Here is a 57671-nt window from a genome sequence, read left to right as displayed (position 1 = left end):
TCCCTACAAAAACCCGTTCTGGAACGAAACCGCCTTTTTCAAAACCAATAAGAATACACCGTTTCGGGTGGAAGTCAACTGGCGCGGGGCATTGCGGAATGTGGAGCGGGGCGAATGGCGGGGTGAGAAAATGAGCTTTTTCATGCCCCAGGCCGAACCCGGCGAATCGATTATCGTTCGGTCGGATGCCAAAGAGGGTCTGGATCACGGCGGGTTTCAGGTGGCCAAAAACACCACCGAGACGTTTAAACAGCCGAAGTGGTGGGAAACCGATATGCTACCGGCCCCCATGCGGCACGACAGCGGCCACGGTGGTTCGCACACGTTCATTACCCACGAGTTCATCGACGCCATCGTCAACAACCGTCCGCCGTTGGTCAACATTCACGAAGCGCTGGCCTATACCGCGCCCGGCATCGTCGCCCACCAATCGGCATTGAAAGATGGCGAATATTTGAAAATCCCGAGTTTTGATTAAAGGGGTATTCGGTTTTCAGTAAACCGAAAACATAAAAACATCAACTGTATCAACCTGAATTGACAATGAACAAGTGGCCGAAATCGCAGGAAATTCTCAAAACCAATGAGCAGTGGATACCCGGTGGGGTCGTATCGCTCAACCGGAAATCGGACCCCAATATCTGCTTTACGAAAGGGTCGGGTAGCCGGGTGTGGGATATTGAAGGAAATGAATACATTGATTATCAGGCTGGTTTTGCGGCTACGTTCCTCGGCCACAACGATCCGGACATCAATGAAGCCGTTCGGCAGGCGCTGGGCGAACAGACGGTTTTGATGGGCGCGGGCCCGACCGATCTGGAAGGCCAGTTTGCCGAGTTGTTCTGCAACAGCGTGCCTTCCGTCGAAAGTCTGCAAATCACGTCGACCGGCTCCGAAGCTACCTACCACGCCATGCGCATCGCCCGCGCCGTTACGGGCCGCGATCACGTCATCGTGATTCAGGGCGGCTACAACGGCTGGCACAACGACGTGGCCTGCAACGTCATCAGCAGCCTCGCCGACGTCGGGCCGCGCGTCAGCCCCGGCGAGTATCCGTTCGACGCACTTTCGGCGGGGATTCCGGAGGTTCATAAATCACTGGTCCACATCATTAACTACAACGACCTCGACTCCGTCCGTTACGTGTTGAAGCGGCATCCGGTCGCCTGTCTGATTATTGAACCCATTTTGCAGAATGTGGGCATTGTAAAACCGCAACCCGGTTATCTGGAAGGACTGCGGCAACTGGCCAACGAGGCCGGTTTTCTGCTCATTTTTGACGAAGTAAAAACCGGTTTTCGCCACGCCATTGGCGGTTACCAGAGCCTTTGTGGCATCCAACCGGATTTAAGTACGTTCGGAAAAGCCGTCGCCAATGGCTATCCGCTGGGCGTCATCGGTGGAAAAAAAGAATATCTGGATTATTTTATTCATCCCGACAAAGCCAAGCGGGTGCTGATTGCAGGCACGTACAACGCCTTTCCGCTGACTACCGTAGCCGCCATTGCCACCCTCAAAAAACTGCTTTCGCCGGTGCATAACGTCTACGACCACGTCAACGCACTTGGTCAGATGCTGGAAGATGGGCTGAAAACCATCTTTTCATCGACGGGCCGACCTTTCCATCTGGCGCGGCAGGGCTCGGCATACTGTCTGTATTTCATGGATCACGCGCCCGTCGATTTTCACGATATTGCCGAACACCATGATTTCGTGCTGGATAAAACCTACCGCGTGAAACTGATCGAGAAAGGTGTTTTCAACTTTCCCTTGCCAATCAAACAAGGCAGCATTTCGTTTGCCCACACGGTTCAGGATATTGAGGAAACCCTGGAAAGAACCGAAGATGTGGTCAACCACCTGTTTAAAAAAACGCTGTCCACCCAAATCGCCTGATTAACAGTACCGAATAAAATGAAGATTACGGCCATTGAAACACAGGTTTGCCATGCCCGGATGCGGAATTGGATTTTTGTGAAAGTGATTACCGATCAACCCGGTTTGTGGGGCTGGGGCGAAGCGACGCTCGAATGGCATACGCGTTCGGTGGTGGGAGCGATTGAAGACCTGTCGCAACTGCTGATCGGCGAAGATCCCCGGCGCATCGAACACCTCTGGCAGATGATGTACCGACAGCATTTTTGGCACGGCAACGGCATTGTGCGTGGCACGGCCATCAGTGGCATCGACATTGCGCTCTGGGATATTCTCGGCAAAATTCACGGGGTTCCGTGTCATGAGCTGTGGGGTGGTCGCGTTCGGGACTACATCCGGCTGTATTGCCACCTGGGGGGCGGGAAAATGGAAGATTTCTACCAGACCAAACCCGACGACGCCAACCGGTTTGGCGAGCTGGCGCAACAGGCCGTAGCCGACGGTTTTACGGCGTTCAAGTCGATGGCGGTTCCCGAAACCATGTCGCTGGAAGGCTTGAAACCCGTTCATTACGCCGAAGCCTGCGTCAAAGCCATGCGCGAAGCCGTCGGCAGCGAAATCGATATCATGGTCGATTGCCACGCCCGCCCGTCCCCGCGCATGGGGATGCAGTTTGCCAAAGCCCTGGAACCGTACGGATTATACTTTTTCGAAGAACCGTGCTGGCCGGAAACGATGGATGACATTGCGCTGATTCAGCGCGCCGTCAAAACGCCGATTGCCAGTGGTGAACGGCTGATTGGTGTTCATGCGTTCCGCGAAATGCTCGAAAAACGGGCTGTTAGTGTCATTCAGCCCGATATTACACACTGCGGAGGACTGAGCGAAGTACGCCGGATTGCGGCCCTGGCTGAAGCCTATCGGGTTTCCGTAGCCCCGCACAATCCGCAGGGACCGGTCAGCACCGCAGCCTCCATCGAATTCGGCTTTTCCACACCATCCTACATCATTTGCGAAAGTGTCCACAACGACGTTCCCTGGCGGGTCGATGTGGTCAGCGAAGGGTTCACCGTTCAGGAAAAAGGCCGGATTGTCTTTCCGAATCAGCGTCCGGGGCTCGGCATCGAAATCGACGAAGACGAAGTGAAAAAACATCCGTTCCAGCAGGAAGTGTTGCAGCGGACTTTTTACAAGGACGGCAGCGTGGGCGATTGGTAAAAACTGACCGCCCTGAAATTGCCGAAGGCAGTCTTGAGGATAGGCTAATCCTGGATGCTTTTGTTCACCCCGGAGGGGTAGCCTGTTAATAGCTGCATGGAGTTAAGCCATCAGATTTAAGCCCCGGCAGGGGCGCCCTAAAGGGGTTCTTGTATGTAGGGCGCCCCTGCCGGGGCTTAGACAGGGCTTTGTAAACGATTTTTCTATTAACAGGCTACCCCTCCGGGGTGAACAAAAGCATCCAGGGTTAGCCGAATGAAAGCATGACGTTACATGAAAGAATAAAACCGTAGGTAGCGTGGACAAAGTATTTACAAATAAAACCGTCCTGATCAGTGGCGGACTGGGGGACATTGGCCGGGCGACCGCGCTGGAGTTTGCCCGGAACGGGGCCGCCATTGCCATCGGCGACATCGCTCCAACGACGAAGGCGGAAGCATTTCTGGCTGAATTGAAGTCCTATGACGTAGCCAGCCACTACACACAGGTCGATGTGACGGACGCCGGTGCCGTGCAGGACTGGGTGCTGGCGGTCGAAAATACGCTCGGGGTGGCGGATCTCATCATTGCCAATGCCGCCACGGTTACACCGGCGGGTATTCACGAGATTACGCCGGGGCAGTGGGCCAACGAACTGAATGTCAATTTGAACGGAGCTTTTTACCTAACCCAATGTGCCACCGCCCGGTTGCTGACCCACCAGCTTCCGGGGCGGGTGGTGTTCGTAGGTAGTTGGGCCGCCCACGCGGTGCATCCGCATATTCCGGCTTACTGTGTTTCCAAGGCTGGTCTCCGGATGCTTTGTCAGTGTCTGGCGCTGGAACTGGCCCCGCACCAGATTCTGGTGAACGAAATCGCGCCCGGTTATGTCAATGCCGGTTTGAGCGCGCGGTTTTGGGAAGAAGACCCGGCGTCGAGCGAGGTGGCCCGAAATCAGGTTCCGGTAAAAAAACTGATCAGTGCTGAAGCGGTTGCCAGACAAATCGTTCAGCTTTGCCACCCGGATAATGAGCACATGACGGGCAGCACATTGCTGATGGATGGCGGACTTTCCTTATTGACTTAAACCCTACCACTATGGCCTTTAGTCTAACCAATAAGCAGGTTGAATCGTATCATGAAAATGGCTATTTGATCATTCCCGGTTTTGTAAACGCCGGCGAAGTGGCGAAACTCTATCGGGTTGCCATAGAAGATGAAGCGATCCGAAAAAACAGTTTTGATCTGGACGATAAAGCCGGTAAAAAAACGAAACTGGCCTTGTGGTTTACGCCCGGAAATGATGTCTATGGCTTGCTGACCCGCAGCGAACGCATGGTCGATTCCGTGCATAAACTGCTCGACGGAAAGGCACCGGTTTGTCACTTTCATTCCAAACTGATGCAGAAAGAACCGAAGGTCGGTGGGGCCTGGGAATGGCACCAGGATTACGGCTACTGGTACAAGAACGGTTATTTGTTTCCGGATCAGATGATTTCGGTGATGATGGCCGTGACGGAAGCGACGAAGGAAAACGGCTGCTTGCAGGTCATTAAAAAGTCGCATAAAATGGGCCGGGTCGAGCACGGTTTTTCCGGCGAACAGGTCGGGGCTTCCATGCAATATGTGGAGTTCGCCTTGCAAACGATGGAGCTGGTGTATGTCGAATTAAAACCGGGCGATTTGCTCTTTTTCCACAGCAATATTTTACACCGGTCGGAAGCGAATTTATCCGATACTGCCCGCTGGTCGCTCATTTCGGCCTATAACCGGCAGACCAATCCGCCCTATATCACAGAAACACCTTCCAGCATTACGCCTTTGCAAACGGTGCCGGATGATGCTTTACTTCTCCACAATGACGCGTCCGGTATTCTCGAAAATACGACGCAGTTTTTGAGTGTGGAGAATGCCAAAGTAAAAAAATAAACTCAATAGTTGGTCAGGTCCAGTTTGGAGAAAAACGGCGAAAACCATAGACGATAAACCCTAAACCAGACACTGAAAATGGCTTTGGTACTCACGGCAACCGACGCATTTTCTTCCGGCAATTTTGCGTATAACAAAGCCTATATCTACCGAATCAATGCGATAGCGGCTTTGGGTGGAATTCTGTTCGGGTTCGATACGGCCATCATTTCGGGGACGATTCATTTTTTCAGTCAGCATTTTCAACTGAACGACCTGCAAACCGGCTGGGCGGTGGGTTGCATCAGCGTTGGGGCCGCCATCGGAGCCTTATTCTCCGGGCGATTGAGCGATCTGGTGGGGCGGAAAAAGATGCTGTTAGTCAGTGCTTTCCTGTTTGCCATCACCGGTGTTGGCACCGGCTGGGCAACCACTTTTCCGGTTTTTGTCGCATTCCGAATGGCAAGCGGGATCGCCATCGGCTGTGCCGCTCTGGTCTGCCCGATTTACATTGCCGAGATGGCCCCGGCTCCCTGGCGCGGGCGGCTGGTTTCATTCTATCAACTGGCCGTTACGATCGGCGTTTTGCTGGCTTATCTTTCCAATTATCTGCTGCTTTACACGGGTGATGATAACTGGCGCTGGATGTTTTCGTCACAGTCCATTCCTGCCTTATTGTTCTTTCTCGGGTTGTTTTTCGTGTCCGAAAGTCCGCGCTGGTTGATCCGTAAAAACCGGGAAAATGAAGCCCGGACGGTGCTGACCCAGATTGGCGGCAGTGCGTATGCTGAAGCCGAAAGCAAAACCATCCGCACCAGTTTCTCTGCAATTATGAAGGAAGATCTCCGCTTTTTATTCCGGAAAGACGTTTTTCTTATTGTTCTGATCGGAATCGTTGTTGCGTTCTTTTCCCAAATTGGTGGTCCGCTTGTTGCCTACGCACCCGAAGTTTTTAAGCAAGTCGGGATCGCCGAAGATTCGGCTTTTTTGCAATCGGTTTTGTTGGGCATCATTCTCTGCGTATTCACCTTTGTCGCCATTGCGACCATCGATAAAGTGGGTCGCAAAAAACTGCTGTTGATTGGATCTGCTTTTTTGTCCGCCGATATTCTGGCCCTGGCTTTCGCCTTTTATTTTCAGCTTCCCGGCTTTTGGGCTTTGCTTTTTATTCTGCTGTTCATTGCCGGTTATGCCGCCACCATTGGTCCGGTTACGTGGGTGATTCTTTCCGAAATCTTTCCCAACCGCATCCGGGGCAGCGCGATGTCGCTGGCAACCCTGTCGTTGTGGATGGCCAACTTTGTCGTGATCGGTTCGTTTCCGGTCATGAAATCACAGTTTGGAATGCCGCTTACCTTTGGAATTTACGCGTTTTTGCTCCTGATATATTTCGTATTCATACTCCTGACGGTTCCCGAAACGAAAGGGAAATCGTTGGAAGATATCGAACGGTTATTAATCCGTAAAACCTGATTAAAGTACGAATAATCAAAGGATTGCCCACGGTTTCAACCCTGGGATTACGCGAAACGAAAAAGAAATGTGGCAACCGTTTTAACGGTTTCAGGATTTTAAAACGGTTGCCGGTAATTCGCAAATTACGTTTCTAGCCCCACGGCTGAAACCGTGGGCTGGTAATTATAAAACCATTAACTACCTGAAGAATGGAATCTCAAAAATACCCGGCCTTTAAACAACCCTCGTTCGCCGGTTTGATCGGTGTTTCCCAGACGGACATAACCCCGCCGGTGGGGATTTATGCCCGAAACTGGGGAGCCGCTACCCACGAAGCCGCCGAGGGCATTCACCGGCCGCTGATGCTGACCTGCGTGACGTTTCAAACCGCCCGCGAAGCCGAACCGCTCGTGTTAATTGGGGCGGATTTGGGCTGGTGGCGCAGTTCCGACGACGAGCGGTTTTTGCGGAACGGGATTCTGGAAGCCGTATCGCTCGATCCGGCGCGGCTGATGTTCTGCCTGTCACACACCCATGCCGGCCCCAGCCTCAGCCGCGACGACGCGTCGAAAGAGGGCGGTCACCTCGTAGAGCCGTACCTCCGGTTTATTCAGCAAAGTGCGATTCAGGCCATTCAAACGGCGTTGTCAAATGCAGAGTCGGCCACGCTGACCTGGAGTTATGGGAAATGCAATCTAGCCAGCAACCGGGATTTGCCAGACGCCGATCAAAGCCGGTTTATCTGCGGTTGGAACCCCGACAAAAGTGCCGACGACACGCTGCTTGTCGGGCAAATCGCCAACGATAACAATCAAACGCTGGGAACGCTCGTCAATTATGCCTGCCATCCGACGACGCTGGCCTGGGAAAACCGCCTGATTTCACCCGACTACATTGGTGCCCTGCGCGAAGTGGTGGAGAAGACCACCGACGCACCGATGTTGTTTCTGCTGGGCGCTTGCGGAGAGTTGGCACCGCGCGAGCAATACGTGGGCGACGTCGGCATTGCGGATGCCTACGGACGGCAGTTGGGGTATGCGGTTTTGTCTACATTGGAAGCGATTTTGCCCCCCAAAAAACAACTTTCGTTTGCAGGCATCGTCGAGTCGGGCGCGCCCCTGGCGGTCTGGAAAAAAGAGCCGTATGAGCCTTCTTCGGCTCTTTCGGTTGAGATGATCGAGGTGGAACTGCCGTTAAAACCGCTGCCGTCGCTGGCGGAAATTGAAACGCAATGGGCCGAATGCGAGGACAATGTGCTGAAGGAACGCATCTGGCGAAGACGCGGCATCCGGAAAACCGTCGGCGATGGCACTACGACCCACATGCCTCTCTGGGTCTGGCGGCTGGGCGATTCCGTGCTGGTGGGGCAGCCCAACGAAGCCTATTCCGAATTCCAGCAGCAACTGCGGGCAGAACAGGCCCCGAATGCCGTCGCCGTGATGAATATCGTGAACGGTTCAACGGGCTATCTGCCCCCCGAAAATCTATACGCCGAAGATATTTATCCCGTCTGGCAATCGCCTTTCGAAAAAGGTTCGCTGGAACTGCTGACCGAAAAAGCCATCCGTATTACCCGTTCATTACTCCAACATGAATCTATCGACGCTTGACCTGATTATTTTTGGCGTTTACATCCTGGGCGTTATTTCATTGGGCATTTATGCCTCCCGCAAAGGCAAACAAACCAAGCGCGATTATTTTCTGGCGGGCGACAAACTGCCCTGGTGGATGATTGGCGGCAGCATCATTGCGTCCAACATCAGCAGTCACCATTTGGTCGGTGCGATGGGCGTGGCCTACAGCCGGGGATTTGTTGCGATTGCGATGGAGTGGGGGGCTATTCTGATCGGATTTAACGCCTTGCTCTGGATTTTTCTCCCGTTTTACATCCGCAACGGGTTTTATACGATCCCCGAATTTTTGCAAAAGCGATTCGGCGCGGCCGCCCGAACCACTTACGCAACGCTGATTCTATTGACGTATGTTTTCGTGGAAATTGCGGCCGTTCTGTATCTGGGGGCCCTTTCCCTGCATTCGCTGCTGGGGTTTCCGGTTATTGCCAGCGTGCTGATTCTGGCTATTTTCACCGGTATCTACACCATCGCGGGCGGTTTAAGGGCGGTGATCTGGACTGAAATGCTGCAATTGATCGTCCTCGTGCTGGGCGGAGTGGCGCTGACGGTTGCCACGGTCAATGCGGCTGGCGGTGTGTCGGCCGTCATGGAAACGTCCAAAGACTGGGACCTCATTCTGCCCGCCAACGACCCGGATTTTCCGTGGACGATGTACCTCGGCGGTACCTTGTGTATCAGTATCTTCTATTGTGCCACGAACCAGTTTATTGTGCAGCGGGTGCTGGCGGCCAAAAACGAGTGGCACGCGCGGATGGGCGTCGTCTTTGGTGATTACCTGAAATTTCTCATCCCGATCATCATTACGGTTCCGGCACTGGTGGCGCCCAAACTATTTCCAAACCTTGAAAAACCGGATCTGCTTTTTCCCACGCTGGTCGAGAACCTGCTTCCGGCGGGGCTGGTAGGGTTGGTGATGGCGGGTCTGATTTCGGCGGTGATGTCGCACCTTTCCGGGGCCATCAACTCCTGCACCACAATTCTGACGGTGGATGTGTACCTGACCTATTTCCGAAAAGACGCGTCGGATGCCCAGGCGGTGCGGTTTGGCCGAATTGCCGGGGCAACGATCATCGTGCTGGGCATTCTCTGCACGGGCTTGTTCATGACCCAATCCGACAAACCGGTTTTTCTGTATCTGATGAATGCCTACGGTTTGTTCACGCCGGGCATTGCGGTGATGTTTCTGCTCGGTATTCTCTGGAAACGCACCACCCACGCTGGCGCCTTAACCGCTGGTATTCTGACCATTCCGCTTTCCATTGCCCTCGAAATGATCTTTCCGACCATGCCGTTTTTCAACCGCACCGGCATCGTTTTCTGGACCTGCATGTTGCTCTGCGTGCTCGTCAGTCTGGTCACCAAACCCAAGCCTGAGGCCGAATTGGTGGGTCTGATCTGGAACAAGGAAAGTCTCTCGCTTTTGCCCGCCGAACGCGACCAGCAACGCGGTTTGCGAAATCCTTTTATCTGGTGGGCGATAGTTACCGCGATGGTTCTGTACTTTTACATCCGGTATGCTTAAAATACGTTTACAGTATTGAGTATTCGGTTTACCGTTTATGGTGGCTGACGCGTGCTTTTTAGGCTTGCGTCAGCCACCGTAAACTGAAAACCGAAAACCGAAAAAATACCGTAAGCCGAAAACTTATGAATCAGAACAACTGGGAAATTGTATTGGAACATTCCTGCCAATTGGGCGAAGGCCCGGTTTGGGATGCGGAAAAGCAACGCATTTTATGGGTGGACATTCTGCCGGGCGAAATCCATTCGTTCGATCCGGGCAGTAGTGAACACCGGGTTTTTAAAACCGGGCAGATGGTGGGCGCCATTGCCATTCAACCCGCCGGCGATTTGATTGCCGCACTTCAGCACGGTTTTCATACCATTTCGCTGGAAAATGAAACCGTCGTTCCGATCACCGATCCGGAAGTTCATCTGCCCGGCAACCGGTTCAACGACGGAAAATGCGACCCGGCCGGGCGGTTTTGGGCGGGAACCATGTCGATTACGGACGAACCCGGCGCTGGCGCGTTATACATGCTGAACGAAGATCATTCGGTTTCGGTCAAAGTCGACAAGGTCACCTGTTCCAACGGGCTGGCGTGGAGCCTCGACCACCGGCTGTTGTATTACATCGACTCGCCAACCCGGCAGGTGGTGGCCTACGACTATGACGTACACACGGGTACGATTACCAATAAGCGGGTGGTCATTCAGTTTGAGGAAGCGGACGGTTTTCCGGATGGCATGACCATCGACGAAAAAGGCATGCTCTGGATTGCGCTTTGGGATGGCTGGAAGGTGGTTCGGTGCAACCCCAACACCGGCGAACGGCTTCAGCAGATCGACTTGCCTGCCGCCCGGATTACGTCCTGCACGTTCGGGGGCGCGTCGCAGGACGATTTGTACATCACCTCCGCCAAAACCGGATTAAGCCAGCAGGAACTGGCCGAACAACCGCTGGCGGGCTATCTGTTCGTGGTTAAAAACACCGGCATCAAAGGCGCAGGTAGCCCGGAACTCTGATTGGTGGGGTGTGAGTGCCTACACCTCCGAAATCGTAACCGCTTCTTTGGGATAATCACCGGTTTTGTAAATCTCGACCATAAATCGGGCGACGTTGGAGCGGCTGATGGTCAGATTGGGTTTCGGCTCATTGTTAATCGTAATCCGGACTTGTCTCGGCTTCTTTGAATTCGTCAGCCCGACGGGGCGAACCGCCGTCCAGTCGCTCGGCGAAGCGGCCAGTAAATGCTCCTGACGCTCGTGATCGCGGTAGGCGACGCCCACGTTGCTGTAGTTGATGACGAAGCGGAACCAGGCGGGAATGTCTTTTTTGGTTTCGTTGACGCCCCAGGCGGTGGTGACAATAATCCGTTTGATGTGCAGTTCGTTGGCGACCTCGAGCACGTTGCGCATCGTGTTGGAGAGAAAGTCCTTCGGGGTTCGCAGACTGCTCCACGGAAAATCGGAGGTTCGGGAGATGTTGAGGGTACTCAAAACCGCATCGCAGCCGAGCATGGCGAGCCGGAGCGCCGTTCGGTCGAGCTTTTTGCTTTCGAACAACTTGAGGTTGCGGGACGTCATTTTTACTTTATCGATATCCCGGACCAGCGCGTGAACGGAGATACCGGCTTTCAAAGCCTGATCGAGCAATTCTTTTCCCGTGCGACCCGTGGCACCGAGTATCAATATTTTCATCGTACCGCTAAGTTACGTGTAAAGAAAACAAAAAAGCCGCCATCAGAATGGTCTGATGGCGGCTTTTTCAGGTGTCGATAGGATTACTTCTTACCGTACCGTTTCAAGAATTTATCAACGCGACCCGCGGTGTCGAGCAGAACGTTCTTGCCGGTGTAAAACGGGTGTGATTCCGAACTTACTTCGACTTTCACAACCGGGTAGGTGTTGCCTTCGTATTCGATGGTTTCCTTCGTTTGAATGGTCGAGCGACTCAGGAATTTGTGATCGCTGGTCAGATCCCAGAATACGACGTCTCTATATTCCGGATGGATGCCTTTTTTCATGACAATGGTAATATTATAAAATAAATCAGTTCTGGAACGGTCTCACCACCAGCACAGTTAGAACGTGTCGGTAGATTTAAGGAGTGCAAAGGTAAAGAGTTTCCGACTGGATTCCAACCACTTCGCTCGCTTTTGTTTAAATCAAAAAAAGTATGTTACTCTTGATTGATTTTTTAGTGCTTTTTCGGTAATTTGGGTAACAATTCAGTAACAATCAGAGTTTTAGCACAGGGTCTATACCGTTCGCTAAATTTAGCCTATCAACTTTTTTAGACCATATTTTCGATAGGCTTTCGATAAGTTATTCTGCGTAAGGTCTTAACAGTTTCTTAACACAGCCACCTGTTTTAATAATTCCAAGTTCGCAGAGCACGAGTGAACATTCCGCTTTGCTTTGTTGTAGTACTGCTTAGTACCTTTAAGCAACCAATCGAGAGGCATCATATCCTATATATCTACTTTACAACATTCCATATCATATTATGTACGTACTCAAGCGTGATGGCCGCAGGGAATCGGTCAAGCTCGACAAAATCACCGCCCGGATCGAAAAACTGTGTTACGGTTTAGATCCGGCCTACGTTCAGCCGATCGAGGTATCGATGAAAGTGGTGAACGGGATCTACGACGGCGTCAAAACGACGGAACTGGACAATCTGGCGGCTGAGACAGCGGCTTCGATGACCACCCGCCACCCGGATTATGCGATTCTGGCTGCCCGCATGGCGATCTCCAACCTGCACAAAGAAACCAACAAGTCCTTCTCAGGAACCATCAAGCGGCTGTACAACTACGTTGACCCCAAAACCGGTGAAAACGCAGCCCTGATTTCGAAGGAAGTGTATGACGTGGTTCGGAAAAATGCCGCTCTGCTTGATTCTACGATCATTTATGACCGGGATTACGGCTACGATTATTTTGGGTACAAAACGCTCGAAAAATCGTATTTGCTGAAGATGGAAGGCAAAATTGCCGAACGTCCGCAGCACATGCTGATGCGCGTGGCCGTCGGCATTCACATGGCCGACGTCGAAGCGGCCGTTGAAACCTACAACCTGCTGTCGGAAAAGTGGTTTACGCACGCGACGCCGACGCTGTTTAACGCCGGAACGCCAAAACCGCAGATGTCGAGCTGCTTCCTGTTGTCGATGAAAGACGACAGCATCGAGGGCATTTACGACACCCTGAAACAAACCGCCAAGATTTCGCAGTCGGCGGGTGGTATTGGTCTGAGCATTCACAACATCCGCGCAACGGGTACGTATATTAAAGGAACGAACGGAACCTCGAATGGGATCATTCCCATGCTCCGCGTGTTTAACGACACGGCCCGCTACGTCGATCAGGGCGGTGGAAAGCGCAAAGGTTCCTTTGCGGTTTACCTGGAACCCTGGCACGCCGATATTTTTGATTTCCTGCAACTGAAGAAAAACCACGGCAAGGAAGAAAACCGCGCCCGTGACCTGTTCTACGCCCTGTGGGTGCCGGATTTGTTCATGAAACGCGTGGAAGACAACGACGTCTGGTCGCTGATGTGTCCGCACGAATGCCCCGGCCTGGCGGATACCCACGGTGAGGCTTTTGTGGAACTCTACGAACAATACGAACGCGAAGGGCGGTATCGTCGGCAGGTAAAAGCGCAGGATCTGTGGTACGAAATTCTGGAATCGCAAACCGAAACCGGAACGCCGTACATGCTGTTTAAGGATGCGGCCAATGCCAAATCGAACCAGAAAAACCTGGGTACGATCAGGTCGTCGAACCTTTGTACCGAGATCATCGAGTACACTGCGCCCGACGAAGTGGCGGTTTGTAACCTGGCGTCGATTGCGTTGCCGAAGTACATTGTGAAAGGGGCCGACGGGATTTCGCGTTTCGATCACCAGAAGCTTTACGACATCACGCGGGTTGCGACCAAGAACCTCAACAAAATCATCGACATCAACTATTATCCGGTTGAGGAAGCCCGTCGGTCGAACATGCGCCACCGCCCCATCGGGCTGGGCGTTCAGGGGCTGGCCGATGCGTTCATCATGCTGCGGATGCCGTTCGAATCGGAGGAAGCGAAGCAGTTGAACAAGGATATTTTCGAGACGATTTACTTTGCCGCCATGACGGCGTCGATGGAGCTGGCGAAAGTGAACGGCCCGTATGAAACCTGGAAAGGCTCGCCGATTTCGCAGGGCATCTTCCAGTTCGATATGTGGGGCGTTACGCCGGACTCGGGTCGTTGGGATTGGGAATCGCTGCGGAAAGAAGTGGTTCAGCATGGCGTTCGGAACTCGCTGCTGCTGGCACCGATGCCAACGGCTTCGACCAGCCAGATTCTGGGCAACAACGAATGTTTCGAGCCGTTTACGTCCAATATTTACGTCCGTCGCGTGTTGTCAGGTGAGTTCGTGGTGGTCAACAAGTATTTGCTGCGCGACCTCGTGAAACTCGGCATGTGGAACGACCGGATGAAAAACATGCTGATTGCCGCCAACGGCTCGGTGCAGAACATTCCGGGTATTCCGCAGAACATCAAGGATCTGTACAAAACCGTCTGGGAGATCAAGCAGAAAACCGTCATCGACATGGCCGCCGACCGGGGTGCGTTCATCTGCCAGTCGCAGTCGCTGAACATTCACATGGTGGATGCCAACTTCGGCAAGCTGACGTCGATGCACTTCCACGCCTGGAAGCGCGGACTGAAAACCGGGATGTATTACCTCCGCACGAAAGCCGCAGCCGACGCCATCCAGTTTACGGTGGAGAAGCAGGCCGAGTCGCAACTGGAGCCGGTGTTGGCCGAAACGATGGAAAAACCGTTGAACTACGAAAAATACGCCCAGGAAGGAGCAGCCGCTCATCCGCAACTGGTCAGCGACGCCGAAACCGCTTATGCCGCGATGGTGTGCTCGATTGACAACAAGGATGATTGTGAGGCTTGTGGGAGTTGAGATGATTAAAAAAGAAACCCAGCCTTTAAGCTGGGTTTCTTTTTTATAAGGATACTTGAATTGGAATGAGAGCCTTTTTTATATTTTACTTATATCCGTAACTTATGAATTTTAACTTTGAATTGGATTCCAAAGGCTATTTAAAAAGAAGAGAAAGTATCGACTTAGAATACAAGCAAAATTTCCATAGAGAAGAGATCGCTAAATATGCCAAGACCATAGCGGGAATGGCTAATAATAAAGGTGGACAAATTATTTTTGGTGTAAAGGATAAGCCTCATATTCCTATGGGAATGACTAATGGCAAATTCCGTGATTTCGACCCTGTAACATTAGAACAATTTATCAGAGATTATTTTTCTGAAGAAATACACTGGTCTTTAGATATATTACCTTATGCAGAGAAAGAATTTGGCAGAATAATTATTGAAGAAAGCAACCGCAAGCCAATAGTATGCAAAAAGACTAAAGATAACCTACTTAGGGAGGCTGCGGTATATTATCGCTATAGAGGTGAAAGTAGAGAGATTGGCTATTCTGAGCTAAGGAATATTCTTGATAAGGAGCGTGAAAAAGAACGCTTATTATGGATGAAGCATATAAGTGCTATTTCATTAGCTGGACCACAAAATATACATTTACTGAATTCTCATTTAGGGCAATTAACTATTGGCGATAAACAGGTGGTACTTGACAAACAAGTACTAAAAGAAATAAATTTTATAAAAGAGGGCCAATTTACGGAGTTAGATGGCGCTCCAACGCTGAAGTTAATAGGTGAAATCAGATCAATTGATCAAGAGGAATTAACGGCTGTTTCAATTGATGTAATGTATCCTAACTTCACGGCAGACTTAATCAGACGGTTAAACTTGAATTCTCATGAACTCAAATGTGTAGTATGGAAGCTTGAATTAAGACGTAATCCAATTTATCATGCTGAAGTCAGCTTAGGACCGAAATCGAATTCAATATCAAAATATTCTGAACAAGCAGTTAAACATATATTAGATTGTATGTCAAGTGAGGTTTTTATTACTACTTGCTTAGAAGAGTACAAGGCCTCACATCCATATAAAGCTCCAATACGTAATAGAAGGAATAGAATAGCTTCGTCCAGAAATAATCTTGATCGTTAATAACGACATAAAATGCACATAAATAAAAGCCGAATCAGGGAAAAATAAACCTAAATACAGCCTGAAATCGGCTATATGAAGTACAAAGGTATTGGTGTGGAAAAGCCTGTGGTTGGGCCGAAGATCTAAATGAAATATCCTAAATTGACGGCGTATTTGACGAGTGTTAACTATTGTAACTGCAAAAAAACTATTAAATAATCTCCCGAATTTGCCAAAACCGGGTTTTATAAAACGAATGAAGAAACTGTAGCCGCGAAAGTCCGGCTGGTTGAAAATATGCCGGCAAACGCTAATTGGAAATCGTTCAAGAAAGCTGATAAATTACTTTAAATACACTCAAGAAAAGGCATTGTTAGTGAGGAGTTTACACCTCCGAAAGAAAGCTTTTTATACGTCGAATAAAAGTTTCGGCATTAGTGATCACTTGATTGGCATCCTGTTCATTTGCTTCGTAGCGAATTTCATAATCACTTAACTGACGCTGACGAAAAGCGTTTGAAAGCATGCGACCGTATTCGGGTTCAAGAAAACCGTCCTTGATGAAATGTTTGGAAAATAATACCGACAACCCTTTATGGGTGACTGTTGTCTCTCCTCTGGTTAACAGAGCCGCTTCCGCAGCATAAAACATCGCGTAATAAGCTCTGGAAATAGCTGCTTCATAACTTTTTCGCTCAAAATAAAGATACTGAGCATCTTCCAGTGCCTTATCGGTTTTCTCAAGTAGAAGTGAAATTAAATCATTCATAAAGCCCGGCCTTCCCGCTTTATATTATAATACAAAGGACTGGTCGATGCACCAAACTGCTGCTGGGTAGTGGGAACAATCTGAATCGATTTTTCGTAAGCCAGTTCCAATTCAAAAGCAAAATCACCCATTGCGTCGAGTTCCTTAAAAGGTGAAATGGTTTTGTCACGTAGCACGACCAGAATGTCTACATCCGAATACTCACCAGCGTCACCACGAGCATAGGACCCAAACAAATACAACGCTGCCAGACGATCTTGGTAAAGCCGCCGGGCTTCTTCTTTGAAGGAAGTCAATAAAGGCTGAATCGTGGTTTGGTCCATCATTGTTAAATAGCAAGGCTAAAATACAAGTTTACTGCGCGAATACCGCTTTATCACCACACAACGTCCCCACCGGCCCCCTTATTTTTTATGCCTAGCCAGCCACCGGTCCACGGTGCCGGTGATCGAAAACCGGACGTCTTTAAACCGCTCGGGCTTGGGCGTATTCAGGGCCTGCTGGAGCTTGACGATGCTGGGGTAAAAATCAGCACTCCGGTTGAGGAATTGCCCATCGAGGGCGCGCAGCAACTGGTCGATGCCGTACATATCGAAGCTCCAGTGCTGGAGGTTGTTGCTGTCTTTGATATCCGCCCGAATGCTGGCCGATAGCCGACCAATGCTCGCGTTCAGGGGACCGACAAACTGCTCGGGATGCTCCACCGCGTTGCCATCCAGAAAATAATACACCTCCTTATACCGCCAATCACTCTGCAGCAACGCAATCAGTTCGGCTTCCCAGTTCGGATGTGCTTTGATTTTGGCGAGAGCCGCCTGCCTGACGTCATCGGACTGATACCGACCGGAATACCCCAGCAGGTTGACAATCGGATCATCGACTTTTTGAGCCGCAATCGTCTCCAGATGCTCCCGGTGAATGCGGTCTTCCTGCTCGGCTCGCTGGGCCATTTCGGCCTCGGCCGACCGGGCAGATTCACGAACGTAACCCACCAGTAAACCGCCGGAAAATATGACACCAAGGCCCATTGCTACCCAAAACGAACCCTTGAGGGCGGTGAGCGGAAGCAGCGAGGGACCAGCAGAAGGAAGCGAGAGAAAACACGGGATCAGCCAGAACAGCGGTATCCAGACCTGCCCCTGCCGGACGGCCAGCCCGTGCAGAAAAGCCGGATAGAGCGTATCGCTGTGCCACTCCCATTTGAATAGCGCACAAAAAAACGTGGTCAACGCCACCACCAGCCAGGCAAAGAAAACCAGCGGAGTCCGGGTGCCTCCCTGGATAACCCAATCAAACCCGCCCCGGACGTTTAGCGCAATCGTTAGGATCAAACTGGTCAGGACAAAACCGGCCCCCCAAAAGAACAGGCCCAGCCCGTAGCCCATGGCGTTTTCGCCAACCAGCGAAGGTTTGGAGGCCGTAAACAAGGTTAGGCTAATGAAGCAGACGGTCGTGAGGACCGCAAAGATGTAGGCAAGCATGGTGATTTTAAGGTTACGGGGGATGGGGCGAAATATAGCGGTTTAGGGGGAATTCTTAAAAAGTTTGTTGTGCAAAGCCAAAGCCATCTGTTAGGTAACTGAATTATTGGTACTGGTTACTTTTTTCAAAATATAATTTTACAAACCATGGATTCGATCTGTTAATGTACTGTTGAAATTAGTATTTTTGAAATTATATCTATTTTTGGATTGTATGTTTAAAGGCCGTCAGCGGTATTCCCTCCTCATCCCCTTTCTGATCATCGTTGCCATTTCGTTCATGGGGATTGGCGGGTATATGTACATCGAAGAGTACAACTTCATCGACGCCCTGTACATGACCGTCATTTCGATTACCACGGTGGGCTACACGGAGGTAAAACCATTGTCGCCCAATGGACGGCTTTTTACGGTTCTCCTGCTGATTTCCAGCTTTACCACGTTTGCTTATGCCCTGGCACTCATTACGCAATACGTTGCCAGTGGCGAATTGATCAACTATTTTAGACAACGGAAAATGGTTAAACAGATTGATGAACTCACCAACCATGTGATTCTCTGCGGGCTGGGGCGAAACGGACAGGAAGCGGCCATCACGCTGCGCCAGAACAAAGTGCCGTTTGTGGTGATCGAGCAAAACGAGGAACGCGTTCGGTCGTATATGGCTAAAAACGAATCGCTGCTGTATTTGATCGGGAACGCTACCGAAGACGAAACGCTCCAGAAAGCCGGCATCGCCCGGGCGAAGGCCTTGCTGACCGCCCTGCCCACCGACGCCGATAACGTCTTTATCGTGCTGAGCGCCCGCAGCCTGAATGAGAAACTGACCATCATCAGCCGGGCGTCGCAGCACTCGGCGCTGAATAAACTGCGCAAAGCCGGAGCCAACAAGGTCGTGATGCCGGATAAAATTGGGGGCGCCCACATGGCCAGCATCGTGAGCCGCCCCGATGTCATGGACTTTCTGGAATACCTGACGGGCTACGCTGAGAGCGGTTCCATTGTCGATGTGATGGAAATTGGTAAGTTATCGAAAGATTACGAGGGCGTTTCGCTCCAGCAACTCATCGATGACCACCTGGCCGAAGGCATCGTCATCGCCATCAAAACTACCAGCGATTACCTCATCACACCCAGCCCCAATTTGCCCCTTGAACGAACGATGAAGTTGTTTTTTCTCCATAAAATCAACGTCCGGAACGGTTCGATGGAAGTGGTGCAGAAAGCCTGACCAACGACGGTTTTTAGAGAATAGGCAGCCGTGACCGCCGGTTCGATTGCCGGAGCAGAATCCGATGACTACCTTTGCCGGTCCTCTGAAATTATCCCCAAACCGGTAATGTCTTCCCGCCTGAGTCTGATTATTGGCATTCTGTGCATCAGTATTTTTCCGGTTCTCATCCGGGCCACGCCGATTTCCGGCATCAGCGATGCGTTTTACCGCATGAGCATTGCCACGGTGCTGATCTGGCCTTACGTACTTTTAAGTGGAAAATGGCAGGCTAAAACCCTGCGCTACTGGAAACCCATTCTGGTATGCGGGCTGTTTTTTGCGTCCGATATTGTTGTCTGGAACCTGTCCATCCAGGAATCGACCGCCACGCAGGCAAGTCTGCTCACCAACCTGTCGCCCATCTGGGTAGGAATCGGCACGTTCCTGTTTTTTCCCGACAAACCGACGAAATACTTCTGGATCGGGACGGCCACGGCGCTGGTCGGACTGGTCCTTTTGATGGGCGTCGAAGTGTTCCTGACCATGCAATTTGACCGGGCGTTTTTCCTGGCTGTTCTGTCGGGGCTGTTTTATGCCGGGTATATTGTCGTCAGCAAGACGGTTTTGGATAAAGTCCCGATTCTGAACTTTATGGCTTCGAGCATGACGGTGTCGAGCCTGTATCTGGTGCTGCTGTGCGTCGTGTTGGGCGAGCCGCTGTGGGGCTTCGAACCCCGGATTTGGGGCTCCCTGGTGGTTCAGGCGGTGGTTTGTCAGCTTTTGGGCTGGATTGCGGTCAGCCATGCGCTCCAGAAAATCGATGCGCAACGGGTTTCGCTGAGTCTGCTCAGCCAGGCTATCGTGACCGGTTTTCTAGCCTGGCTGTTTATCGACGAGAAAATAACGTTTCAGATGGTTCTGGGCGGAATCATCATTTTGCTGGGCATTGCGATCACCTTCCGGCGGCCGGTTAACCCGTAACCTGCCGCACCATCGCTTCCAGCTTCTGAAGCGGCAGTACACCCGATTGCCGCCAGATGATTTTTCCCTTGTGAAACAAGATCATCGTCGGAACGCTCTGAATCTGGTAGGTGCCGGAAGCCCAGCGGCTTTTGTCGACATCCACTTTGATGATGCGCAATTTGTCGCCGGTTCGTTCGGCGAGTTGTTTCAGCGTGGGGGCCAATACTTTACAAGGCCCGCACCAGTCGGCGTAAAAATCGACCAGCACGGGCTTGTCGCCCCGGATAATATCATGAAATGATTCGTTCTGTGTCGTGTTTGCTGTGTTGCTCATACCCATTGCCGGGCAAAAGAGACACCGGCAAAGGCATAACAACGCGATTCGTCAGGAAGTTTTACCAGGGACGATTTTGACTTTATTTACCGGATTGCACCGTTTGATTGTTCAGGTTGGTGAGGGCGCAGACGTGAATAATCTTCCATTTACCACCGATTTTTTCAACCACCCGGGATTCTTTCGAGGTGGTTTTGCCGTGGCTGTCGATCAGCATCTGGTCATACCACACAAAGGCCATTTTTCCGTTCTGGTGAATTTCGTAGTTCGTGTTGTAGATGGACACACTGTCGGCCGGCCTGGAGCTGTTAAACTGGCTCTTGAACTGCTTTTCCATGTTGTCCCACCCTTTGATCAGGGTAAAATCTCCGCCGTATAAATTAGCCGCAAAATAGATGTAAGGTGTGTGTGCCCAGCAATCCGCCCATTTTTCTTTGTCTCGCTTGAAGAAACCCTCCGTCTCATCGTAAAGAACCTTTTTGATGGCTACCTGATCGTTCTGTCCCCATCCGGGAAGAACCGTGCCAACCATGACGACGCATAAAACCAGAAGCTTTTTCATGATCGTATAGGGGAATGGTATAGGATGAAGATATAGACTTTTATTGTAGTAATCAAGTATTATTTTGTATTTTATCGGCTCATGCGTCTACCATAAAAATCAATCCGTACTTTCGGCTCCATGTCAAATCAAACTGCTACCAGCCGGGCTGAAATGCCAAAGGCTGCCAACCCGGTTCTGGATCGCCGAACCGTTGAAAATGCCAACCGGAATTTGTTGAAACACCTGAAACCAGGCCTGTCGGTATTGGATGTGGGCTGCGGTTCCGGAGCCATCACGCGCGGCATGGCCGAACGGGTGGGGCCACAGGGCCGCGTGGTGGGCATCGACCCGAGCGAAACCCTGCTTTTACAGGCCCGCCAGCAGGCTGGCAATTTCCCCCAGCTCACCTTTCAAACGGCGGATGTATACGATTTTGAAACCGCTGAACAATTCGATCTGGTCACCTGCGCCCGTGTGCTGCAATGGCTTGCCCGCCCGGAAGACGCCCTGGCCCGGATGGCAAAATGGGTGAAACCGGGTGGGGTGCTGGCCGTACTGGACTACAATCACGAAAAGGTGGAGTGGACGCCCGAACCGCCCGATACCCTGACGAAATTCTACGGGGCGTTTCTGAAATGGCGGCAGGAAGCCGGTTTCGACAATGCCATTGCGGACCATCTCAAAGACCAGTTTCTGCGGATTGGTTTCGAGAAAATAACGATTGAACCACAGTTTGAAATCAGCAAGAAAGAGGATGCGACCTTTGTGGAAACCAGCCGTATCTGGTCGGAGGTGGCCCATCTGCGCGGACCGCAACTGGTGAAAGACGGATATATTTCGGAAGAAGACCGGACGGCCGCCATCGAAGACTATGACCGGTGGATTGCCACAACCGGCGAATCCATGCAGTTGTATTTACTGGCGGTTGAAGGGCAGAAGAACGGCTAAAACCGGTATTCGGTTTACGGTGGCTGACGCATGCTTTCTCAATTTAACGCGTCAGCCACTGTAAACCGTCAATTTACTTGGCCGATTTAACGGTTATTTCAAAAGCCAGAGGTGTATAGGGAGGGACGACGTAATTGCCTTTGGAATCAGAACTGCCCTGCGCGCCATAACCGATTCCGGACGGGAAAACCAGCAGGGCTTTGTCGCCAACCGAAAGCAGAGAAATCCCTTTGTCAAAACCAACGATGTATTGTCCGGAACCCAGTTTGATCGTCAGGGAGTCGCTCTTATCAAAAGGAGCCGTTCCTCTCAGGGTATTGGCAGTGTAAGCGACGGTAACGGTTTGCCCGGCCGTGATCCGTGCCCCCGTTCCTTTGGAAAGCCGGTAGACCCGAACACTGTCAGAACCTTGTGCTAATGCGATCGTGTCTGGGCTCGGCAGCTTTTTGAGGATAGCGTAATCGCCCATCTGCTGAATTTGTGAGCGGGAGCGATTGAGCTTGACGTCAAAAATAACCGCACTGTACTCCGGCATTTTACCACTACGGTCGTCGCTGCCAAAGGCCAGGTTGTTAGGCATAAAAAACCGACCCGTCTGGCCTTCTTTCATCAACAAAAAACCTTCTTCCAGCCCTGGAACAACCACGCCGGCCAGAAAAGGAATATAAGCCGGTTTGGTTCGGTTGGCGCTGTCAATCAAAACCGCCTTTTTCGTGGTCGGATCGATGTAGGACAGCGTATAGGTAAACTCCAGTTCTTCGTTTGGCGTCGCAGCTTTGGCGGTCGAGGGTGTGGGCGTAATAATGTAATACAGCCCTGAAAGGGTTGACGTTACCTGATCCTGTAACTGGTTAGCTGTCAAATGATCCTTGATCTGCTGGATGTTTTGTTCCACCGTTCCGGCACTCGGATCATTGAAATTATTCATACAGGAAACCAGTCCGACCGCCAGAAACAAGGCAATAAGCGCACTCAGATGTTTAGAATTCATGCTCGCAATTAAAATTGAATTGATAAGGTGTAACTGTATCCATGACCCCACCTTTTGAAAAACCGTTGCAACGGCCGGCAAAAATTACGGTACCAGGCGGCCTTCACCTTCCCGTAAGGTCCAGAAACGCGTGGCTAGTTCAGGCCTGGTGGTGAGGGCTTTACGCAATTCCTCGACGGGTTCGTTTTCCCCGTCGTCGGCCAGCGGAAAGGTGCCGTAATGAATGGCCACGCTCTGTTGCGACCGAATGTCGTCGTGAATCCGGACGGCCTCGGCGGGCGAGCAGTGAATGGGCGACATGAACCACGTCGGCCGAAAAGCACCAATCGGAATCAGCGCAAGCCGGATGGGACCAAACTGCTCCCCGATTTTCCTGAAAAACGAACCGTAGCCCGTATCTCCGACAAAATACAACTTTCCGGCCGCCTGGCTATCGATCAGAAAACCGCACCAGAGTGTGGCGTCACGATCGAACATGCCCCGCCCGGAGAAATGCTGTGCCGGAACGCAGTGGATCTTGGTGCTGTCGTTATAGGCCAGCGAGTCGTTCCAGTCCATTTCAGTCACGTTTTGGCAACCCTTTTCTTCCAGAAATGCTTTCACCCCCAGCGGGCAATAGACTTTAGGCTGGTCGCGCCGACAAAGTTTCTGAACCGTCTCAATGTCCAGATGATCCCAGTGGTTGTGACTCAGCAGCAGGATATCAATTTTGGGAATATCCTCGAAACGAAGGCCGGGCGGGCGGTTTCGCGCCGGACCTACCCACTGAAAAGGGCTGGTGCGTTCGTACCAAACCGGGTCGGTCAGCACGTTCAGGCTGTCGAACTGGAGCAAAACCGTTGAGTGATTGACAAACGTGATGCGCACCGGAGAGCCGCCAACGCGACCGGGTGGGCGAGGACCGGGCGGTTCGTTGCGGAAAGCCCCCCACGGTTTTTTGTCGCTGCCCGACAACATCCACTCGAGGGCTTCCATCAAGCCTTTGGCTTTCACACCGTTGTAATTATGGAATTGTTTCCCATCGAAATGGTCGGTAACCGGTCCTTTGTATCCAGGTGCGGAAATTAAATAACCAATCGTAAGAAGAACGGCAACGGCAACGACGATAAAGACCAGTAAACCCAGCAGAATTTTCGGAACCATACGGTGGGCAGATTACAGCAACACCTTGTCGATCTTGTGAACAACGCCGTTGGTTGCGGTTCTGTTGGCGCTGGTGACAGTGGCCGGCGAAGTCAGGCCTTTGCTCTTCACGGTCACCGTCGTGCCAGTCGCGGTCACCGTCAGTTTGCCGGTGCTGTACGCCGTCACCTCACCCGTGGTCAGATCATTGGAATAGAGACGACCCGCTACGACATGGTTGGCCAGAATGGCGGTCAGGGCTGTCACCGGCACTTTATTGATCGTATCGGCCGTGCTGAGTTTCAACGCCCGAAACGCGCTGTTGGTGGGCGCAAAGGTGGTGTAAGGCTGCGTTCCGGTCAACACGGCCGCCAGCGTTGGGTTGACGGCGGCAATCCGCAGGGCGGCAACCCCCAGCAACGACAGACTGGTGTCGGCCTGAACCACGCCCACCAGACTGCCTCCGCTGCCGGTTGGGGGTGGCAACAGGATGCGGTCGATGACGTGCATGATGCCGTTTGCGGCTTTTACGTCGGGCGTGATCACTTTGGCGCCGTTGATGAATAAACCGCTGGTGCCGTTGGTAACGTAGGCGACAACCGCCTGGTTGTTGATGCTCAATGAGGTTTGAACCGCCTTATTCTTTTCCATCGGAAAACCGGAGGAGGCCACGGCGGCTTTCAGAACATGGTATTGCAGAATGCCGGTCAACTGTTCTTTGGTCAGGGCCGTCAGTGAGGTCGCATCCGCAACACCCGAAGCGCGGAAAGCCGCGTCGTTGGGGGCAAAAACCGTCAGATTTGGATTTTTGAACGCATCGAGTTGACCCGCCTGGAGAATAGCCGCTTCCAGAATGGTGAAGTCGTTGCTTTCAACGATCAGATCAGCAACGGTTTTGGGTTGCGCAGATGCCGTATCTTCCTCTTTGTCACAACTGGTGGTGAATGTAAAAAGAGCGGCTACAACCGCCAGCAGCAAGGCCCGGGACCGGGGCGTGGACAAACGTGTTTTTTTCATGTAAAAGCGATGGATGAGTAAGATTAAGTGGACAATCAGGTCGGACAGATGGATCAGCTTGCTATCTTTATGCCGGTACAGTTCAAAACGAAACCGGTAGTATGTTTATTGGACAAAACCAACCGGTTACAACTACGTTACAAAACTACCAAATCCTTTGTTAAACTTACTTTTTTGATAACCCATGAAAGAAAAATTGCTCGTATTGGTTCTCCTGGTTGTGGTGTCGGTTGGTTTTATGGCACCAACCAAAAAAGTCCGGCTATTCAACGGAAAAGATTTGACGGGCTGGAAAATCTACGGTACTGAAAAATGGTATGTGGCGGATGGTGAACTGGTCTGCGAAAGCGGCCCCGACAAAGGCTACGGGTATCTGGCGACCGATCAATTTTATAAAAACTTTGACCTGTCGCTGGAGTTCAAACAGGAAGCCAACGGCAACAGTGGCGTTTTCATCCGGTCGACGGTGGAAGGAACGAAAGTGAGCGGCTGGCAGGTCGAGGTGGCGCCCCCGAACCACGATACGGGCGGTATTTATGAGTCTTACGGCCGGGGCTGGCTGATCCAGATTCCCGACGAAAAAGAGAACATCCTGAAGCCGGAGCAGTGGAACAAACTGCGGATTCGGGCCGAGGGCGACCGCGTGCAGACCTGGCTCAATGGCCAGCAGATGGTCGATCTGAAGGACGAAAAAATCGGGAAAGGCGAAGGCGGAGTGGCCTTGCAGATTCACGACGGGGGCGGTATTAAGGTCCGGTGGAAAAACCTGGAGCTGAAACCATTGTAAATGAAGGGACGATCACCTTGCCAATTGCCTGGAGCGATTGGCAAGGTGACAACAAGTCCTGAACTATCTATTTGGTATGATAGCAGCCCCTGGCCTACTGAGCAGGAATCTCTTTAATTCTTAATGATAAAAGCGGCCTGATCACCGCTGTTTTTTTTGTTTAATTGCCGGGCGAGCCGTTTGTATTTTTCTTTTTTTAATTTTCGGTCTATATAACCTGAGTACAGGCTTTTTGAGTCTTCGTAAAGCCCGATGTTATTTTTATATTTTTCGCTGTTTGTAAATTGCGCATGGGTAGAATCATAAATAATATCTTCCAGTTTTAGCCCGGCCTTTGAGATTAGCAACTTCATGCTTTCTACCGAGTGAAGAAATAAATGTCGGGGCGCATCCAGTTGAAACCAATCGGTTCCGTAATGTTCCCAGGCGTATGAAGTAACCGTTGGGATCCGAATGACACAAATTCCGCCCGGTTTTAACAATTTAGAAACCGCCAGTAAATGTTCCAAAGGATCTGGAACATGCTCAAAGGAATGATTATAAAGGATAATATCCCATTTTCCTGTAACCGTATAGATTTGATTCTTAACAACTTTATAGCCGTTTGGATAAATGATAGTCTCCTTTATAAAAGGATCTACGCCTTGCACCTGCTTCATTCCTAATTCGTATAAGGGGTATAAAAAAGCCCCCTCACCACTGCCTACATCCAGTATTTTAGACTGCATGGTCAGCGACAAAGAACCTAGAATGTCATATTGCTTTGCCTGAAAAAATACATTTAGAAAGCCGGAAAAAGCGGTTTTCGGGAATAAAGCGGCCTTGTATTTGTACTTTCTGATGACGCCTTTTATTCCTCCGAAAATATCCTTTTCAGGAGCCTCGAATCCATTGTAGCCTTCGGGATAATACTCTGATAAATTGTCGGGGATTTTTTCTATTTGTAAACAATCGCATTGTCCGCACTGGAAGTATATAAATTCTTCGCGTGTACCAAGCATCATTTCTTTTGCTTTGAAATATTTTTTTTCTTGTTCACTTCCGCAGATACGACACTTCATACGACAATTTTAATAAACTTTGTTTTTGACTTTATTACGGTTTTAAGACTAGTTTTAAAGCCTGGTTTTAGAATCGAAAAAATTACTTTTCTTTTGACGAAGATAGTGAACAATCTGGGGAGTATGTACAATAAAGGGTAAATAACATCCATTCAGGGAAGTATACCTGCCGGTGATCGCTACGCTCACGGACTGCGAGTGGCCACGAAACAAAGGTTTTCGTAGTATTGTAGTTCTTGTAGCTTTACAGAAAAATGCACCCGTCATGAAACCGCGTCACTACATTGCCATCGCCGTCCTTGCCGTTCTGGGCATCATTTGGGTTGGACCTTACTATACGGTTTATCAACTCAAAACGGGTGTGAAGGCCAATGATGCGGAAGCGATCGCTGATCAGGTGGACTTTACCCGGTTGCGTCAGAACCTGAAAGACCAGCTCAACGCGCAGGCTGCCAATGCCGTCAACGACCCTAACAACAGCCCCGCTACAGCCATGGTGAAAGGATTGACCGGCCTCTTTGCCGGAGCGGTAGTCGACCGGATGGTAACACCGGCCGGTCTGGCAACGATGATGCGGGGGCAAAAAGTGAACCCCCTGAAGAAGTCCACCGGAGGAACGACCGAGCCGTTCGGGAAAGTGCGTTTTCGGTTCAATTCTTTCAATACGTTTTCGGCCTATGTTCCCGACAAGGACGGGAATGAAATCCGCTTTGTGCTCACGCGCGACTGGTTCGATTGGAAGCTGACGAATGTGATTCTGCCGCTGGAGTAAGGCGGTTTTACCAACTCGCGGCTGACCCGTTCCGGTCTCCGGCCTGCGCTATTTCGTACGGTGAAATTTCTGAAAAATCTAAAAACAGCGTCTATGATGACTTCCCGGAATCGACTTTTATTCGGTTTGATCCTACTTGGCAGCGGTTGGCTGGGGCTCGCCGTAACGCCCTCCCCGGTGGCTACCAAACCCAACGTCATCATCATCATGGCCGATGACCTGGACAGTCGGCAGTTGAGTTGTTACGGCGGGAAAAACCTGAAAACGACCCACATCGATGCGCTGGCAAACGAAGGCTTGAAATTCAATCACATCTACGCGTCCGAAGCCATGTGTGTGCCGACGCGGGCCTCGCTCTTTACGGGTTTGTATCCGGTGCGGCACGGATCATTCCAGAACCACAAGCCGGTTTATGATACGCTGAAAAGCGTTGGCCATTACCTGGCGGATCTGGGTTACCGGGTTGGACTAACGGGCAAAGACCACAGCACCAAACCCAAAACCGTCTTTCCATTCGAGATCGTGACCGGTTTTGAACCCAACTGCGTGGCCCCGACGGACGACTACCAGTTGAACGATGTCCGGAAATTTATCACCCGCACGAACCAGCCGTATTGCCTGTTTGTCATGAGCATCAATCCGCACACCCCCTGGACGGTGGGCGATACCACCGAGTTCGATGCGGACAAATTGATTCTCCCCGCCAATTGGATCGATACGCCGGTGACGCGCCGGCAGTTTGTCAAATACCTGGCTGAAGTCCGGCGACTGGACGAGCAGGTGGGCGAAATTACCCGCTTGTTGAAAGAAACCGGTCAGGACAAGAACACCATCGTCGTGTTTCTGGGCGAACAGGGCGCGCAGTTCCCGGGCGCAAAATGGAACCTCTGGGATGTGGGGCAGAAAAGTTCGATGGTGGTCAAATGGCCCGGAACCGTCAAAGCCCGGACTGAAACCGACGCGCTGGTTCAATACGAAGACATTACCCCAACCCTCGTGGATCTGGCGGGTGGCAAACCCATTGCCGGGCTGGACGGCCAGAGTTTTCTGCCGGTTTTGCTGGGGAAAAGCCCGAACGCGCGCCCGTATGCCTACGGGATTCACAACAACATTCCCGAAGGAAATCCTTACCCGATTCGCAGCATCCGCGACACCCGCTACAAACTCATTCTGAACCTGACACCCGATGAAGCGTATTACAACCGGTTTATGATGAACGCGAAGCAAAAAGACCGCAATTCGGTCTGGTTCTCCTGGATCGATCAAGCACCGAACGATCCGAATGCCAAGCGGATCACGGACCGGGTTGTGAAACGGCCCGCCATCGAATTTTACGATACCCAGAAAGACCCCTGGGAACTTACCAATCTGGCAACGGACCCGACTCACCAAAACCGGATTAGACAATACCGGCAGAAACTGGAAACCTGGATGAAACAGCAGGGGGATGCCGGAGCTGCACTCGATATCGTTTACGCTAAAAAGAAGGAATAACGGTTTGGAAGGCCGGGAAACCGGCTCGGTTCGCTTTGATTTTCTTAGCAGTTGGAAGCACGGTTTTGAGGTACGCTGAAAAAGTAGAAATGCAACCGTTTTGAGGAGGGAAAAAGGTTATAAAGAATCTCTGAGACGGTTTTAGGTCACTAAGTGGTTTTTTGTTAACGCCGTTATCGTTCGCTTATTGCGAACGATAATAGAAAGAAGGTAGAATAGGTGAAAATTAGAAAAAGATATTTAAAGTCCTTACAACGCCAACTGTATTTTTTTTAGTCTTTACACAGAACTGTATTCATTCATAATTCTATAAATAGACACGTTGTATAACTATCATGAAAATATCTTGTCGTTTTATAGCGGTTATTTTTTGTCTTGGTTCCATCTCCTTAAAGGCACAAATTCTTAAGGATATAAAATGGGGATTGTTGGGGAGTATTTCTAATACAAACTTTAATAACATTAGACCTTTTTCTCGGTACTCGACTACTGGATTTAAGAGCGGTATTTTTGCGAATCGACAACTTAACTCCCAGTATGAATTGTTACTGGCATTAAATGTATCTCGTTATGGTGGTGTATCTTATTTATCAACACGAATTATTGTTCCGCAAGCAAATTACGATTCTACCTTCCATACGGTTGATAAATACTTGTTTACATATCTGAACCTCTATCCCCAGGTAAGATATTATCCGAGTGTTTCTGGAAAAATAAAACCGTTCATGGGATTCGGTTTATTGGCTGGTTATTTGTTGAAAGCAACAGGTTATCAATACACTGACAAAGGCGATCTATATCATTCGTCCAACGAGCGTTTTGCATTTTATAAAGTCAATTTTGGCGTTAATATTGATGTAGGGATAAAAATGCTTATAGGCAATGAACCGGTTTGGCTTTCTATTTCTTATGAACCTGGCCTGACCAACAATGGCAAAGGTTGGAGGTATAATGCAGATATCAAAGGTTTCAGGACTCATGCTCTAAGTTTGAATCTTTTTGCCCAATTAGCCACTAATTTTATCCGCCACCCAAAAAAATAGCACCAGGAAGATCCCGGTGCTATTTTGTTTGTCAATTTAATCGGTACTCGAAAACGATCTATCGTTGCCTATTTATCCCACCAGACAACGCTGGAAAGCGTGTTGGTGCCGCCCTGCCGTGTTCGTGCTTCGATGAAATTGGTTTTGTTGTACGTTTCTTCTGAATCGGGAACCACGAAGCGGGTTGGGATTTTTCCGCCCGTCAGGTTGCCCGGATAATTGGTCGGCGTCAGCACCGGATAGCCGGTCCGGCGCCAGTTGGCAAAAATCTCGTATTCGTCTTCCAGGAAAAGCGATACCCACTTTTGGGTCTGGATCTGTTCCATTTGCTGCGCTACGGTTCCGCCGGTTTTATACGGATTGAGGGCCAGATACGCGTTGATCTTGGCCTCGGAAATCACCCCACCGGTTCCGAACAGCGACCATTGCCGCATCCCGGCTCTGACGGCATTGGCATACGCCGTTGCCGCCGTTGTTCCGCTGGCCCAGCCGCGTACGGAAGCTTCTGCCAGCAACAGGTTCGTTTCGGCATTCCCAAACACGATCAGGGGCGCACTGTATTTCAGCAGCGTATTCGGATTCGGTTCAGAAAACGAGTTGAAGTTGGCCGGCAGGTTGTTGAAAGCCGCGTTGGGCATTCCGCTTTGCAAAGCCGTTGTGGTGTCGGCCGTAAACGTTTTGCCATCGGCGGACGTCCAGACAATGGAAATCACGTTCAGACGCGGATCTTTGGTGTTTTTCAAATAATCGATCAGCGTTTTGGCAAATTTGCCGCCTTCCACGTTGTCGCCACCGGGCGTGATGTAGTCTGTACTGAGCAAACCGTTGGCGATGAAATTCCGGCTGGCGGTTTGCGAACCGTCCACGTAGGCAATGACGGCCCGGTCGGCATCCTCCAGAATCACGCCCCCGGCGATGGCTTTTTCCACCCAGGTTTTGGCCGTGGCCGCATCCACTTCGGTCAGGCGCATGCCCAGCCGCAGCATCAGCGAGTAGGCGAATTTTTTCCATTTCACCACGTCGCCCCCAAACATCAGGTCGGCTGAGCCGAAAGTCGCTTTGGTTGCATCGAAAGCTGCAATCGACTGTTCCAGTTCTTTCAGCAGATCCGCGTAAATAGCCTGCTGGGTGTCGTATTTGGGGCCGTAATTTTTGTCAGAAAGCGCTTTCCCGGCGTCGAAATACGGAATGTCGCCGTACAAATCCGTTAGCCGGTGGAACACGTACGCTTTCCAGATGCGGGCTGCCGAGAGTTTATTTACACTGGCTGGATTGGTCGAAACCGCATCGATCACCTGGCGGATGGAAACGACCGCTCCCTGCCCGGCACCGGTTCCGGCGTAGGCATTCCAGTTGCCGGTCGAATATCCGAAGTTAAAGTATTTGTCACCGGCCGCTGGTACCTCCTTGTAAGTAGCAAAGTGCTGCATCGACTGTCCGATGGTCAGGTAAGCCGCCCCCGTAAAGTTGGTGCTTACGCCGTCCAGCAAGGCGCGGGTGAACATGTATTCGGGAATGACTTCGGAATATTTATTGGGGTCCACGTTCATTTCCTCAAAACCCTTGTCGCAGGAAGACAACAGGAGGAACAACGGGGCCGCACACAGTATTTTTTGGATCAGACGCTTCATCGTGAGATAGTTTTAATTAGAATTTCACCATTAAATTCACACCAAGACTGCGGGTTCTGGGTACCCCAAAGGCTTCCAGACCCTGGGCGTTGGTGCTCGTATAGCCCGATTCAGGATCGAAATACTGGTTCTTTTTGTCCTTGTACAGAATGGCCAGATTCCGCGCTACGAGGGAAATCGAAGCCGATTGCAGTTTCAGGAACGACAACTTGCTGACGGGCAGGTTGTAGCTTAAAACCACCTGACGAAGCTTCACAAAGTCGTTGTTGAACATGAACATGGCGGTGTAATTCTTGTCGTTGTCGTAGTAGGTGTCCACCTCTTCTTTTTTCCAGGTTTTGGTAAACGGATTGCCTTCGGGGGTTACACCGGTTACGGTTACGCCGGTTTCACGACCCGGCAGCGTTTCCTGCGGCAGACCAAACCGGTAGGCATACTGGTACAGGTTCGAATACACGATGCTGCCGAATTTGCCGTCGATCAGGAAGTTGAGCGAGAAGTTTTTATACCGGAAATTGTTGGTAATTCCCATCGTGAGCGGAGGAGTGCCCTGCCCGATTTCCTGCAAGTCGCCCCGAACGGCATAACCGCTGGCGGTGTTGAAAACCACATTGCCGTTGGCGTCGGTTTTCTTGCGGTATCCCCAAACGGTTCCATACGGCCGGTTCAGGACGTTCCGCACCAGACCACCACCCACACCGCTGCCGACGTCGATGCCGGTCAATCCTTGGGCCAGCCGCTCGATTTTGCTTTTGTTGTAGGCCATGTTGTAGCTAACATCCCAGCCAAAGGCACCCTGGCTAATGGGTGTGCCGGTCAGCAGCAGCTCAACGCCTTTGTTACTCAGTTCACCCACGTTCAGCAGGGCCGAGGTGTAACCCGACGACAGGGCAATGTTGGACGTTACGATGTCGTCCGTGGTTTTCCGGTTATAGAACGTCAGGTCGATGCCCAGACGGTTGTTCAGGAATTTGGCTTCAAGACCGCCTTCGTAGGTGGTCGAAGTCAGCGGTTTCAGATCCGGGTTGGGCACCTGCGACGATGACAACACCTGCACCGGACGACCGTTGTGACCACCCTGCTGCATCGAATAATACTGATAAATCTGGTAGGCATTCACCGTGGCACCGCCCACCTGCGCCCACGAAGCCCGCAGTTTGGCAAAACTGATGGCTTTCGGCAAGCGGAACGCATCCGACAGAATCAGCGAGCCACCGATCGACGGGTAGAAAATGCTGTTGCTCTTCGGGTTCAGCACCGAGAACCAGTCCTGCCGACCGGAAACCGTCAGGTACGCCAGCCCTTTGTAGCCAAAATCGACTGAACCAAACACGGAATTGATCGCACTTTTCAGATACGTCGGCGTGGTCGTCGATGCGGCCAGGTTGGTGTAGCTGTAGAAATAAGGCACCGTAAACTCGCTGCCCGCAATCACCGTCTGGTCATAAATGGCACGTTGCGAATTGGCTCCCAACATCGCCGTGAAACTCAGTTCCTTGAAAAACGTGGTGTTATAGTTCAGCGTCAACATGCCGTTGGTTTCCGACGATGTCGTTTTCCGGGCTTCATACGTTCCCAGCGGCTGGTAGGCGTTGTTGGTCGGCTGTACGTATTCCGACGAGAAGCTGTAATAATCCTGGCTCACGCTGCCTTTCAGATACAGGTTGTCCAGAATGTCGTAACGAATGCTTCCCTGACTCAAGAACCGGTTTTTGGTGTCGTCATTTTTGAACTTGTTGACCACAAAATAAGGGTTCGGGGCGGCCGGGACCGGGTTCCATTCCACTTCTTTGCCCGTCAAAGGGTCATACCCCGGCGAAAGGCTGCGAATATCGACCACGTTGGCCACCAGATACGTCGCCCAGTGCGGGTTCATGTCGGCATACCCCACTTTGGGGCGGTTTTTGCCTTCTTCGAGGTTATACTGGAACACGGTTTCGATGCTCAGTTTTTTGCCCAGAAAGGCGTTCAGGTTCAAATTGGCGATTCGGCGGGTGAACGACGAGTTCGGCACAATGCTGTTGGAACTGGTGTTGTTCAGGCCCAGGCGGAAATTGACCGATTCGTTGCCGCCCGTGAAAGCTACCGAGTTGATGTAGTTGCTTCCGGTGCGGTAGAAGTTTTTTAGGTTGTCTTTCTGGGGCGAATACGGGTGCAACTGGCCGTCGACCTGGATGGTGGGCTGGCCATCCATCCGTGCGCCGTACGACAGGCGTCCCGTACTTTTGGCTTCGGTCAGCGTGGTCGGTTTTTTGCCGTCCAGACCCTGACCGAATTCATACTGCCAGTTCGGAATCACGGCGATGTCTTCAAACGTCGTGTTGCTGTTGATTTCCACCCCGATTCCCTTCTGACCGCGTCCTTTTTTGGTCGTGATCAAAATTACCCCGTTGGAAGCCCGGGCGCCGTACAGAGCCGCTGCGGGGCCGCCTTTCAACACGCTGATGGATTCGATGTCGTCGGGGTTGATCCCGCCAATGCCGTCACCCCGGTCAACGTTCATCCCGTTGCCGTCCGAAGCCGTGCCACCACCCGGGATGCTGTTGTCCATCGGCATCCCGTTGATCACATACAAAGGCTGGTTGTTGCCGTTCAGCGAACCGTTCCCGCGGATGATGATGCGGCTCGAACCACCGGGGCCGGTGGCCATACCGGTTGCGTTTACGCCGGCAATTTTACCGGTCAGGGCGTTGGCGACGTTGTTTTCGCGGGCCTGCGTAAATTCACTGCCTTTCACCTCCGAAACGGAATAGGCCAGCGCTTTTTTCTCCCGCGCAATCCCGAGAGCCGTTACAACCACCTCGTTCAGCGACTTGGCTTCCGGGGACAATTGCACCGAAAGCGTTGTCTGGTTGCCCACCGTTACTTCTTTTGAAGTATACCCTACGAAGCTGAAAATCAGGACGGCAGTCTGGACTTCCGCATCCGGAATCTCCAGTTTGTATTGCCCTTCGGCGTCGGAAGAAGTTCCCCGCTGGGTGCCTTTCACCAGAACGCTGACGCCGGGGAGTCCGACGCCGTTTTCGTCCGATACCTTCCCCGTCACATTGCGTTTGGGCGCTTCTTTGACACTAGCTGGTGCGACTTCGACCGGACCCGGAGCGCGTTTCAGGATAATTTTGTCCTGCACGACTTCGTAAACCACCTTGTGCGGGGTCAGTATTTTTTCCAGCACTTCCGAAAGCGCTTCGTCCTGGAACCGGAAGGTGTATTTCTGGTTGCTGAAAACCTGGGGATTGTACATGAATTTGACTTTCGTCATCTTCTCAATTTTCTCCAGCGCCTTCTCGACATCGACATTGGTTAGCAGCAGCGTTACTTTTTGTTCCAGCACTTTCTGACCCCGCACGTCATGGGCGTGCGCCAGCGGAGTTAAAATAATGAATAGAGACAGTAGGGATTGATACAGAGCAACGCGCATAATCGTCTGTAAAACAGGATGAACATGTAAGAGTCTTGACATAATGTTGGTCTTGTCGGTTAAAATTCGGCACACTGATTCCCGATCCATCCGCTGGGGATGTAGCAAAATGAACTTAAAAGCGAAGGGGATCAACAGACCGATAATGGTGTCACATTATCGGCTTTATTAAATAGTCAGCAATGAAATTTCTTCATAGGCTTCCGTATTTTTTGTCCACAGGATCGTTAGGTTGGTAATTTTTTAGGGTTGTTGGTCTATTTACAGTGGCTAACGCGCCAGCCACCATAAACCCAATACCGCAAACTGAAAACCGTATAATATGGCAGATTTGAGCTAAAGATGCAGTAACCGGTAGTCAATACTCTTTTTGCTGAAATTATTTTTGGGGTAATTTTAGAAATTTGAAATAATATATGGCGGAAAGGCCAGAAATGCGGCTTACTTCTTAAATTTTTTTACAAAATAGGATTCACGGGCTCAATCATCGGCCATTTCCCCCGGTTTATTCCTCCAAAATAGTTCTTCGTCGGAAACCGCTTCGTCTCTCATGAGTTGGCTCCTAGCTTTGAAACCGTACTCGAAGTGATCCGCCATGAAACAACCATTACTTTGCTGTTGCGCCCTATTTTTTTCATCGTTCGTCTGGGCGCAAACGACGATCACCGGTAAAATAACCGACCGCAGAGGGAATGGATTAGCCGGGGCCAACGTCTTCATCGCCGGTTCCTACGATGGCGCTAATACCGATACCACCGGCGCGTTCAGCTTCCAGACCAGCCAGCCAGACACGGCCACCATCGCGGTGAGTTTTGTCGGCTACGAACCGCTTCAGCAAAAACTCCGGCTGACTCAATCCGTGATTCTCTTCACCGCGAAATTGCAGGAAACCGCCACGATGCTCAATACCGTCGTCATTACGGCGGGTGCCTTTGAAGCCAGCGACGAAAAACGCCAGACGGTTTTGAAACCGCTCGACATTGTGACGACCGCCAGCGGGGGAGCCGACATTCCGGCGGTGATGCAGTTGCTGCCCGGTGCGCAACGCGTCGGCGACCAAACCGGGTTGTTTGTCCGGGGTGGGTCGGCTTCCGAAACCCGCACCATCATCGACGGTCTGGTGGTTCAGAATCCGTTTACGAGTGGCGGACCGGATGTGTCGCAGCGGAGCCGGTTTTCGCCTTTTCTGTTCAAAGGAACAGCGTTCAGTACGGGCGGTTATTCGGCCCAGTACGGTCAGGCGCTTTCGTCGGTGTTGTCGCTGAACACCAAAGACCGGGCCGAGGACAACGACGGCATCAGCGTGGGGTTCAATGCGGCCGGCATCAGTCTGTCGGCTTTCAAAAAAGAGCGGATGACGTTTTCGGTGAATTATACCAACCTGAATCCCCTGTTCAACGTCCTGAAACAGAACATTAACTGGATTCACGCACCCGAATCGGGCGGCACGTCGATCATCCTGACGCAGCCCATCGGCAAACGCGGGTTGCTGAAACACTACACCGATGTGTCGGCCAGCTACCAGTCCCTCTCATTCCGGAATTTTACCGGCGATTTCCGGGCGTCGCCCTTCACAGTTCGGAACCACAACGCGCTTTCGATGACGACCTTCCAAACGACCTGGGACGAAGGGCGCTGGGGTCTGCAATCGGGCCTGAGCTACAACTACAACCGCGACCGGTTGGGCATCGATACTGTTCAGGCCCGGACGCAGGAACAGCGGATGCAGGGGCGGGTGGTGTTGACGCGCTCGCTGAGCGACAAGGTTTCGCTGCTGGCCGGGGCCGAACTGCATCGGTATACCTACCAAAACCGCTACGGAATCTGGGGTGGTTCGCTGACGGACTGGTATTCAGCGGTTTTTGTCGAAACTGAAGTTTTTTTTACTCGAAAACTGGCCGTTCGGGCGGGTTTGCGCGGGGAGCGGACGTCGGTCATTGACCGGGCAAATATCGCTCCTCGGTTGTCGATGGCCTATAAAACCGATTCCTACGGACAGGTCTCGCTGGCCGCCGGTCAGTTTTACCAAACGCCCGACCAGACCTACCTGCTGACCAACCCGACGCTGCGGTTCGAGCAGGCCAATCACCTGATTCTGAACTACCAACGCATTCGGGATAACCGGACGTTCCGGGTCGAAACCTTCTACAAAGATTACCGGCATCTGGTGCGGGAAAACACCAACGGTTTTTATGATCCGAACACGTACCGGTTTCCAACCAGCCGAACCAGCAACAGCGGTTTCGGCTACGCGCAGGGTTTTGACGTGTTCTGGCGCGACAAGCAGTCGATGAAAAACGTCGATTACTGGGTTTCGTATTCGTTTCTGGATACCAAACGCCTGTTCCGGAATTATCCGGTTGAAGCCATGCCAACCTTCGCGGCCACGCACACGCTGAACCTCGTTTTCAAGAAATATATCCCGGCGCTGGGCATCAATACCGGGGCCACGTATTCGCTCGCCAGTGGTCGGTCTTATTACAATCCCGGCAGCGATCAGTTTCTGGGCGACAAAACCCGTCCCTACAGCAGTCTGGGCCTGAACATGAGTTACATCCGAATTCTGCCGCGAAAATTTCTGGTCCTTTACGCATCGGTGGAAAATGTGCTCGGAACGAAAAACAACTATGGCTACCGGTACACGCCCGACGGCAGTCAGAAGTTTGCGGTCGTGCCGCCGTTTTACCGGTTTTTCTTCGTCGGAGCCGTGTTGAGCCTGACCCGGAAACCGATTGATCCTGAATTGATTAGTAATCCATAAGGTGCCCGAAGACTTTAACCATTCAACCCTCAAAATCATCTCTCTCAACCATTTCTAACCAGCTAAAACCATGAAAAAAACCGTTCTTTTTCTGACCCTCGCCCTGGTAATTGGGGCCAATGTTCACGCACAAAACGAGAAGTACACGAAAGCGATGGAAGGCGCGATTGCTACTGTGAAATTCATGACGCCCACGCCGGAATTGCAGCAAGCTGCCGGGCAGTTCGAGCGCATCGCCAATGCCGAAACCGCAGAATGGCTACCAGCTTATTGGGCGGCTTACACCTACGTGCTGCTTTCGTTCAAGGAAACGGATGCCGCTAAAAAAGATGCGCTGCTCGACAAGGCTGCTGCGTTTTACCAGAACGTCGCGCAAAAACAGCCGGATAACGACGAAACGATGGTGTTGGCGGCTCAACTGGCCACTGCCCGGCTGGCCGTGGACCCGGAAAACCGCTGGCAGCAATACGTGCCGGAATTTGAAGCAGCTCTCGGCAAAGCCAAAGCAAAAAATGCCGAGAATCCGCGTATTTACGCGCTCCAGGGCCAATCGCTTTTTTACACCCCCGAGCAATACGGCGGGGGAAAAACCGTGGCTTGCCCGTTGTTGAAACAAGCCGCCGAAAAATTCGCTACTTTCAAACCGGCATCGACCATTCACCCCAGTTGGGGCGTGGAAACGAATCAGTATTTGCTGAGCCAGTGTGGTAAGTAAAAAAACGAGCCATCTTTTCTTCAGGTTACATGAGCATCATTCGTCAGCTATCGCAGCGCAGCCCGACGGGCATTATACTGGCTTTACTGGTCTGCGTGATGGGTGTCTATGGCATGAGTGCCATCGTTTACTTTACAACCCAGCTAGCAGCTGATAGACCGGACGAAAATGCGCCGACGCTGTTTGTGGTGGCGAATAATTTGTGTGATGCCTTGTTAGTCGTGGTGATTAGTCAGGGATTTCTGCGGATCGAAGACCGAATTCAGAAAGCATGGGTTCGGCATGTGCTGCTGACGGCCACGATTGTGGTGGTGTCGATGATCGAAAGTATTATCCTGTATGCACTTCTGGGCAATTCGGTTGAAAATGCTTCCGGTATTCCGGGTTGGGTCAGCATTTTTTACGTGTTACCGTCGCCCATTGTGGGAAATCTGTTGTATTATTTCCAGAGCCAGGCCCGCAACGTGACACGCAAAATTACCGAACAGGAATACCAGTTGCTGCACCTGGAACAATTGAAAACCCGGGCCGAACTGGAAGCCCTGCAAGCCAAAATCAATCCGCATTTTCTGTATAACGCCCTGAATTCCATCGCCAGTCTCGTTCACGACGAACCCGACCGGGCCGAACGCATGGTGGTGCTGCTGTCGAAACTGTTTCGGTATACGACCGGCATGAAAAACCGGTATTTCAACCCCATTGCCGACGAGCTGGAGATGGTTCGGACGTATCTGGACGTGGAGCAGGTGCGCTTCGGCGACCGGCTGACTTACCGCATCGATCTGCTCAATCCGGCTTTGAACGAGGTTCAGATTCCGCAGTTTCTGCTGCAACCGCTCGTCGAGAATGCCATCAAACACGGTATTTCGAAAGTGGCTGGGCCGGGTGCCATTATTCTGCGGATTACGGAAGATGACGGTTGGCTCAGTTGCCGGATTCACGACAACGGCCCGGTTTTTCCGGAAGAACTTGTGGCTGGCTACGGACTACAAAGTATTCAGGACAAGCTGAAACTGTTGTACGGCAACGATGCCCGTTTGATTGTTGAAAACAAACCGCGTAAAGAAGTGGTCGTTCAGATAAAGAAAGAACGGCTGAACAACCCGCCGGATGCAATTCAAAAAACAATGTCTCTCGAAAAGCAGTCAATTAAATCATGAGAATGGCCGCTGAATTTCCCCTCCGAACCTTGTTGGCGGACGACGAACCCCTGGCCATCAACCGGCTCCGGCGTTTGTTGGGTGCGTATGGCGACACGTTCGAGATTGTGGGCGAAGCGGGGAATGGGCTGGAAGGTTTGAAAGCCGTGGAAGCCCTCGAACCGGATCTTATTTTTCTGGATATTGAAATGCCGGGACTGAACGGTTTCGAGATGCTGGCGAAACTGCCTTATCTGCCGATTGTGGTTTTTGCCACGGCCTACGACGATTACGCCGTCCGGGCCTTCGAAGAAAACTCCATCGACTACCTCCTGAAACCCATCGAACCGGAGCGTCTGGAAAAAACCGTCGCGCGCATCCGCAAATCGCATTCGGCACCGACGGGTTCCAGTCCGGACTTACGGCATGTGCTGGAACTGCTGAAACCCAAAAAAGAACTGCATTCCATTTCCGTCAAAACCGGCGACCGCATTTTGCTGATTCCACTTGCTACCATTGCCTATTTTGAAGCGGAAGATAAATATGTGTTTCTTCATACCGTTGATGGTCAGCAGTTTTTGACCAATCACACCATTTCGACGCTGGAAGAAAAATTGCCGGATTCGTTCACCCGGATCAGCCGCTCGACGCTCCTGAACTCCCGCCATATTCAGGAAATTCAGCGGCATTTTAACGGGAAGTATGCAGTTATCATGCGGGATAAAAAAGCCACTCAGCTATTAACCGGAAGCAGTTTTCACGATAAGCTGAAAAGCCTGATGGAGTTATAGAGTCGGCTACGACGATACTTCCGCTGTTGGGAGATGGGTTGCCGGATAGCAGCCAAAGCGATTCAGAAAAAGCCGCGAAAAATAGACGACATTCTGACAACGGCGCAGCACACTTCCTTAACCGTCCCATACTGCTGGTTTTCGAGCCATTCACGGACGGTTTGAAGCCGGATTTCCTGCATAAACTGATTGGGTGAAAAACCGGTCAGTTTATGTAGCAGGGTTTCCGGGGATTGTTTGGCGAAAAAAGTGAGGCCCGACACCCGTTGTAACATTGCTTGCTCCGACTTTATTCGCAGGAAGGCCTAAAGGCATGAGGGAGTGAAAGATCGACGGTGTGAAAATATAAATCACTCCCTCGTTGCTTCGCTCCCTCATGCCTTTTAAAACCGTGTGCTTTTTAGTAACTTGCAGCCTGATTTTGATCGGCCCACCTCGTCGGGCCGTCTTTATGTTAAAGTTTGTTAAAACGAATCCGGCTGAATGAAAGAACTCATTGACCTGAGCAATCTGCCCCGACACATCGCCGTTATCATGGACGGAAATGGACGCTGGGCCAAAAAGCAGGGAGCTGCACGGGTGTTCGGCCATCGGAATGCAATCAAAGCCGTCAGAGAAGTAACCGAAGGATGTGCAGAATTGGGCGTGAAGTACCTGACACTCTATACTTTTTCCACCGAAAACTGGAGCCGTCCCAAGATGGAAATCGATGCGCTGATGCACCTGCTGGTGCACACCATCCGGGGCGAAGTTCCTACCTTGATGGAAAACAACGTTCGGTTAACGGCCATTGGCAGCATCAGTACGTTACCCAAAGATTGCCGGTCGGAACTGATCGAAGCCATGCGGTTGACGGAGAATAACGACGGCCTGAATTTGAATCTGGCGTTGAGTTACAGCGGAAAATGGGATATTCTGGAAGCCACTAAAAAGCTGGCCCGACAGGTACAGGACGGAACCCTGACGCCCGACCAGATCAATGAAGACGTGTTTGCCGGCGCGCTGGCAACCGAAGGCATCGACGAGGTCGATCTGATGATCCGGACGGGTGGCGATCACCGCATCAGCAATTTTATGCTCTGGCAATTGGCTTACGCAGAACTCTATATTATTAATGACGTGTTGTGGCCCGATTTCCGTAAACCACATTTGTGGGAAGCGATTCTGACTTATCAGAACCGTGAACGGCGTTTTGGAAAAACCAGTGAACAACTCGTAAAGTGACGTATGAAAGGAACTCCTACCACCTTGGTATTTTTGAGCAGGAAACGATTTTTGGCGGGAGTGGTCTCGCTGACGCTGTTCATCGCGCTGTCGGCGCAGGCGCAGGTTCGGCCGGGATTCGGGGGCGGACGTATTACGACGGGCCAGTCGCCAATCTCCTCAACGCCTTCCCTCATCGAGCTGAACTACGCCGATCCGAAAGAGTACGAAATTGAAGGGCTTACCGTAACCGGAAACAAATACCTCGATCCCAACTCCCTGCTCTCGCTGACGGGTTTGAAAGTCGGTGATAAAATCCGGATTCCGGGCGAAGCCATCAACGGAGCCATCAAACGTCTGATGGGACAGGGACTGCTCGAAGATGTCGAGATCCTGGCCACCAAAGTCGACGGTTCGCAGGTAACCCTCAATGTATCGATCAAAGAGCAACCCCGCCTGTACAAGGTAACGTTCGTCGGGATTAAAAAATCAGAACAGGACGCGCTGAAGGACAAGATAAAATTGAACCTGGGGCGTCTGATTTCCAACACGTTAATCAAAAATACGCAACTGAGTGTCAAGAAGTATTTCGTTGAGAAAGGCTACCTGAACACGAAAGTGAAAATCCTGTCGGTGCCAACCGATAGCACCCGCAACCAGGCTACCATGCGGGTGTCGATCGACAAGGGAAGCAAGGTCAAGATTAACAACATCGAGATTCGCGGCCGGGAACTGGTGGACGAGTCGAAAATCCGGATGAAAATGAAAGGTACCAAGCAGATGCGGTTTGGCCGCCTGTTTACGCCTTCCAAGTTCGTTCCGAAGAAATTTGAAGAAGACAAACAGAAGATTGTCGAGTTTTACAACAAAGAGGGCTACCGGGATGCCGCCGTCACCTTCGACTCGGTCTACGCCCACGACGACCGGACCGTCAATATCATCATGAACATTGACGAGGGGCAGAAATACTACGTTCGCACCATTAGCTGGGAAGGCAATTACCTGTATACCGACGAACAGTTGACGCAGGTTCTGGGGCTGAAAAAAGGCGATGTATACAGCAAAGAAGACATTGAGAAAAAGAAAAACGGGATTCCCGGCAGTGACCTGAGTTCAGCTTACATGGACCGCGGGTACCTGTATTTCAACGCCGAAGACGTGATCAAAAGCGTGGAAGGCGATTCGCTCGACATTGAATTCCGGATTTTTGAAGGCAAGCAGGCCACCATCAACCGGATCATCCTGAACGGAAACACCAAAACCAGTGACCACGTCGTGTTGCGGGAAATCCGGACACTGCCCGGTCAGAAGTTCAGTAAAACCGACATCATCCGGACACAGCGCGAATTGTCGACACTTGGTTATTTCGATCCGGAAAAGATCGGCATCAACCCGGTTCCACAGCCCGATGGCACGGTAGACATTGAATATACGGTCGAAGAAAAACCGAGTGACCAGATTGAATTGTCCGGTGGCTGGGGTGGTTACGTCGGATTTGTCGGTACGCTGGGTCTGGTGTTCAACAACTTCTCGGCGCGCAACATCACCAACATGAAAGCCTGGCGGCCGTTGCCAGCGGGTGACGGGCAGAAACTGGCCCTGCGTTTTCAGGCCAACGGACGGCAGTTCCAGACCTACTCACTGACGTTTACCGAACCGTGGCTGGGTGGAAAACGGCCTAACTCGTTCTCGGTGAGTTTGTCGCGCACGGTCTATCGCATTTCGGATTATAACCAGTTGTATACCAATCCGAGTGCTTACGGTAAAAACTTCCTGGGATCTTACGGAAACACCATGATTTCTCTGGGTCTGGGCCGCCGATTGCGTTTCCCGGATGACTTTTTCCAGTTGAGCAATTCGCTGACCTACCAGCGGTATGAATTGAACAACTACGATATTTTCGGCATCGGTCTGCGCGACGGTACATCCAATAGCATCACCTTCAACAGCACCCTGGCCCGGAACAGCATCGATAATCCGCAGTTCCCCCGGTCGGGTTCGTCGATCTCCCTGCTGGCCACCTTCACCCCGCCTTACTCGGCGTTCTCGAACAAGACCACAAATGCGAATGTGGACGTGAAAGACCGGTACAAGTGGGTTGAATACCACAAGTGGATGTTCGATGCCAGTTGGTTTGCCACCGTAACCGGTAAACTGGTTCTGAATGCCCGCGCCCACATGGGCTTCCTGGGGCGGTATAACAACCGGACGGTTTTCAGTCCTTTTGAGCGGTTTGTGTTGGGTGGTTCAGGTTTGGCTGGTACAGGACAGTTTGCGCTCGCCCAGGACATCATCGGTTTGCGCGGGTACAATGACCGCGATGTCTACACGGGTCTGAACGGTGTTTCACCCACCCCATTGGAACGGTCGCAGGGCGGTTTGGCGTTCAGCAAATACGTGATGGAACTCCGGTATCCGGTCTCGCTGAACCCGTCGGCAACGATTTTCGTTCTGACCTTCCTGGAGGCAGGAAATAACTGGGGAAGCTTCAAAAGCTACAATCCGTTTGACCTGAAACGGTCGGTGGGTGCAGGGGCACGGATCTTCATGCCCGCCTTTGGGTTGATCGGAATTGACTATGGTTACGGTTTCGACCGGATGCCGGGATCACCGACCCGCGTCGGACCGGGCGGTCAATTCCACTTTACAATTGGGCAGCAGATCAGATAAGAAATCGGGCTTTGAGACGTTATTAGGAGATGCAAAACAGGTAACTCGTTGACCGTAATGGGTTCATGCAGAATAAAATAATGTCGAAGCACACTGGTTTTGTTTCAAAAAATGTCATGAAAAAAGGACTTATTTTTGTAACTTTGCTCTCCTTTTCGGCTTTTGGGTCGGTACAGGCGCAAAAAATTGGGTATGTTGACTCGGAATTTATTACGAGCAAAATGCCTGCTTACCAGAAAGCGCTGACGGAGATCGACAAATTTGCCGAGAAATGGTCGAAGGATATTCAGGATAAATATTCGGAGATCGACAAATTGCAAAAGACCTATCAGGCCGAAGAAATCCTGCTGACGGAAGACATGAAGCGGGATCGGTTGCGGATCATTAGCGATAAAGAGCGCGAAGCACGGGAGTATAACAACAAAGTGTTTGGGTACGAGGGCTTGTTGTTTGAGAAAAAGAAAGACCTGATGAAACCCGTGACCGAAACCGTGATCCGGGCCATCGACAAAGTGGCGGCTCAGAAACGACTGGACATGGTGCTCGATAAAGCCAGCGAAGGGGTTGTCCTGCTTTTTACCAATCCGAAGCACGATTACACCGACTACGTCATGGAAGAGTTGGGGTTGACGGCCGATCAGAAAGCCAAAAACGCCCCGGCGTCCGAACCCGTGAGTACCAATCCGCCGGAGAAGGAATTAAACCCGGCGGGCAATTCTAAATCTAATACCAGTAAACCTACAAAACAACCAAAATAACGAGGTAGAAATGAAAAACAAACTCATTGCACTGGCAGTAACTCTGCTATTAGGAGGTAGCCAGGTGTGGGCACAGGCGCAACAACCGGCCACGACAGCGGCCCCGACGGCTTCTGTGAAGATTGGTTATACGAATATGGAATACATCCTGCAAAATATGCCGGAAAGCAAAGATATTCAGAACCAGATTACCATTCAGCGTACGCAGTTGGAGAAAAATTACCAGGAAATGTCCAAAGAATTTCAGGACAAACTGGCTGCTTACGAGAAGGGTCAGGCCCAGATGTCTGATTTGATCAAAGCGGATAAAGAAAAGGAATTGCAGGGACTGCAGCAGCGGATTCAGGAGTTCCAGGCAAACTCGTCGACCCAGTTGCAAACGAAATACAACCAGTTGGTCAACCCGGTGATGCAAAAAATCCAGAAGAACATCGACGCGGTTGCCAAAGAGAGCGGCTTTACGTTCATTTTTAACCTCGATGCAGGTTCCGGTACGATTCCGGTTCTGCTCTATGCCCCCGAGGAAAACGATGTGACGGAGTTGGTGTTTAAAAAGATGGGGGTTGCTCTTCCGTCGAAACAGGCCGCGGCACAGCCGGCAGCCAATCCAACGACGGCAAAACCGACGACTCCCGCTCCGAAGAAAAACTAACCGATACCATCAAGAGAACGGAAGCCGTCCAGCAATGGGCGGCTTTTTGTTTATCAGCCACCCGCAGACCTTAAATTGAACGAAATCGTGCGTCAACTTTTTCTTAAATTAGTACAAAAAAGGTGGTGCATTGAGAATCGTTTCATCAATTATACGTTGTGTTTACGGTTTCCATGAAATCTATCTATTATTTTTACGTTACACTTACAAACCATCGGTGACGATTCCTCATGTTTCAAAAAATAGGGAGTATAGTTACTTTATTCGTAATCTTAACCAGACTGACCGCTTTAGCGCAGGAAGCTAAATCTCTTCAAATAATCCTACCTCATCAGTTGGACCGGCAAAACGCGAACTGGAATGTCGTCTCAGAAGGCCAGACCATCGATGTGCTGATCAGAGCCGGGGGCAGCAAGACCGATTCGGTGACCTATGCCATTAAGCAGGGACAGATGGAAGGAATGACGCTGGACTCGACGGGCCACTTCCGGTGGACACCGGGCTTTGACCTAGCCGACCGGATCAATACAACCAAAAGCATTCCGCTGATTTTCGAAATTCGCAATAAGCAGGGCGAAACCGCCACGCAGTCGGTCGACATTAAAGTACAGCATGTCAACCGACCGCCGATTATTGGTGATTTGCGGCCTTTTTACGTTCGCAACAAAACGCAGAATGTTTATAAAATCGATGCGGCTGCCGTTCGCGATGAAGACAATGATCCCGTAGTTTTTATTCCCATTGCCGACCAGATGCCGGAGAGTTCGAAACTGACGGCGCAGGGCGAATTTACATGGCAGTTATCTCTCAACCAGTTCAACCATTTGAGGGCCAACAAGGGGCAATACATTGAGTTCTGGGTCGAAGATCAACCCGCCAAATCCCGGACGAAAGGGCGTTTGAAAGTGGAAGTAACCCAGATGGATGTGCCGCCGGAAATTACCCTGATCCCGGAAGAACCGCGGGTAAAGATCAAGGAAAATGCCACAGTCAACCTGAAGTTTTACCTGGGTGATCCCAACGGCGACGACGACATTACCACCTTCGATTTTCTGTCGGAAAGTCAGGAGGTACCGAAGAGCGCGCTGCGGAAAAATACCGAAACCAATTATGAATTCATCTGGAAACCCGGTTATGATTTCGTCAAGGACCCGTTTGATTCACTGGCGTTTCAGATCGTGTTTTTTGCCCTGGATAAAGGCCAGAACCGGGCAGAGCGTAAAATCAATTTTACGATCTACAATGCGGTTAACGAAGATGAAAAAGACCGCTATTTTTACGCACAATACCGTCAGGCTTTGGTGACGGCCTGGAATTTACTGGAGCAGTTGGGCGAGAAAGAAGAAGAACTGAAAAAAAGCTACCGGCGCGCCAAAAAAGGGAAGCGAAATCGTTCGGTTGCCAATGCATCGCTGGGTGCCGTAACGGGCGTAACTCCCGCCGTTATTGCCAATAACAAAAGCACAACGGTTCAAACCAATTTGCGCTATGTTTCGGCGGTGGGCGGAACGGCGGTTTTGACGATGGGAACGCTGGAGGCTACGGAAGTAATTGGAAAATCGATGAAAGATCTGCTCGACCGGTTTAATTACGTGATGAGCAAAAAAAGTGAACTACAGAATAAAGGCGATGTCTTTGCACGGGAGTTTGCGTTGAAGGCCACGCGCCGGAACCAGGATTTTGTGCGGAAACTGGACGATTTTCGCGCAGCACTGAGCCTTTCCGGGCTGGTTGCCCTGGAGTTGGATGCTGCCTGGAGAAGCAAGTCGGAAGCAAGTGACAAAGCCCTGAAGCAAATGTTCAAGGACTTCACACCGCTGGAAGAGAAACAAACCAGCAGCCGCCAATAGGAATGCCCCAGTCCCAATTATGAAACTACAGTCCGTGGGGGCTGTCTTCCGGCGAGTTTCGGGGGCGTTGCGGGCTGGATTGCGGATCGTCGGTTGAAACCGGATCGGGATCTTTTTCCGTTGCATCGGAGTCGGTGGGCGTCGTTTCGTCAAACTCGCTGGCGGGAAGCACCGACGCCGTATCGGGCGACAGATCGTCGGGCAGCAGGCCATCCTCTTCGTGTTGCTCCCGGAAAAACCGGCGTTGAAAAAACAGGATGATACAGACGCCGACGAAAATGCAGGAATCCGCAATGTTAAAGATCGGGGTCGAATAGTATTGTCCGCCCCAGATCGGTATCCATTCGGGCAAAAAGCCCTCCCAGACATCTACAAAAACCATGTCGATGACCTGCCCGTGAAACCAGGGCGTGGTGGAACCATAGGGCGCATTATCGAGAAAAACACCGTAGAACGTGCTGTCGATGACGTTGCCTACGGCACCGGCCAGAATCATCGCCATGGCCCACAACAGCCCGTTGGGAGCACCCCGGTGGGCCAGATGCACCAGATACCAGCCAATGCCGGCCATGGCCACCAAGCGGAACAAACTCAGCAGCAATTTGCCGTATTCGTGGCCCAGCTGCATGCCAAAGGCCATGCCTGGATTCAGAACGTAATGCAGTTTAAGCCAGTCACCAACCAATCGGATCTGCCCCGCAAACCCCGGTTCCATATTGAAATGCACCAGGAGTTTGGAAGACTGATCGATTGCGATTAACAACAGACTTAATAAAAAAAACTTAAGCGGACTTTTCTTTACCATGACTTATAACATAAAAATCACCCGGTTGGTCAGACTTGGTCAGCGGCCAGCCGGGTGACGGTTTTGGAGTGTAAAGCTCCTAAAATCGGTCTATCTACTTATTTTTGACAGCTTTTCCGACGTTTCAACTCATTCTTCACGAGGAGATACTCACGGCTGCTTTGTCCGGCAATCGACTTGTTTTCGGCGGCCCGGCGGAATAAGTAAGGCATTACGGCTTCAACGGGGCCGTAGGGAACGTATTTGGCCACGTTGTAGCCGGCATATGCCAGATTGTATGAAATATTGTCGCTCATGCCCAGCAACTGGGCAAACCAGATGTGCGTATCGTTGGGTGCAATCCGGAGTTCCTGCATCCGGTTGATGCAATAATGGCAACTGTATTCGTTGTGGGTCCCAAGACAAATCGACACGGTATCACGGTTATCGAGGCAAAACTCGACGGACTGGTTGAAATCGCGGTCGGTTTCGGCTTTTGTGTGGTGGATTGGGTCGAGGTATTCTCCTTCGTGGGCCTGAATGCGTTCTTTCTCAATGTAGGCACCCCGTACGAGTTTAGCACCCAGAAAGTAGCCTTTGGAACGGGCCATTTGCGTGCTTTTTTTCAGGTTATCGAAACTGTCGGAGCGATACAACTGGTACGTATTGTAGACAATACATTGCTGGTGGTTATACCGGTCCATCATTTCGTAGGCCAGCTTGTCGATGGTATCCTGAATCCAGCTTTCTTCGGCGTCGATAAAAATCCGGACGCTGCGCTCGCTGGCTCTTTTGCAGAGGATATCGACCCGTTGCCGAATTCGTTCGTAGGCATCCTGTTCTTCATCACTCAATTCCGTTCCGGACTGGGCTTTTTCCAGCAGGTCGGTAGAACCGATTCCGGTAACTTTGAAAACGCAAAACGGAATGTCGTTCGATTCACTGGCGCGCTCGATGGTTCGCAGAATTTCCAGAACCGTTTCGTCGAAAGACGCTTCATTGTCTTCCCCTTCAACGGAATAATCCAAAATAGTGCCGACGCGCCCGCTGTGCAGTTTTTGGATGGTTTTTTCACAATCGCGGATGGTTTCGCCCCCACAGAACTGCTCGAAAATCGTACTCTTAATGAGTTTTTTTACGGGAAGTTGAAGTTTGAATGCCAGTTTGATAAAAAAAGTGCCTAAATTTACCAGCCAACCTTGATTCATCAACGCAAATAACCAATACGTTTTACGAAGTTTCCCGTTAGACTGGGAAGAGAAGGCAATCGATGTGTCTTCAAACGAGACGGACTTGGTGGTTGTGGCCCGCTGAACAATCGTTGGCATAGAAGAAGAACTTCGGTTTGACATAATCACTGTCTGATGCACCAACTTGTGATCCGAAAGTTAAAACTTGTTTTCGGTATTCCTAACACTGACCTATAAACTTGTTTTGACCTCGTTTTGTTGTCAGCGCAAAAGGGATGTAAAGTTAACTGAAAACGCCTGTATCTACAGCTAATATACTAAAATTTTTTAATAAAAAGTTCCCGGTAGAGTAATAGGAGTATTAAACGATTGAGTACGAGTATGAAGCCAAGTTTAGAAGTCCTGCCGCTGAATAGCTGGATAGAGACGAACGGAAAACCGCTCATTATATCGGGGCCGTGCAGCGCCGAAACCGAAGAGCAATTAGTTGAAACCGCCCGCCAGTTGGCTCAATTGGGTGCGGTTCATGTCATTCGTGCCGGTGTATGGAAGCCCCGCACACGCCCTGGCAGCTTTGAAGGCATGGGAGAAGCGGCTTTGCCGTGGATTCAGCGCGCCAAAGCCGAAACCGGGTTGCCGTTTGCGGTGGAAGTCGCCACCCCCGAGCACATCGAACTGGCGTTGAAATACGGTGTCGACATCCTGTGGGTCGGTGCCCGCACGACGGTAAACCCTTTTAATGTACAGGAAATTGCGGATGCACTGCGTGGTGTCGACGTACCGGTATTGGTAAAAAATCCAATTAACCCGGATCTCGCCCTCTGGATTGGGGCCTTCGAACGGATTGCCGGAGCGGGTATCACCAAACTGGGCGCAATTCACCGAGGTTTCTCTACCGGTGAGGCTTCGAAATACCGCAACATTCCGCTGTGGCAAATTGCGATCGAACTGAAATCGATGTTCCCGAACCTGCCCATCATCGGCGATCCGAGCCACATGGCCGGCAAGCGCGCGTATTTGCAGGAACTGGCACAAATGCAGATGGATCTGAACTACGACGGTCTGATCGTCGAGTCGCACATCGATCCGGACAATGCCTGGAGCGACGCGGCTCAACAACTGACGCCGGCGGCTTTCGGCCAAATGCTGGAGCACCTGCACATCCGCAAAGTGGATTCGCAAAACATCGAATTCCAGGGTGCCATGGAGCAAATCCGGAGCAAAATCGATAACGTGGACCGGCAACTGGTCGAGATGCTGGCCGCCCGCATGGCCCTCGTCGAGAAACTGGCCGAATACAAGCGCGAAAACAACGTAACCGTCTTCCAGCCCGATCGTTGGAAAGAAGTACACGAAACGCGCGCAAAGCAGGGCCAGAAAATGGGCCTGTATCCGGAACTGGTGGAAGAAATCTTCAAGATCATCCACATGGAGTCGATCCGGAAGCAGACGGAAGTGATGAACAGCAACGAGCAAAGCGCGTAAATACCACACGCTTTACCTGATAAATCAGACCTGTAAGTAATTCTTGCAGGTCTTTTTTATTGCAGTATAACCGTCTGTGTCGAGCGGCTGTAAGCGCCGAAGCAACCTAAACCGCCCCGGATGTTGGTCGGGATCGGTACGGGTTCGGCAAATGGATTGCTTTCCACCTCTTGTTGCCGTAGCAGAGCTTGGTGATACCGGTAATAATCGGCATTCAGATGACGCAAATCGGCTGTCAACACAAACGGTTTGCTGAACAGCGTCGGAAAAAAAGGCTGGTTGGACGGAATCGAAGCGCCGATGTAGCCGGGATCAGAAACCATCCGCCCGCCCTTGCTTTCCCGATCGGTATACAACCCCTGTTGCCCAACAAACCGAACCGGTTCGCGGATCGTCTTTTCGGGCGAACAGCCGAAACAGTGGTAAGTGACGATTCCTTCCGTTTGGTAATAACCGGTTTGGCCGGGACGGTCGGACCAGGCATACCGCGCGAAAAACCGTTTTCGCACCTGATCGTTTTCCAGAACCACTTCCGAATCCAGCCGGACCTGCTGCAACGAAACCGCTTCGGGTACCGTGGTGCTGGCTTCCACCGATTGTCCATCCGGCGTTTGTATGCTTAACTGATAAGTCTCTCCGACCCGAATCGGGAACTGGTTCGGGGAAGCCCGGTAATAACGGAGCCGGGGGTGATAGGTCAGGACAATGCTGCGGGAGCCGGTTTGCAGCGTCACGGTTGCGTTGGCAATCTCCAGATTGGTCACCGTTTCATCGTCCAGAATCGGGCGGGAACGGGCCACTTTGGCCGCCAGTACGGTGTCCTGGGGGGATATAAAACAGGCCACCAGCAGTTTGACCGGTTGGTCTGCCAGTTGCTGCGGTTGCACTTCCTGCCGCAGATTCTGGCAGGAAACCAACCCCAAAATACCAAGAAGCCATCCAAACTTTTTCATACCCTTGTCTTCAAAATGAAACCGTATAACTGACCGACGGCACCGCCGGGAATAGCGAATATTTGTACAGCACGCTTTTGGAATGTTTGCCCGCCCCCTGGTCTTTGCCTTCCAGCGAATAGTAAAAGGGATTCCGGCGGTTATACAGGTTGTAGACCCCGACTTCCCAGGTTCGGGCAAAGTGTTTTCGCTGTTTGTAAAACCGGCAACCGACATCCAGCCGGTGATAAGCCTCCGCCCGAAACCCGTTTCGCGGGCCGTATTCCTTGACGTTGGGTGCCGTTCCGAACAACTGCTGTTGCGGATTGCCGGAGTTCACCGCAGAAGCGGGGCGGTTTTCATAGCCGGAAAACCGGGAAATGGGCAACGTCAGTGCCTGTCCGGTTCCGTAAACCCAGGTACCGGATAGCGTAATGCCGGGTTTGAGTTCGTAGAGACCCACCAACGAGGCATCGTGACGCCGGTCGTAGCGCGGATGAAATTTCACGCCCCCATTCAGGGCCGGAAACTGCCACCACGTCCAGGAAAGCGTGTAGCCCGCCCAGCCGGAAAACCGCCCGTTTTTTTTCTGCAAAAGCACTTCGCTCCCGTAGGCCCAGCCCCGGCCGGCCGTAATGTTGCTTTCCCAGGGTTTGGCTTCGGTGGTTTGCGCGGGTTCGGTGGTCAGAAAACTCGCGCCTTCGGCGTAGCTGATGCTGTTTTTCAGGCGTTTGTAATAGCCTTCGAGCGTCAGCGTCAGGTTGCGGGTGGTTTTTTCGGGGTGAATAAAGTCTTTCGCTAAACCGACCGCGAGCTGTTGGGCCTGTTGCGGACGAATCCGGTCGGTGGTCGGAATCCAGAGGTCGGCGGGCAAACCGGCGCCATTGTTCGACAACAGGTGCGTATACTGCGTCATCAGCGCGTACGACAATTTCAGCGAGGTCGTACTATCGATCTGGTAAGCCATCGACAGCCGGGGTTCAGGCCGAAAATACTGAACCGGCCGACCTCCGGTGCGCGGCCCGGGAATTTCGGGCTGCTCGACCGACTTTCCACCAACCGAACCCGTTCGGAGCAACAGGAAATGGCTGAGTCGAAAACCGGCATTCAAATTCCAGCGGGAAGCCGGTTTCCAGGTATCTTCGGCATACAGCCCCGATTCCAGCACGTCGATGAAAAGCCGGGACGAGGCCGGGTCGACATCGCCCGTTGTCACCACGGCTCCGGGAGTAAACCGGTGTTGTGTGCTTTGGATTCCGACCCGAAAGTGGTGGTTTTCCGGGAAATAGTCGACGGCATATTTCAGGGATAAATCCCGAATCCCGGAGCGGTAGCGGAGTGAATACCGAAGGACCGACGTATCGCGCCTGCCGCTTTCATTGGCAACTGCCAGGCGGTATTGATTGTAAACGAGCGAGAGATTGGCCAACCAACGTTCGGAAACCGCGTGAGTCCAGCGGAGCGTTGCCGTTGCATTGCGCCAGGTAAGGCTTCCCTGCAACGGGCTATTACCAGACTGCTGGCGGTTGAAAAACGCATCCCGGCCCCAATAACCGCTCAGGAACAGCTGGTCATTGCCGTTCAATCGGTAGTTCAACCGGGCATTCAGATCGTAAAAATAGGTGCTGTTCCGGGGCGACTCCGATTGGGAGGATGCGGCAAACGGGCGCGTGACGAGATCGATGTAAGTCCGGCGACCCGCCACCAGAAAGGTAGCCGGGTGCTTCGCCGACTGTTTTTTGCCGAGCGGCCCTTCCAGCAGCAGGCGCGAAGCCACCAGCCCCAGACTCGCTTCCCCAACCCGTTTTTCCTTGTTACCTTCTTTCGTCGTCACTTCGATGACCGACGACAGCCGCCCGCCATACCGCGCCGGAAAACCGCCTTTGGTCAGTTCGACGTTCCGGACGACGCTGCCGTTGAAGGCCGAAAAAAAGCCCAGCAAATGGCCGGAATTGTAGAGCACCGCATCGTCGAGGAGAATCAGATTCTGGTCGGGGCCGCCCCCCCGTACGTAAATGCCGGTCGTGCCTTCGGAGCCTTTCTGCACGCCCGGCAGGAGTTGTAAAACCCGCAAAACGTCTTTTTCGCCGAGCAAAGCCGGTATTTTTTCGATTTGCCCGCCCGAAATGCTGAGCTGGCTCATTTGCGGAATGCGGCTGATGATGGGCTGACTCGCTGCTGAAAGAACTGTCAATTCCCGAAGCGTTTGCCCGACCGGCAGGAAAACCACGAGCGACTGCGGAGTTCGGAGCGAGACAGTTTTGGTTACCGTTTGATAACCTACGAAAGAAAAAACCAGTGTCAGACTGTCGTTACCCGGAAGGGTCAGGGTGAAAAAACCGTTCAGATCAGTTGTTGTGCCGGTGGTTTTGTCGGGCGTGTAAACGTTGACACCAGCCAGCGGATTTTCCCGGCTTTCTTCAAAAACCGTCCCGCTGACGGTATGCCGATCCTGTCCCGGACTGCTGAAGCCGGAAACAAGCAGGCACAGCACGATCAGCAGGCGTTTCATCCGGCAGCGCGTTGATGATGAATCGGTTATCCAAGATACGATTTATCGGACAATGTCGATGACCTTACCTCGCATTGCTGTGTACGAAAACCGCCCGGTTTTGGATGCGTAGCCGTGATTATTTCAGGATTTTTGTAATCGTCGAGCGGTTATAGGCTCCGAAGCAGCCCAGACCGCCCTGGATGTTGGTGGGAATCAGAACCGGTTCGGCAAAGGGATTGCCACCGGTTTGGCTCTGGCGTAGAACGGCCTCCTGATACTGATAATAATTGGCATCGACGTGGAGCAGATCGATGGTACAGTGGGCGCGTTGGGAATACTGGAACAGGATTTGTTGACGGCCTCCGAAAATCCCTAAAAAACCGCGTGCTGAACTCAGGATTTCGCCATCGCGTTGCCGGTCGTCCGTCAGGTCGCGGGTTTCGCTGTTCCGACGGTAATCGATCAACGTAGACTGCCACTGGGGTTCGGGGGCATTGGGATAGTCAGGCCGGATCGGTAAATAGTTGAGTGTGCCGGCAACCCGGTAAAAATTTTCTTCACCCGCCGGGTCCTGCCAGTTTACGCGCACAAAATAGTCTTTACCGGAAAAGCCATTCTCAAAAGTTGGGATCGAATCCAGTACCACTTCTCGGGGAGCAACCGCCTTCGGAACGGTGCAAACCGCTTCAACTTTCCTGCCGTCGGGGATTTGAACCGTCAATGTATACCGTTGACCAGCGACAATGGGGACCTTCTTCGGATCGGCCCCGTAATAATATTGGCCCTGGTATTTACCGTCACGGCGTTCGAAGACAATCGAGCGAACGCCATCCGAAAGGGTAATGGTGGCGTTGCTCACCCGCTTGTCGTAACCGCTATTTTCGCCCAGAACCGGTTTCGACAGAGAAACCTCCGCCGTCAATACCGTATCCTGCGGAGCAATGAAGCAGGCTACGACGATCTTCTCGGCTTCGGCATTGATCAGGGCCGGGTCCACTTCCTGCTTCAGACTTTCGCAGGCCATCAGGCCGCTCAGGCAACACAAAACAGCGATACAGTTTTTCATACGGTTTTCAGAACTTGAAATTGTAACTGATCGATGGCACAACGGGGAAAACGGAATACCGGTACAAGACGGTTTTGCTGGGCTTCCCTTGTCCCTGATCCTTGGTATCGAGCCCGTAAAAGAACGGGTTTCGGCGATTGTAGAGGTTATACACGCTGAATTCCCAGGTGCGTTCGTGGTACTTTTTCTTTTTGTGAAACTGAACACTCAAATCCATGCGGTGATACGGTTCGGCCCGGAAACTGTTCTTCTGGGTACCGTATGCTTCAACCTGATTCCATAAGTTCAAATAAGGGGTATTATTGCTGTAGTAGGAATCATACAGGGGTTGGTGCGTAGCGGCCTGGTATTCGCTGGTGGGCACGGTCAGGGCCTGGCCGGTGCCGTATACCCAGGTTCCGGATAGCGTAATGCGGGGGCTGATTTCATAAATTCCAACGACGGACGCATCGTGCCGACGGTCGTAACGGGGGAAGAATTTCTGGCCAAAGTTCAATTCGGCAAACTGCCACTGCGTCCACGACAGGGTATAGCCCACCCAGCCTGAAAACCGGCCGACCTTCTTCTGTAACAACACTTCCGCTCCGTACGACCATCCTTTTCCACGGGTTACGTTATCTTCCCACCGCACTTTTTCGGCCGAGGTGGGGTCATTGAGTAATAAAAAGCTGGCTCCTTCGCGGTAGTTGATGATGTTGTTCATCGTTTTGTAATAACCTTCGACGGTCAGGGTGAGCCCCCGGGTGGCGCCTTGATCCGCAAAATCTTTGGCAATCCCAACCGCGATTTGTTCGGACTGCTGCGGTTTGATCCGATCGGTGGTTGGCACCCACAAGTCGGTCGGCAAACCGATTCCGGTATTGGACAGCAAATGCACATACTGGTTCATCAGCGCATACGACGCCTTGACCGACAAACTGGGCTTGAGGATATAAGCCGCCGAAACGCGCGGTTCGGGCCGGAAATAATTCACCTGCTTCTGCACGAAATGGCTCAGCCGCAGTCCCCCGTTGATTCGCCAGCGGCTGTTTGGTCGCCAGCTATCTTCCGCGTACAGTCCCGACTCCAGGACATCAATGGCGTCAACTTCCTGCTTAAACTGGTTGATGTCCGTATTTTTCAACACCACGGCGCTGGGCGTAAACCGGTGAAACGTACTCTGAACACCGAACCGCAAGGAGTGCTGGGGGGACGGATAAAAATCGACGTCGTGCTTGATCGAGAAATCCCGAATACCCGAACTGTAGCGTAGCGAAAAGGCCTCCTGATCCTGAAAATTCAACTCATCAGATGAAATCTGAAATTTGTAATTGCTGAAAATGAGCGAGGTATTGGAGAAGGCTTTCTCGGAAATAAGATGATTCCACCGCAAGGTAGCCGTGGCATTCCCCCAGTTCAGTCCAATGTTAGTGCCTTCTTTTTTGTCGTTGACGTAAAACCGGTCCTGGCCGAAATAACCGCTCAGATACAGCTTGTTTTTCGGCCCGAAATCGTAATTGGCTTTGGCATTCAGATCATAGAAGTAATAACCCGCTATCGTCTCCCCATTGGATTGTTGCTTGATGAGGGGCCGGGCCACAAAATCCAGGTACGTCCGGCGGGCCGACACCAGAAACGACGACGACCCCGCCCCCGATTTCTTTTTGGTCAGCGGGCCTTCCAGCGTCAGCCGCGACGCAATCAGGCCAATTCCGCCTTCGCCGTGGAGTTTTTCCTTGTTGCCCTCTTTCATGTTCATCTCAATCACCGACGACAGCCGCCCGCCGTAGCGCGCCGGAAAACCGCCTTTGATCAGCTCCACACTCTTGAGCGCGTCGCCGTTGAAAACCGAGAAAAAGCCGAACAGGTGATTGGCGTTATACACCACGGCATCATCCATGATCACCAGGTTCTGGTCGGGGCCGCCCCCGCGGACGTAAATCCCGGTGCTG

Annotated in this window: 48 protein-coding genes (1 of these 48 running past the window's edge); 28 read left to right on the top strand and 20 right to left on the bottom strand. The window is 51.6% G+C overall.

Annotated elements, in window-relative coordinates:
• The 9 genes from FH871_RS26135 to FH871_RS26095 all read left to right on the top strand — a co-directional run.
• A protein-coding gene (locus FH871_RS26135; protein WP_138994370.1) for a Gfo/Idh/MocA family protein crosses the window boundary here: on the top strand, window positions 1-478 show its final stretch. 749 nt of this gene lie to the left of the window's left edge; the window shows 478 of its 1227 coding nt (coding positions 750-1227); the start codon falls outside the window, past its left edge; the stop codon is at window positions 476-478.
• Between the two features lie 65 nt (window positions 479-543).
• Window positions 544-1896 (top strand): aspartate aminotransferase family protein, encoded by a 1353-nt coding sequence (locus FH871_RS26130; RefSeq protein ID WP_138994369.1) that lies wholly within the window; start codon window positions 544-546, stop codon window positions 1894-1896.
• Between the two features lie 18 nt (window positions 1897-1914).
• Entirely contained in the window at window positions 1915-3093 is a 1179-nt protein-coding gene (gene dgoD, locus FH871_RS26125) for a galactonate dehydratase (RefSeq protein ID WP_114406751.1), read from the top strand.
• Between the two features lie 298 nt (window positions 3094-3391).
• Window positions 3392-4159, top strand: a complete 768-nt coding sequence (locus FH871_RS26120; protein WP_138994368.1) for an SDR family NAD(P)-dependent oxidoreductase — start codon at window positions 3392-3394, stop codon at window positions 4157-4159.
• Window positions 4160-4170: 11 nt separating this feature from the next.
• Window positions 4171-5001 (top strand): phytanoyl-CoA dioxygenase family protein, encoded by an 831-nt coding sequence (locus FH871_RS26115; protein WP_138994367.1) that lies wholly within the window; start codon window positions 4171-4173, stop codon window positions 4999-5001.
• A 78-nt stretch (window positions 5002-5079) separates the two neighbouring features.
• Window positions 5080-6453, top strand: coding sequence for a sugar porter family MFS transporter (locus tag FH871_RS26110; protein ID WP_138994366.1), 1374 nt, complete (start codon window positions 5080-5082; stop codon window positions 6451-6453).
• Window positions 6454-6644: 191 nt separating this feature from the next.
• A complete protein-coding gene (locus FH871_RS26105; protein WP_138994365.1) occupies window positions 6645-8045 on the top strand; it encodes a hypothetical protein in 1401 nt (466 codons plus the stop codon).
• Window positions 8026-9591, top strand: coding sequence for an SLC5 family protein (locus FH871_RS26100; RefSeq protein WP_138994364.1), 1566 nt, complete (start codon window positions 8026-8028; stop codon window positions 9589-9591). Before FH871_RS26105 ends, FH871_RS26100 begins: the two co-directional genes overlap by 20 nt.
• A gap of 125 nt (window positions 9592-9716) precedes the next feature.
• On the top strand, window positions 9717-10595 hold the full coding sequence (locus tag FH871_RS26095) for an SMP-30/gluconolactonase/LRE family protein (RefSeq protein WP_138994363.1): 879 nt from the start codon (window positions 9717-9719) through the stop codon (window positions 10593-10595).
• 18 nt (window positions 10596-10613) lie between these two features.
• On the opposite strand, the gene FH871_RS26090 is transcribed toward FH871_RS26095, so the two are convergent.
• Window positions 10614-11270 carry an NAD(P)-dependent oxidoreductase gene (locus FH871_RS26090; RefSeq protein ID WP_138994362.1) on the bottom strand — a complete coding sequence of 219 codons (657 nt, stop codon included), beginning with the start codon at window positions 11268-11270 and terminating at the stop codon, window positions 10614-10616.
• A gap of 83 nt (window positions 11271-11353) precedes the next feature.
• A complete protein-coding gene (locus FH871_RS26085) occupies window positions 11354-11596 on the bottom strand; it encodes a type B 50S ribosomal protein L31 (protein WP_138994361.1) in 243 nt (80 codons plus the stop codon).
• Window positions 11597-12078: 482 nt separating this feature from the next.
• On the opposite strand from FH871_RS26085, the gene FH871_RS26080 reads away from it, so the two are divergent.
• Window positions 12079-14538, top strand: coding sequence for a ribonucleoside-diphosphate reductase subunit alpha (locus tag FH871_RS26080; protein WP_138994360.1), 2460 nt, complete (start codon window positions 12079-12081; stop codon window positions 14536-14538).
• Window positions 14539-14642: 104 nt separating this feature from the next.
• Window positions 14643-15677 carry a helix-turn-helix domain-containing protein gene (locus FH871_RS26075; RefSeq protein WP_138994359.1) on the top strand — a complete coding sequence of 345 codons (1035 nt, stop codon included), beginning with the start codon at window positions 14643-14645 and terminating at the stop codon, window positions 15675-15677.
• A 367-nt stretch (window positions 15678-16044) separates the two neighbouring features.
• Here FH871_RS26075 and FH871_RS26070 read toward each other — a convergent pair whose 3' ends face one another.
• The 3 genes from FH871_RS26070 to FH871_RS26060 all read right to left on the bottom strand — a co-directional run bounded on the left by FH871_RS26070 (window position 16045) and on the right by FH871_RS26060 (window position 17909).
• Window positions 16045-16428 (bottom strand): HEPN domain-containing protein, encoded by a 384-nt coding sequence (locus FH871_RS26070; RefSeq protein WP_138994358.1) that lies wholly within the window; start codon window positions 16426-16428, stop codon window positions 16045-16047.
• Window positions 16425-16754: a nucleotidyltransferase domain-containing protein gene (locus FH871_RS26065; protein WP_138994357.1), complete on the bottom strand. Its 330-nt coding sequence runs from the start codon at window positions 16752-16754 to the stop codon at window positions 16425-16427. The genes FH871_RS26070 and FH871_RS26065 overlap by 4 nt, the downstream gene beginning before the upstream one ends.
• A gap of 78 nt (window positions 16755-16832) precedes the next feature.
• On the bottom strand, window positions 16833-17909 hold the full coding sequence (locus tag FH871_RS26060; protein WP_138994356.1) for a hypothetical protein: 1077 nt from the start codon (window positions 17907-17909) through the stop codon (window positions 16833-16835).
• A gap of 214 nt (window positions 17910-18123) precedes the next feature.
• Between FH871_RS26060 and FH871_RS26055 the strand changes: the two genes are divergently transcribed.
• On the top strand, window positions 18124-19140 hold the full coding sequence (locus tag FH871_RS26055; RefSeq protein ID WP_138994355.1) for a TrkA family potassium uptake protein: 1017 nt from the start codon (window positions 18124-18126) through the stop codon (window positions 19138-19140).
• 108 nt (window positions 19141-19248) lie between these two features.
• A complete protein-coding gene (locus tag FH871_RS26050) occupies window positions 19249-20103 on the top strand; it encodes a DMT family transporter (protein WP_138994354.1) in 855 nt (284 codons plus the stop codon).
• Here FH871_RS26050 and trxA read toward each other — a convergent pair.
• Together trxA and FH871_RS26040 are read right to left on the bottom strand one after the other, a co-directional pair.
• Window positions 20093-20419, bottom strand: coding sequence for a thioredoxin (gene trxA, locus FH871_RS26045; protein WP_138994353.1), 327 nt, complete (start codon window positions 20417-20419; stop codon window positions 20093-20095). The two genes, FH871_RS26050 and trxA, sit on opposite strands and share 11 nt — an antisense overlap.
• 82 nt (window positions 20420-20501) lie before the next feature.
• The gene (locus tag FH871_RS26040) at window positions 20502-20981 is read right to left on the bottom strand and encodes a hypothetical protein (protein WP_138994352.1); all 480 of its coding nucleotides are present in this window, start codon (window positions 20979-20981) and stop codon (window positions 20502-20504) included.
• Window positions 20982-21101: 120 nt separating this feature from the next.
• On the opposite strand from FH871_RS26040, the gene FH871_RS26035 reads away from it, so the two are divergent.
• Window positions 21102-21911, top strand: a complete 810-nt coding sequence (locus FH871_RS26035) for a methyltransferase domain-containing protein (RefSeq protein WP_138994351.1) — start codon at window positions 21102-21104, stop codon at window positions 21909-21911.
• 73 nt (window positions 21912-21984) lie between these two features.
• On the opposite strand, the gene FH871_RS26030 is transcribed toward FH871_RS26035, so the two are convergent.
• The 3 genes from FH871_RS26030 to FH871_RS26020 all read right to left on the bottom strand — a co-directional run bounded on the left by FH871_RS26030 (window position 21985) and on the right by FH871_RS26020 (window position 25041).
• Window positions 21985-22902, bottom strand: a complete 918-nt coding sequence (locus FH871_RS26030; protein ID WP_138994350.1) for an FKBP-type peptidyl-prolyl cis-trans isomerase — start codon at window positions 22900-22902, stop codon at window positions 21985-21987.
• 84 nt (window positions 22903-22986) lie between these two features.
• On the bottom strand, window positions 22987-24045 hold the full coding sequence (locus FH871_RS26025; RefSeq protein ID WP_138994349.1) for an MBL fold metallo-hydrolase: 1059 nt from the start codon (window positions 24043-24045) through the stop codon (window positions 22987-22989).
• A gap of 12 nt (window positions 24046-24057) precedes the next feature.
• The gene (locus tag FH871_RS26020; RefSeq protein ID WP_138994348.1) at window positions 24058-25041 is read right to left on the bottom strand and encodes a fasciclin domain-containing protein; all 984 of its coding nucleotides are present in this window, start codon (window positions 25039-25041) and stop codon (window positions 24058-24060) included.
• Between the two features lie 184 nt (window positions 25042-25225).
• Between FH871_RS26020 and FH871_RS26015 the strand changes: the two genes are divergently transcribed.
• Entirely contained in the window at window positions 25226-25828 is a 603-nt protein-coding gene (locus FH871_RS26015; RefSeq protein ID WP_114406773.1) for a DUF1080 domain-containing protein, read from the top strand.
• 113 nt (window positions 25829-25941) lie between these two features.
• On the opposite strand, the gene FH871_RS26010 is transcribed toward FH871_RS26015, so the two are convergent.
• On the bottom strand, window positions 25942-26889 hold the full coding sequence (locus FH871_RS26010; protein ID WP_138994347.1) for a class I SAM-dependent methyltransferase: 948 nt from the start codon (window positions 26887-26889) through the stop codon (window positions 25942-25944).
• Between the two features lie 265 nt (window positions 26890-27154).
• Here FH871_RS26010 and FH871_RS26005 point away from each other — a divergent pair, with 265 nt between their 5' ends.
• From FH871_RS26005 to FH871_RS25995, 3 genes are all read left to right on the top strand, one after another.
• Window positions 27155-27661, top strand: a complete 507-nt coding sequence (locus tag FH871_RS26005) for a DUF2939 domain-containing protein (RefSeq protein ID WP_138994346.1) — start codon at window positions 27155-27157, stop codon at window positions 27659-27661.
• Window positions 27662-27754: 93 nt separating this feature from the next.
• Entirely contained in the window at window positions 27755-29155 is a 1401-nt protein-coding gene (locus tag FH871_RS26000; RefSeq protein WP_229317580.1) for a sulfatase, read from the top strand.
• A 335-nt stretch (window positions 29156-29490) separates the two neighbouring features.
• Window positions 29491-30198, top strand: coding sequence for a hypothetical protein (locus FH871_RS25995; RefSeq protein ID WP_138994345.1), 708 nt, complete (start codon window positions 29491-29493; stop codon window positions 30196-30198).
• 68 nt (window positions 30199-30266) lie between these two features.
• Here the strand turns inward: FH871_RS25995 and FH871_RS25990 are convergent, their stop codons facing one another.
• Both FH871_RS25990 and FH871_RS25985 read right to left on the bottom strand, forming a co-directional pair.
• Window positions 30267-31829, bottom strand: coding sequence for a SusD/RagB family nutrient-binding outer membrane lipoprotein (locus FH871_RS25990; protein ID WP_138994344.1), 1563 nt, complete (start codon window positions 31827-31829; stop codon window positions 30267-30269).
• A 16-nt stretch (window positions 31830-31845) separates the two neighbouring features.
• Complete coding sequence (locus FH871_RS25985) at window positions 31846-35292, bottom strand: SusC/RagA family TonB-linked outer membrane protein (RefSeq protein ID WP_138994343.1); 3447 nt, start codon at window positions 35290-35292, stop codon at window positions 31846-31848.
• A 553-nt stretch (window positions 35293-35845) separates the two neighbouring features.
• On the opposite strand from FH871_RS25985, the gene FH871_RS25980 reads away from it, so the two are divergent.
• The 4 genes from FH871_RS25980 to FH871_RS25965 all read left to right on the top strand — a co-directional run bounded on the left by FH871_RS25980 (window position 35846) and on the right by FH871_RS25965 (window position 40656).
• Window positions 35846-38011 (top strand): TonB-dependent receptor, encoded by a 2166-nt coding sequence (locus FH871_RS25980; protein WP_138994342.1) that lies wholly within the window; start codon window positions 35846-35848, stop codon window positions 38009-38011.
• Between the two features lie 70 nt (window positions 38012-38081).
• Entirely contained in the window at window positions 38082-38726 is a 645-nt protein-coding gene (locus tag FH871_RS25975; RefSeq protein ID WP_138994341.1) for a hypothetical protein, read from the top strand.
• Between the two features lie 29 nt (window positions 38727-38755).
• Complete coding sequence (locus tag FH871_RS25970; RefSeq protein WP_138994340.1) at window positions 38756-39886, top strand: sensor histidine kinase; 1131 nt, start codon at window positions 38756-38758, stop codon at window positions 39884-39886.
• A 2-nt stretch (window positions 39887-39888) separates the two neighbouring features.
• On the top strand, window positions 39889-40656 hold the full coding sequence (locus FH871_RS25965) for a LytTR family DNA-binding domain-containing protein (RefSeq protein ID WP_138994339.1): 768 nt from the start codon (window positions 39889-39891) through the stop codon (window positions 40654-40656).
• A gap of 62 nt (window positions 40657-40718) precedes the next feature.
• On the opposite strand, the gene FH871_RS25960 is transcribed toward FH871_RS25965, so the two are convergent.
• Window positions 40719-40931, bottom strand: coding sequence for an AraC family transcriptional regulator (locus FH871_RS25960; protein WP_138994338.1), 213 nt, complete (start codon window positions 40929-40931; stop codon window positions 40719-40721).
• Between the two features lie 208 nt (window positions 40932-41139).
• Here FH871_RS25960 and FH871_RS25955 point away from each other — a divergent pair, with 208 nt between their 5' ends.
• The 5 genes from FH871_RS25955 (at window position 41140) to FH871_RS25935 (ending at window position 47789) form a co-directional block, all read left to right on the top strand.
• Window positions 41140-41880 carry an isoprenyl transferase gene (locus tag FH871_RS25955; RefSeq protein ID WP_138994337.1) on the top strand — a complete coding sequence of 247 codons (741 nt, stop codon included), beginning with the start codon at window positions 41140-41142 and terminating at the stop codon, window positions 41878-41880.
• Between the two features lie 3 nt (window positions 41881-41883).
• Entirely contained in the window at window positions 41884-44529 is a 2646-nt protein-coding gene (gene bamA / locus FH871_RS25950; protein ID WP_138994336.1) for an outer membrane protein assembly factor BamA, read from the top strand.
• Between the two features lie 116 nt (window positions 44530-44645).
• Window positions 44646-45287: an OmpH family outer membrane protein gene (locus FH871_RS25945; protein WP_138994335.1), complete on the top strand. Its 642-nt coding sequence runs from the start codon at window positions 44646-44648 to the stop codon at window positions 45285-45287.
• A gap of 10 nt (window positions 45288-45297) precedes the next feature.
• Window positions 45298-45939 carry an OmpH family outer membrane protein gene (locus tag FH871_RS25940; protein ID WP_114406791.1) on the top strand — a complete coding sequence of 214 codons (642 nt, stop codon included), beginning with the start codon at window positions 45298-45300 and terminating at the stop codon, window positions 45937-45939.
• A 230-nt stretch (window positions 45940-46169) separates the two neighbouring features.
• Window positions 46170-47789 (top strand): hypothetical protein, encoded by a 1620-nt coding sequence (locus tag FH871_RS25935; protein ID WP_138994334.1) that lies wholly within the window; start codon window positions 46170-46172, stop codon window positions 47787-47789.
• Between the two features lie 25 nt (window positions 47790-47814).
• Here the strand turns inward: FH871_RS25935 and FH871_RS25930 are convergent, their stop codons facing one another.
• Both FH871_RS25930 and FH871_RS25925 read right to left on the bottom strand, forming a co-directional pair.
• The gene (locus tag FH871_RS25930; RefSeq protein WP_138994333.1) at window positions 47815-48594 is read right to left on the bottom strand and encodes a lipoprotein signal peptidase; all 780 of its coding nucleotides are present in this window, start codon (window positions 48592-48594) and stop codon (window positions 47815-47817) included.
• Between the two features lie 98 nt (window positions 48595-48692).
• On the bottom strand, window positions 48693-49901 hold the full coding sequence (locus FH871_RS25925) for a proline dehydrogenase family protein (RefSeq protein WP_229317579.1): 1209 nt from the start codon (window positions 49899-49901) through the stop codon (window positions 48693-48695).
• A 243-nt stretch (window positions 49902-50144) separates the two neighbouring features.
• On the opposite strand from FH871_RS25925, the gene FH871_RS25920 reads away from it, so the two are divergent.
• Complete coding sequence (locus FH871_RS25920) at window positions 50145-51248, top strand: chorismate mutase (protein WP_138994331.1); 1104 nt, start codon at window positions 50145-50147, stop codon at window positions 51246-51248.
• A 56-nt stretch (window positions 51249-51304) separates the two neighbouring features.
• On the opposite strand, the gene FH871_RS25915 is transcribed toward FH871_RS25920, so the two are convergent.
• The 4 genes from FH871_RS25915 to FH871_RS25900 all read right to left on the bottom strand — a co-directional run.
• A complete protein-coding gene (locus FH871_RS25915) occupies window positions 51305-52201 on the bottom strand; it encodes a DUF4249 domain-containing protein (protein WP_138994330.1) in 897 nt (298 codons plus the stop codon).
• 10 nt (window positions 52202-52211) lie between these two features.
• A complete protein-coding gene (locus FH871_RS25910; RefSeq protein WP_138994329.1) occupies window positions 52212-54692 on the bottom strand; it encodes a TonB-dependent receptor in 2481 nt (826 codons plus the stop codon).
• Between the two features lie 118 nt (window positions 54693-54810).
• Entirely contained in the window at window positions 54811-55740 is a 930-nt protein-coding gene (locus tag FH871_RS25905; RefSeq protein ID WP_138994328.1) for a DUF4249 domain-containing protein, read from the bottom strand.
• A gap of 7 nt (window positions 55741-55747) precedes the next feature.
• Window positions 55748-57671 (bottom strand): TonB-dependent siderophore receptor (locus FH871_RS25900; protein ID WP_138994327.1); only part of this gene is annotated, 1924 nt, incomplete at its 5' end.

Origin of the sequence: Larkinella sp. C7, assembly GCF_006149005.1 — a bacterium.
GTDB lineage: Bacteria > Bacteroidota > Bacteroidia > Cytophagales > Spirosomataceae > Larkinella.
This window is presented reverse-complemented; position numbering and strand designations above follow the sequence as displayed.

What these genes read in the sequence shown, in the direction of transcription:
- FH871_RS26130 (WP_138994369.1), top strand. Translation starts at nt 544, where the DNA reads ATGAACAAGTGGCCGAAATCGCAGGAAATTCTCAAAACCAATGAGCAG.
- dgoD (WP_114406751.1), top strand. Translation starts at nt 1,915, where the DNA reads ATGAAGATTACGGCCATTGAAACACAGGTTTGCCATGCCCGGATGCGG.
- FH871_RS26115 (WP_138994367.1), top strand. Translation starts at nt 4,171, where the DNA reads ATGGCCTTTAGTCTAACCAATAAGCAGGTTGAATCGTATCATGAAAAT.
- FH871_RS26110 (WP_138994366.1), top strand. Translation starts at nt 5,080, where the DNA reads ATGGCTTTGGTACTCACGGCAACCGACGCATTTTCTTCCGGCAATTTT.
- FH871_RS26105 (WP_138994365.1), top strand. Translation starts at nt 6,645, where the DNA reads ATGGAATCTCAAAAATACCCGGCCTTTAAACAACCCTCGTTCGCCGGT.
- FH871_RS26100 (WP_138994364.1), top strand. Translation starts at nt 8,026, where the DNA reads ATGAATCTATCGACGCTTGACCTGATTATTTTTGGCGTTTACATCCTG.
- FH871_RS26095 (WP_138994363.1), top strand. Translation starts at nt 9,717, where the DNA reads ATGAATCAGAACAACTGGGAAATTGTATTGGAACATTCCTGCCAATTG.
- FH871_RS26090 (WP_138994362.1), bottom strand. Translation starts at nt 11,270, where the DNA reads ATGAAAATATTGATACTCGGTGCCACGGGTCGCACGGGAAAAGAATTG.
- FH871_RS26085 (WP_138994361.1), bottom strand. Translation starts at nt 11,596, where the DNA reads ATGAAAAAAGGCATCCATCCGGAATATAGAGACGTCGTATTCTGGGAT.
- FH871_RS26080 (WP_138994360.1), top strand. Translation starts at nt 12,079, where the DNA reads ATGTACGTACTCAAGCGTGATGGCCGCAGGGAATCGGTCAAGCTCGAC.
- FH871_RS26075 (WP_138994359.1), top strand. Translation starts at nt 14,643, where the DNA reads ATGAATTTTAACTTTGAATTGGATTCCAAAGGCTATTTAAAAAGAAGA.
- FH871_RS26070 (WP_138994358.1), bottom strand. Translation starts at nt 16,428, where the DNA reads ATGAATGATTTAATTTCACTTCTACTTGAGAAAACCGATAAGGCACTG.
- FH871_RS26065 (WP_138994357.1), bottom strand. Translation starts at nt 16,754, where the DNA reads ATGATGGACCAAACCACGATTCAGCCTTTATTGACTTCCTTCAAAGAA.
- FH871_RS26060 (WP_138994356.1), bottom strand. Translation starts at nt 17,909, where the DNA reads ATGCTTGCCTACATCTTTGCGGTCCTCACGACCGTCTGCTTCATTAGC.
- FH871_RS26055 (WP_138994355.1), top strand. Translation starts at nt 18,124, where the DNA reads ATGTTTAAAGGCCGTCAGCGGTATTCCCTCCTCATCCCCTTTCTGATC.
- FH871_RS26050 (WP_138994354.1), top strand. Translation starts at nt 19,249, where the DNA reads ATGTCTTCCCGCCTGAGTCTGATTATTGGCATTCTGTGCATCAGTATT.
- trxA (WP_138994353.1), bottom strand. Translation starts at nt 20,419, where the DNA reads ATGAGCAACACAGCAAACACGACACAGAACGAATCATTTCATGATATT.
- FH871_RS26040 (WP_138994352.1), bottom strand. Translation starts at nt 20,981, where the DNA reads ATGAAAAAGCTTCTGGTTTTATGCGTCGTCATGGTTGGCACGGTTCTT.
- FH871_RS26035 (WP_138994351.1), top strand. Translation starts at nt 21,102, where the DNA reads ATGTCAAATCAAACTGCTACCAGCCGGGCTGAAATGCCAAAGGCTGCC.
- FH871_RS26030 (WP_138994350.1), bottom strand. Translation starts at nt 22,902, where the DNA reads ATGAATTCTAAACATCTGAGTGCGCTTATTGCCTTGTTTCTGGCGGTC.
- FH871_RS26025 (WP_138994349.1), bottom strand. Translation starts at nt 24,045, where the DNA reads ATGGTTCCGAAAATTCTGCTGGGTTTACTGGTCTTTATCGTCGTTGCC.
- FH871_RS26020 (WP_138994348.1), bottom strand. Translation starts at nt 25,041, where the DNA reads ATGAAAAAAACACGTTTGTCCACGCCCCGGTCCCGGGCCTTGCTGCTG.
- FH871_RS26015 (WP_114406773.1), top strand. Translation starts at nt 25,226, where the DNA reads ATGAAAGAAAAATTGCTCGTATTGGTTCTCCTGGTTGTGGTGTCGGTT.
- FH871_RS26010 (WP_138994347.1), bottom strand. Translation starts at nt 26,889, where the DNA reads ATGAAGTGTCGTATCTGCGGAAGTGAACAAGAAAAAAAATATTTCAAA.
- FH871_RS26005 (WP_138994346.1), top strand. Translation starts at nt 27,155, where the DNA reads ATGAAACCGCGTCACTACATTGCCATCGCCGTCCTTGCCGTTCTGGGC.
- FH871_RS26000 (WP_229317580.1), top strand. Translation starts at nt 27,755, where the DNA reads ATGATGACTTCCCGGAATCGACTTTTATTCGGTTTGATCCTACTTGGC.
- FH871_RS25995 (WP_138994345.1), top strand. Translation starts at nt 29,491, where the DNA reads ATGAAAATATCTTGTCGTTTTATAGCGGTTATTTTTTGTCTTGGTTCC.
- FH871_RS25990 (WP_138994344.1), bottom strand. Translation starts at nt 31,829, where the DNA reads ATGAAGCGTCTGATCCAAAAAATACTGTGTGCGGCCCCGTTGTTCCTC.
- FH871_RS25985 (WP_138994343.1), bottom strand. Translation starts at nt 35,292, where the DNA reads ATGTCAAGACTCTTACATGTTCATCCTGTTTTACAGACGATTATGCGC.
- FH871_RS25980 (WP_138994342.1), top strand. Translation starts at nt 35,846, where the DNA reads ATGAAACAACCATTACTTTGCTGTTGCGCCCTATTTTTTTCATCGTTC.
- FH871_RS25975 (WP_138994341.1), top strand. Translation starts at nt 38,082, where the DNA reads ATGAAAAAAACCGTTCTTTTTCTGACCCTCGCCCTGGTAATTGGGGCC.
- FH871_RS25970 (WP_138994340.1), top strand. Translation starts at nt 38,756, where the DNA reads ATGAGCATCATTCGTCAGCTATCGCAGCGCAGCCCGACGGGCATTATA.
- FH871_RS25965 (WP_138994339.1), top strand. Translation starts at nt 39,889, where the DNA reads ATGGCCGCTGAATTTCCCCTCCGAACCTTGTTGGCGGACGACGAACCC.
- FH871_RS25960 (WP_138994338.1), bottom strand. Translation starts at nt 40,931, where the DNA reads ATGTTACAACGGGTGTCGGGCCTCACTTTTTTCGCCAAACAATCCCCG.
- FH871_RS25955 (WP_138994337.1), top strand. Translation starts at nt 41,140, where the DNA reads ATGAAAGAACTCATTGACCTGAGCAATCTGCCCCGACACATCGCCGTT.
- bamA (WP_138994336.1), top strand. Translation starts at nt 41,884, where the DNA reads ATGAAAGGAACTCCTACCACCTTGGTATTTTTGAGCAGGAAACGATTT.
- FH871_RS25945 (WP_138994335.1), top strand. Translation starts at nt 44,646, where the DNA reads ATGAAAAAAGGACTTATTTTTGTAACTTTGCTCTCCTTTTCGGCTTTT.
- FH871_RS25940 (WP_114406791.1), top strand. Translation starts at nt 45,298, where the DNA reads ATGAAAAACAAACTCATTGCACTGGCAGTAACTCTGCTATTAGGAGGT.
- FH871_RS25935 (WP_138994334.1), top strand. Translation starts at nt 46,170, where the DNA reads ATGTTTCAAAAAATAGGGAGTATAGTTACTTTATTCGTAATCTTAACC.
- FH871_RS25930 (WP_138994333.1), bottom strand. Translation starts at nt 48,594, where the DNA reads ATGGTAAAGAAAAGTCCGCTTAAGTTTTTTTTATTAAGTCTGTTGTTA.
- FH871_RS25925 (WP_229317579.1), bottom strand. Translation starts at nt 49,901, where the DNA reads ATGCCAACGATTGTTCAGCGGGCCACAACCACCAAGTCCGTCTCGTTT.
- FH871_RS25920 (WP_138994331.1), top strand. Translation starts at nt 50,145, where the DNA reads ATGAAGCCAAGTTTAGAAGTCCTGCCGCTGAATAGCTGGATAGAGACG.
- FH871_RS25915 (WP_138994330.1), bottom strand. Translation starts at nt 52,201, where the DNA reads ATGAAAAAGTTTGGATGGCTTCTTGGTATTTTGGGGTTGGTTTCCTGC.
- FH871_RS25910 (WP_138994329.1), bottom strand. Translation starts at nt 54,692, where the DNA reads ATGAAACGCCTGCTGATCGTGCTGTGCCTGCTTGTTTCCGGCTTCAGC.
- FH871_RS25905 (WP_138994328.1), bottom strand. Translation starts at nt 55,740, where the DNA reads ATGAAAAACTGTATCGCTGTTTTGTGTTGCCTGAGCGGCCTGATGGCC.